This window comes from Virgisporangium ochraceum (genome assembly GCF_016863655.1).
Lineage (GTDB): Bacteria > Actinomycetota > Actinomycetes > Mycobacteriales > Micromonosporaceae > Virgisporangium > Virgisporangium ochraceum.
This window is the reverse complement of the sequence record NZ_BOPH01000148.1, coordinates 1-57,671: the sequence shown is the minus strand read 5'-3', so window position 1 is coordinate 57,671 and position 57,671 is coordinate 1. Positions and strand designations below refer to the sequence as shown.

General features: G+C 73.8%; 43 protein-coding genes and 2 pseudogenes (1 of these 45 running past the window's edge). 22 read left to right on the top strand and 23 right to left on the bottom strand.

Annotated features, from left to right (window positions below):
• A protein-coding gene (locus tag Voc01_RS49875) for a right-handed parallel beta-helix repeat-containing protein (RefSeq protein WP_203934843.1) crosses the window boundary here: on the top strand, positions 1-995 show its 3' portion. Its footprint begins 625 nt before the window's first position; 995 of the gene's 1,620 nt are visible here — the last part of the coding sequence; the start codon falls outside the window, past its left edge; its stop codon occupies positions 993-995.
• A 149-nt stretch (positions 996-1,144) separates the two neighbouring features.
• Here the strand turns inward: Voc01_RS49875 and Voc01_RS49870 are convergent, their stop codons facing one another.
• Positions 1,145-1,723, bottom strand: a complete 579-nt coding sequence (locus Voc01_RS49870; RefSeq protein WP_203934842.1) for a DUF8175 domain-containg protein — start codon at positions 1,721-1,723, stop codon at positions 1,145-1,147.
• A 202-nt stretch (positions 1,724-1,925) separates the two neighbouring features.
• Here Voc01_RS49870 and Voc01_RS49865 point away from each other — a divergent pair, with 202 nt between their 5' ends.
• From Voc01_RS49865 to Voc01_RS49845, 5 genes are all read left to right on the top strand, one after another.
• The gene (locus Voc01_RS49865) at positions 1,926-2,471 is read left to right on the top strand and encodes a SigE family RNA polymerase sigma factor (protein ID WP_203934841.1); all 546 of its coding nucleotides are present in this window, start codon (positions 1,926-1,928) and stop codon (positions 2,469-2,471) included.
• Complete coding sequence (locus tag Voc01_RS49860; protein ID WP_203934840.1) at positions 2,468-3,688, top strand: hypothetical protein; 1,221 nt, start codon at positions 2,468-2,470, stop codon at positions 3,686-3,688. The genes Voc01_RS49865 and Voc01_RS49860 overlap by 4 nt, the downstream gene beginning before the upstream one ends.
• Positions 3,689-3,800: 112 nt before the next feature.
• A complete protein-coding gene (locus Voc01_RS49855) occupies positions 3,801-4,427 on the top strand; it encodes a histidine kinase (protein ID WP_203934839.1) in 627 nt (208 codons plus the stop codon).
• Positions 4,428-4,439: 12 nt separating this feature from the next.
• Positions 4,440-4,841: a response regulator gene (locus Voc01_RS49850; protein ID WP_203934838.1), complete on the top strand. Its 402-nt coding sequence runs from the start codon at positions 4,440-4,442 to the stop codon at positions 4,839-4,841.
• Positions 4,842-4,954: 113 nt separating this feature from the next.
• Positions 4,955-5,251: a hypothetical protein gene (locus tag Voc01_RS49845; RefSeq protein WP_203934837.1), complete on the top strand. Its 297-nt coding sequence runs from the start codon at positions 4,955-4,957 to the stop codon at positions 5,249-5,251.
• Positions 5,252-5,334: 83 nt separating this feature from the next.
• Here Voc01_RS49845 and Voc01_RS49840 read toward each other — a convergent pair whose 3' ends face one another.
• Positions 5,335-6,288 carry a phosphotransferase family protein gene (locus tag Voc01_RS49840; protein WP_203934836.1) on the bottom strand — a complete coding sequence of 318 codons (954 nt, stop codon included), beginning with the start codon at positions 6,286-6,288 and terminating at the stop codon, positions 5,335-5,337.
• Positions 6,275-7,267 (bottom strand): LLM class flavin-dependent oxidoreductase, encoded by a 993-nt coding sequence (locus tag Voc01_RS49835; RefSeq protein ID WP_203934835.1) that lies wholly within the window; start codon positions 7,265-7,267, stop codon positions 6,275-6,277. The genes Voc01_RS49840 and Voc01_RS49835 overlap by 14 nt, the downstream gene beginning before the upstream one ends.
• A 97-nt stretch (positions 7,268-7,364) precedes the next feature.
• On the opposite strand from Voc01_RS49835, the gene Voc01_RS49830 reads away from it, so the two are divergent.
• From Voc01_RS49830 to Voc01_RS49820, 3 genes are all read left to right on the top strand, one after another.
• Positions 7,365-9,449: a heavy metal translocating P-type ATPase gene (locus tag Voc01_RS49830; protein ID WP_203934834.1), complete on the top strand. Its 2,085-nt coding sequence runs from the start codon at positions 7,365-7,367 to the stop codon at positions 9,447-9,449.
• Positions 9,450-9,588: 139 nt separating this feature from the next.
• Positions 9,589-10,176, top strand: a complete 588-nt coding sequence (locus tag Voc01_RS49825) for a TetR/AcrR family transcriptional regulator (protein ID WP_203934833.1) — start codon at positions 9,589-9,591, stop codon at positions 10,174-10,176.
• Positions 10,167-11,336 carry an aminotransferase gene (locus tag Voc01_RS49820; protein ID WP_203934832.1) on the top strand — a complete coding sequence of 390 codons (1,170 nt, stop codon included), beginning with the start codon at positions 10,167-10,169 and terminating at the stop codon, positions 11,334-11,336. Before Voc01_RS49825 ends, Voc01_RS49820 begins: the two co-directional genes overlap by 10 nt.
• Before the next feature lie 20 nt (positions 11,337-11,356).
• Here Voc01_RS49820 and Voc01_RS49815 read toward each other — a convergent pair whose 3' ends face one another.
• Positions 11,357-12,211, bottom strand: coding sequence for a dioxygenase family protein (locus Voc01_RS49815; protein ID WP_203934831.1), 855 nt, complete (start codon positions 12,209-12,211; stop codon positions 11,357-11,359).
• 183 nt (positions 12,212-12,394) lie between these two features.
• Here Voc01_RS49815 and Voc01_RS49810 point away from each other — a divergent pair, with 183 nt between their 5' ends.
• Together Voc01_RS49810 and Voc01_RS49805 are read left to right on the top strand one after the other, a co-directional pair.
• Entirely contained in the window at positions 12,395-12,982 is a 588-nt protein-coding gene (locus tag Voc01_RS49810) for a TetR/AcrR family transcriptional regulator (protein ID WP_203934830.1), read from the top strand.
• Positions 12,975-13,922 (top strand): LysR family transcriptional regulator, encoded by a 948-nt coding sequence (locus tag Voc01_RS49805; RefSeq protein WP_203934829.1) that lies wholly within the window; start codon positions 12,975-12,977, stop codon positions 13,920-13,922. Before Voc01_RS49810 ends, Voc01_RS49805 begins: the two co-directional genes overlap by 8 nt.
• 6 nt (positions 13,923-13,928) lie before the next feature.
• Here Voc01_RS49805 and Voc01_RS49800 read toward each other — a convergent pair whose 3' ends face one another.
• Positions 13,929-14,957, bottom strand: coding sequence for a saccharopine dehydrogenase family protein (locus Voc01_RS49800; RefSeq protein ID WP_203934828.1), 1,029 nt, complete (start codon positions 14,955-14,957; stop codon positions 13,929-13,931).
• Entirely contained in the window at positions 14,954-15,805 is an 852-nt protein-coding gene (locus tag Voc01_RS49795) for a class I SAM-dependent methyltransferase (protein WP_203934827.1), read from the bottom strand. The genes Voc01_RS49800 and Voc01_RS49795 overlap by 4 nt, the downstream gene beginning before the upstream one ends.
• A gap of 90 nt (positions 15,806-15,895) precedes the next feature.
• Here Voc01_RS49795 and Voc01_RS49790 point away from each other — a divergent pair, with 90 nt between their 5' ends.
• The gene (locus Voc01_RS49790) at positions 15,896-16,780 is read left to right on the top strand and encodes a U32 family peptidase (protein WP_203934826.1); all 885 of its coding nucleotides are present in this window, start codon (positions 15,896-15,898) and stop codon (positions 16,778-16,780) included.
• Here the strand turns inward: Voc01_RS49790 and Voc01_RS49785 are convergent.
• Together Voc01_RS49785 and Voc01_RS49780 are read right to left on the bottom strand one after the other, a co-directional pair.
• Positions 16,756-17,511 (bottom strand): DinB family protein, encoded by a 756-nt coding sequence (locus tag Voc01_RS49785; RefSeq protein ID WP_203934825.1) that lies wholly within the window; start codon positions 17,509-17,511, stop codon positions 16,756-16,758. The two genes, Voc01_RS49790 and Voc01_RS49785, sit on opposite strands and share 25 nt — an antisense overlap.
• Before the next feature lie 77 nt (positions 17,512-17,588).
• Positions 17,589-19,103 (bottom strand): family 43 glycosylhydrolase, encoded by a 1,515-nt coding sequence (locus Voc01_RS49780; RefSeq protein ID WP_239161061.1) that lies wholly within the window; start codon positions 19,101-19,103, stop codon positions 17,589-17,591.
• 449 nt (positions 19,104-19,552) lie between these two features.
• Between Voc01_RS49780 and Voc01_RS49775 the strand changes: the two genes are divergently transcribed.
• The 4 genes from Voc01_RS49775 (at position 19,553) to Voc01_RS49760 (ending at position 22,405) form a co-directional block, all read left to right on the top strand.
• Positions 19,553-20,227, top strand: a complete 675-nt coding sequence (locus tag Voc01_RS49775; RefSeq protein WP_203934824.1) for a family 43 glycosylhydrolase — start codon at positions 19,553-19,555, stop codon at positions 20,225-20,227.
• A gap of 19 nt (positions 20,228-20,246) precedes the next feature.
• Entirely contained in the window at positions 20,247-21,596 is a 1,350-nt protein-coding gene (locus Voc01_RS49770) for an AbfB domain-containing protein (RefSeq protein WP_203934823.1), read from the top strand.
• A gap of 76 nt (positions 21,597-21,672) precedes the next feature.
• Positions 21,673-21,846, top strand: a complete 174-nt coding sequence (locus Voc01_RS49765) for a CsbD family protein (RefSeq protein WP_203934822.1) — start codon at positions 21,673-21,675, stop codon at positions 21,844-21,846.
• 82 nt (positions 21,847-21,928) lie between these two features.
• Positions 21,929-22,405 (top strand): GNAT family N-acetyltransferase, encoded by a 477-nt coding sequence (locus tag Voc01_RS49760; RefSeq protein ID WP_203934821.1) that lies wholly within the window; start codon positions 21,929-21,931, stop codon positions 22,403-22,405.
• Here Voc01_RS49760 and Voc01_RS49755 read toward each other — a convergent pair.
• From Voc01_RS49755 to Voc01_RS49735, 5 genes are all read right to left on the bottom strand, one after another.
• Complete coding sequence (locus Voc01_RS49755; protein WP_203934820.1) at positions 22,400-23,266, bottom strand: TIGR03620 family F420-dependent LLM class oxidoreductase; 867 nt, start codon at positions 23,264-23,266, stop codon at positions 22,400-22,402. The two genes, Voc01_RS49760 and Voc01_RS49755, sit on opposite strands and share 6 nt — an antisense overlap.
• A 58-nt stretch (positions 23,267-23,324) precedes the next feature.
• The gene (locus tag Voc01_RS49750) at positions 23,325-23,801 is read right to left on the bottom strand and encodes a hypothetical protein (protein ID WP_203934819.1); all 477 of its coding nucleotides are present in this window, start codon (positions 23,799-23,801) and stop codon (positions 23,325-23,327) included.
• Positions 23,791-25,971 carry a zinc metalloprotease gene (locus tag Voc01_RS49745; RefSeq protein WP_203934818.1) on the bottom strand — a complete coding sequence of 727 codons (2,181 nt, stop codon included), beginning with the start codon at positions 25,969-25,971 and terminating at the stop codon, positions 23,791-23,793. The genes Voc01_RS49750 and Voc01_RS49745 overlap by 11 nt, the downstream gene beginning before the upstream one ends.
• A gap of 61 nt (positions 25,972-26,032) precedes the next feature.
• Positions 26,033-26,716, bottom strand: coding sequence for an AfsR/SARP family transcriptional regulator (locus Voc01_RS49740; RefSeq protein ID WP_203934817.1), 684 nt, complete (start codon positions 26,714-26,716; stop codon positions 26,033-26,035).
• A gap of 361 nt (positions 26,717-27,077) precedes the next feature.
• Positions 27,078-27,416 (bottom strand): hypothetical protein, encoded by a 339-nt coding sequence (locus Voc01_RS49735; protein ID WP_203934816.1) that lies wholly within the window; start codon positions 27,414-27,416, stop codon positions 27,078-27,080.
• A 218-nt stretch (positions 27,417-27,634) separates the two neighbouring features.
• On the opposite strand from Voc01_RS49735, the gene Voc01_RS49730 reads away from it, so the two are divergent.
• Both Voc01_RS49730 and Voc01_RS49725 read left to right on the top strand, forming a co-directional pair.
• Positions 27,635-28,630, top strand: coding sequence for an ATP-binding cassette domain-containing protein (locus Voc01_RS49730; protein WP_203934815.1), 996 nt, complete (start codon positions 27,635-27,637; stop codon positions 28,628-28,630).
• Positions 28,627-29,457 (top strand): ABC transporter permease, encoded by an 831-nt coding sequence (locus tag Voc01_RS49725; protein ID WP_203934814.1) that lies wholly within the window; start codon positions 28,627-28,629, stop codon positions 29,455-29,457. The genes Voc01_RS49730 and Voc01_RS49725 overlap by 4 nt, the downstream gene beginning before the upstream one ends.
• Positions 29,458-29,461: 4 nt before the next feature.
• On the opposite strand, the gene pdxR is transcribed toward Voc01_RS49725, so the two are convergent.
• Entirely contained in the window at positions 29,462-30,874 is a 1,413-nt protein-coding gene (gene pdxR / locus Voc01_RS49720; RefSeq protein ID WP_203934813.1) for a MocR-like pyridoxine biosynthesis transcription factor PdxR, read from the bottom strand.
• 46 nt (positions 30,875-30,920) lie between these two features.
• Here pdxR and Voc01_RS49715 point away from each other — a divergent pair, with 46 nt between their 5' ends.
• From Voc01_RS49715 to Voc01_RS49705, 3 genes are all read left to right on the top strand, one after another.
• Positions 30,921-31,733 (top strand): LLM class flavin-dependent oxidoreductase, encoded by an 813-nt coding sequence (locus Voc01_RS49715; RefSeq protein ID WP_203934812.1) that lies wholly within the window; start codon positions 30,921-30,923, stop codon positions 31,731-31,733.
• Positions 31,730-33,268: an MFS transporter gene (locus Voc01_RS49710; RefSeq protein ID WP_203934811.1), complete on the top strand. Its 1,539-nt coding sequence runs from the start codon at positions 31,730-31,732 to the stop codon at positions 33,266-33,268. The genes Voc01_RS49715 and Voc01_RS49710 overlap by 4 nt, the downstream gene beginning before the upstream one ends.
• 229 nt (positions 33,269-33,497) lie before the next feature.
• Positions 33,498-34,172, top strand: a complete 675-nt coding sequence (locus tag Voc01_RS49705; protein WP_203934810.1) for a 4'-phosphopantetheinyl transferase family protein — start codon at positions 33,498-33,500, stop codon at positions 34,170-34,172.
• Positions 34,173-34,178: 6 nt separating this feature from the next.
• On the opposite strand, the gene Voc01_RS49700 is transcribed toward Voc01_RS49705, so the two are convergent.
• The 4 genes from Voc01_RS49700 to Voc01_RS49685 all read right to left on the bottom strand — a co-directional run bounded on the left by Voc01_RS49700 (position 34,179) and on the right by Voc01_RS49685 (position 40,047).
• Entirely contained in the window at positions 34,179-35,042 is an 864-nt protein-coding gene (locus Voc01_RS49700; protein ID WP_203934809.1) for a HEAT repeat domain-containing protein, read from the bottom strand.
• A gap of 74 nt (positions 35,043-35,116) precedes the next feature.
• A complete protein-coding gene (locus tag Voc01_RS49695) occupies positions 35,117-37,879 on the bottom strand; it encodes a helix-turn-helix transcriptional regulator (RefSeq protein ID WP_203934808.1) in 2,763 nt (920 codons plus the stop codon).
• Positions 37,880-37,982: 103 nt separating this feature from the next.
• A complete protein-coding gene (locus Voc01_RS49690; RefSeq protein WP_445009838.1) occupies positions 37,983-39,722 on the bottom strand; it encodes a 2-isopropylmalate synthase in 1,740 nt (579 codons plus the stop codon).
• Positions 39,709-40,047, bottom strand: coding sequence for a hydroxyisourate hydrolase (locus tag Voc01_RS49685; protein WP_203934806.1), 339 nt, complete (start codon positions 40,045-40,047; stop codon positions 39,709-39,711). Before Voc01_RS49685 ends, Voc01_RS49690 begins: the two co-directional genes overlap by 14 nt.
• 234 nt (positions 40,048-40,281) lie before the next feature.
• Between Voc01_RS49685 and Voc01_RS49680 the strand changes: the two genes are divergently transcribed.
• Positions 40,282-40,446, top strand: coding sequence for a hypothetical protein (locus tag Voc01_RS49680; RefSeq protein ID WP_203934805.1), 165 nt, complete (start codon positions 40,282-40,284; stop codon positions 40,444-40,446).
• 182 nt (positions 40,447-40,628) lie between these two features.
• On the opposite strand, the gene Voc01_RS49675 is transcribed toward Voc01_RS49680, so the two are convergent.
• The 5 genes and pseudogenes from Voc01_RS49675 to Voc01_RS49655 all read right to left on the bottom strand — a co-directional run.
• Complete coding sequence (locus Voc01_RS49675) at positions 40,629-43,730, bottom strand: AfsR/SARP family transcriptional regulator (RefSeq protein ID WP_203934804.1); 3,102 nt, start codon at positions 43,728-43,730, stop codon at positions 40,629-40,631.
• 393 nt (positions 43,731-44,123) lie between these two features.
• Entirely contained in the window at positions 44,124-44,873 is a 750-nt protein-coding gene (locus Voc01_RS49670; protein ID WP_203934803.1) for a thioesterase II family protein, read from the bottom strand.
• A 112-nt stretch (positions 44,874-44,985) separates the two neighbouring features.
• A pseudogene (locus Voc01_RS54925) lies at positions 44,986-45,849 on the bottom strand (carboxyl transferase domain-containing protein); the annotation flags it as partial.
• 69 nt (positions 45,850-45,918) lie between these two features.
• Positions 45,919-51,522, bottom strand: a pseudogene (locus tag Voc01_RS54365) (type I polyketide synthase); the annotation flags it as partial.
• 35 nt (positions 51,523-51,557) lie between these two features.
• Positions 51,558-57,671 (bottom strand): SDR family NAD(P)-dependent oxidoreductase (locus Voc01_RS49655; protein WP_203934800.1); only part of this gene is annotated, 6,114 nt, incomplete at its 5' end.

The window sequence follows — 57,671 nt, the reverse complement described above, 5'->3', positions numbered from 1 at the left end:
CGACGGTCAGCGGCAACACCGGACGCGGCGTCGGCCTGGTCGACGGCGCGTTGACCGTGTCCGGTTCGACGGTCTCGGACAACGGTGCCGGCGGGGTCAGCACCACCGGGCAGGGCAACGGCGTGTTCACGCTCACCGACACCGTGGTGCAGGACAACGGCGGCACCGGGGTGTTCTGCTCCAACTGCGGTGACCTGGTGGTCTCCGGTGCCACGATCACCGGCAACCACCCGACCGGCGCCGACGACGGCGGCGGGATCGCCGTGAGCCTCGACCTGGACCAGCCGACCGACGCGCTGTCGGTCAGCGTCACCGACTCGACGGTCTCCGGCAACGCGAGGACCGGCGCGGGCGGCGGGATGGCCGTCACGGTCACCGAGGACAGCGGCGAGGCCGCGGTCACCCAGATCACGGTCACCCGGTCGACCTTCAGCGCCAACACGACCTCCGGCCCCGACGGACGCGGCGGTGGGATCTCGGCGATGTCCGGCGAACTGCGCGTCGACAACTCCACGGTCGCCGGCAACGTCGCCTCGGCCAAGGGCGGCGGGGTGTACACCAGCACCGGCAACATCTACCTGCGCCACGCGACGATCGCCGGCAACACCGCCCCGTCCGGCACCAACGTGGCGACCGGCATGGACCTGCACGCGTTCGCCTCGATCGTGGCGGGCGGCCTCGGCGGCGGGATCGGTTGCTGGATCGCCGGTACGACGACCTCGGCCGGGTACAACTTCTCCGGGGACGCGTCGTGCGCGTTCGTCGAGGGCCCGGGCGACGTCAACAACGGCGGTGACCCGCAGCTCGGCGCGCTGGCGGACAACGGCGGCCCGACGCAGACCCGGCTGCCGGCGGCGGCCGGCCCCGTCGCCGGCCTGCTACCGGCGGCCGCGTGCACCGTGTTCGGCACCGACCAGCGCGGCGTCGTCCGTCCACAGGGGACGGACTGCGAACCGGGAGCCGTCGAGATCACCGAAGGGCGCCGCAGGCGCTGAGTATGTCGCCCGTGGCGTGCCCGGTGGTTGGCAGGTCTGGGACAACACCAGGCGACGGCGGCTACGCGCGGGTCACGGCGCTCCTGAGGTACCACCGGAGCGCGAAGCGACAGGACCTGCGCGGCGCTGTCCCGTCTCGATGACGGCGGCTACCGGGGGCCCCACTCGACCATGCCGGAGCCGTCGGTGACGCTCATGACCGTGCTCCAGTTGCCGCCGGCCGGCGGGACCATCCGCCAGTCGTCGTCTATCCAGCGCATCGTCACCGTCATGGCGGCCAGGGATCCGCTCACCTGGTAGACCACCGAGACCACCGCGGTGTCGGGGTCGTACACGACGTACCGGAACCCGGTGATCTGCATCGGAGTCCGTGCCTTGCCGGGCTTCGGCGTCGCCCGGCCCTCCTCGCGGGCCATGGCGAGCGCCTTGTCGCGGTCCGGACCGGCGACCCACTGCTGCGCGATCGTCGTCTCCGCCACCTTCGGGTCAGTGGCGGTGTGACCGATGATCTGCGCCGCGGCGACGAGCGCGCCCGTCGGCGTCCGGGCGAAGCCGGTGGCGCTCGTGGGCGTGATATTGCGCGGTCCCGCCGAGGCGGACACCGGCACCGGGTTGACGCCCGACAGCTGCCAGGTCACGTCCGCGGGTGCGCTGGTCGGGACCGTGGTGTCCGCGGACGCGCTCGCGCTTCCGGTCGGAGCGGCGGACCCGGCGGCGGACGGGTGCATGGCCTCTCCGAATCCCCCGTGGTCCCGAACCCGCCGCACGATAGCAACACCGATCGATGACGGCCAGGCGCGCCCGGTCGTCTGCACAAGAATGCAACGGGACACCGTTCGTGGGTTCCTGACGCCCGGTATGCAACCTCGGAGGGCACGTTGAGCGATAACGGGTAGCGATCGCCGCCCGTCATCCCACCCGAGGAGCCGCATGGACCGGACCAAGAGGGACGAGTACGTGGAGTACGTACGTGCCCGCATGCCCCGGCTGCACCGCACGGCGTGGCTCATCTGCGGCGACCCGCACCTTGCCGACGACGCCGTGCAGGCCACCCTCGCGGTGCTCTACAGCAGGTGGCGGCACGTCAGCACGGTCGAGAACCTGGACGGCTTCGTCCACCGGATCCTCACCCGGCGGATCGTCGACGAGCGCCGGTCGCGATGGTCCCGGGTACTGCTGCGAGCCTCGCCACCGGAGCCACCCGACCGGGTCACCGCGCCGGGCCAACCCGGCGAGTACGACCACGTCGTCGACGCGCTGCGGGCACTGCCCAACGGCCAGCGCGCCGCCCTGGTGCTGCGCTACTTCGCCGATCTGAGCGTCCAGGACACGGCCAGGGCCCTCGGCTGTTCCGAGGGCAACGTCAAGAGCCAGTGCTCGCGCGGCCTGTCCACCCTCCGCGACGCGCTCACGGCGTCCGGCACCGAACCGGGATCCGACCGTCCGAGAACGACCACGATGAGGCTGACCACATGACCAGTACCCCGGACCTGCCGACCGAGGACGACATCCGCGCGCTGCTGAACGGCACGCCGGCGCCGCAGGTCGGCGTCGACCTGGAGGCGGCGATGCGCACCGGCCGGCGGATGTCGATCCGGCGCGGTGCCGCGCGCGCGGCCGGCGGCGTCGTCGCGGTGGCGCTCGTCGCGTCGCTGGTCGTCGTCGCGAGGGCCGACACCCCGGAGAAGAGGACGACCGGACCGGCGGCGGTGCCGTCGCAGAGCCCCGTGTCCCCGTCGACGTCGCTGTCCAGCGTGAACGACATCAGGCTGCGGTGCCCGATGACGCCCCTGGCGAAGCCGGCCGGCGCGGCCGGCCTGCAGATCGACGCGGTCGACCCGTCCGGTCGCTTTGTCAGCGCCCACGCGATGGACGACAGCGAGAACTTCACCACCGTCCTGTGGGTCGACGGCGTGCCGCGGTACCTGCGGTTCGCGGCCAGCGTCCGGATCACGTCGATCAACTCGCGCGGCGTGGCGGTGGGCTCGGCGGGTGACGACTCACCGACCTCGGCCGGGTGGAGCTTCCGCTACGCCGACGGCGACGTGACCCGGCTCCAGGTTCCGGCCGGGTGGCGTGCGTACGGCAACGTCACGATCAACGAGCGCGGCGACATCGCGGACACCATCAAGCCCGAGGACGACCAGCCGGAAGGTCTGTCCAAGGGCATCGTCTGGAAGGCGGGGAGCGCGACTCCGACGATCGTCCCCCTGCCGCCGCACGGCCAGGTCCGCACGATCACCGCCGACGGCCGTCTCCTGGGCGACATCGGCGACGGCAAGCGCAGCGGGGCGAACATCTGGGACCTCGCCGGCAACGTCACCAGGCTCCCGCACCCTGACGGTTTCCCGGTCGCTCCGCAGTCGACGGCCGGAACCTACGCCACGGGCGGCCTCTGGATGCGCGGGGTCATCCCCCGGTGGGACCTCACGACCAACCAGCTGACCAGAATCCCGGCCGTGCCGGACGGCGTCGGCATACCGCAGGGCATGTACATCAGCGCCACCGGCTGGATCACCGACGGGCTCCAGGTCGCCTACCGCCCGGACGGCACCCCCGTGCGACTGACCGCACCGGGCACCACGAAGGTGGTGAATGCCGGCGTGACCGACAACGGCGACGTGTTCGGCACGTACGGCGAGCCGGACGAGTCGTCGACGCCGGTGGTCTGGCGCTGCGGGTCCGCCTCCTGACGACCCTCGCGACGATCGGAGCCGACCGCGCGTGGACCCGGTCAGGGACCTGACCGGGTCCACGCCCGTGCGAGACTGGCGCGATGTCGCGTGTGCCCGTCGGGCGTCCCGGGTGGGACAGTCACGCGGTCGTCGTCGACGGCAGGTACATCGAGCGGGTCCCGCGCCGGGGTCGCCCTGGATCTGCTCCGACGGCGACACGTGCGAGATCGCCAGTGCCGGCACCGGTCGCGCCGGCGCCACCGACTTCCCGTTGGTGCACCAGGCCGAACTGCTGGGGACGTTGCGGGTAGCGCCACGCACCGCCGGTGACCCGTACAGCCGCGCCGACACCGCGCTGCTCACCGAGATCAGTCACCAGATCGCCGCGGCGGCCCACACGGTCCGCCTGCGCGAGGACCTCCGCGTCGCGTACGGACGCGTGGTGCGCGCGGCGGCGCTGGAACGCGAGCGACTGCGCCGCGACCTGCACGACCGGCTCGGCCCGTTGCTCGTCGGCACCGGGCTGGCCGTCGACGGGTTGCGGCGCGGGCAGTGGACCGACGAGCCGGTGCCGGCCAGCCTCACCACCGATCTCGCGCAGATCGCGGGGCAGTTGCGTTCGGCGTCCGCCGAGGTCCGGCGCATCGTGGACGCGCTGGAGCCGGCCACGTTGCTCGGCCTCGGCCTGGTCGAGACGCTGCGGGAGCACCTCGACCGGCTGGGACAGCTGCCCGGCGTCACCGCGTTCGCCCTGTAGGAGGAGGAGCCCGTGCCGGCAGTCCGCGTCGTCGTCGCCGACGACCACCACGTCTTCCGGCTCGGCATGCGCAAGCTCCTCGTCGCCATCGGGCTGATCCTCCGCCGCGATCCGTCGGTGCGGATCCTCGTGCTCACCATGCACGCCGACGACGCACTGGTGGCGCGGGCGCTGCGGGCCGGCGCACGGGGCTACGTCGTCAAGGACGCGCCGCCCGAGGACATCCTGCGCGCCATCCGCGCCGTGCACGCGAACCAGGCGATCCTCGACCCCGCCGTCGCGCACGCGCTCCTCTCCGACGGCCGCACGCACCGATGGCCGGCCCTGCCCGGCCTGACCGAGCGGGATCTCGGCGTGGCCAGCCGCGCCGCCGCTGTCGCACGGGCCCGCGACGCCGGCATCGGCGGGCGATGACCTACCGCGGCCACGTCCGTGTCCCCCGTGCGGGTCCGTCGACGGTTTGCCTCGGCATGCGACGGGTACCCGCTGCGGGGAGAGGAAGTCGTCGTCGCAGGAGGGATGCATTGATGGAGACCACGAGCCGGACGCCCGAGACCGTCGCCCTACGCGAGGATGCCCCGGCCCCGGCCACCGGAACGGTCCGGCGGGCGGCGTCATCGGTGCGCGACAGCGGGCGGCAGCAGGTCACCCGGATGCAGGAGTCGGTACGGCGGCAGCCCCGCCGGTGGGCGGGCGCCTCGACCGGCGTCGTCGCGCTCGTCGCGGCGGTCGCCGGCGCAGTGGTGTGGCAGCGCAACCGGCGCCAGCCGGTCGGCCGCGGCGCACGCGCCTGGCAGGCGGTCACCAGCCGGTTCGGCCGCTGACGGCACGCCGGGGGCCGCCGCGACGACGGCGGCCCCGGCGGTCACACCGTCGCGGGCGGATGCCCGCACCGTCGCCCGGCCTGTCAGCCGAGCAGCTCCACCAGGTGCGCGATCCGCTCGAACAGGTCGGGAAGGCCACGCACACCGTTGCGCACGGACTCGTGCGACAGCGCGAGCTCGGGACCGGAGGTCGCCTCGACGCCGGCGAGGCAGCGGAGGATGTTCCACCTCGTGTGCCCGAGCCAGCCCTCGACCATGTACACGAACCAGCTGGGACCCCACGGCGGCAGCACCCCGCCGCCCGCGACGTAGCCGTCGAGGACCGCGTGGAAGATATCGGGCCGCACGTCGTCGAAGCCCGGTCCCTTCGCCACGCTGAGCGCGGTGGAGCCGAGCTCGCCGGACAGGTCGAGCATCCCCGACAGTTCCCAGTCGAGGACCACCGGCCGACCCTCCCGGGAGAGCAGGTTCCACGGCTGGATGTCCCGGTGGGTCAGCACGACCGGGCCCGGCCGCTCGCACGTCCCGACGAACCGGGCGATCTCGAGGAACGTCCCGACCCGGGAGGCGAGCTCGCCGGCCCACGGCTGCCCGGTCGCCGTCGCCCGCTCCGCGAGCTCGGGCCAGTCCCGCGACACCGGCTCCCCGACCGTGCCACCGGTCCACGCCACGTCGAGCGCGTGGACGCGCGCGAGGATCTCCCCGAGCTCGAACGCGTACGCCGCCGGTACCGGTTCCTCGGGCACCGTCTCGCCCTCCACCCACCGGTGCACGAGCAGGCGGTCGCTCGCCGAGACGGGCTCCGGCATCGCGATGCCGGCGGCGAACGCCGCCCGCTCCAGCCCGAACACGTCCTCGACCCGGTAGCTCCAGCGGCGGTCGAGGACGTTCAGCTCCTTGACCGCGAACGACCCCCGATCGGTGTCGAGCCGGTACAGCCGGTTCGCGAACCCGCCGTGCACCCGGACCATCGGACCGACCGGCACACCCAGGTGGGACAGGTCCGCGGCGAGCGGTCCCGGGTCACCGCTGGTCATCCGGCTCCCCGGTCCGGGCCGGCGTCCGCGGGGTGGTGAGGGCCGCGGCCAGGCGGGTCAGGGCGTCCAGGCGGTCGGCCTCGACGGGGACCAGCACGACGCTTGTCGCGCCCGCCGCGTGCCGGGCCGCGATGCCCGCCCGCACCTCCTCCGGGGTCCCGGCCAGTGCGACCTCCCGCACCCACCCGTCGGGCATCGTGGCGGCGAAGTCCTCCGGGCCGGCCGACGCCGCGCGGTGGCGGGCGAGGTCGGCGGCGAAGGGCAGGACGGCCAGGTGGGGTGCCCAGTCCGGCTCGCCGATCCACATCAGGCCCGGGCGGGCCAGGTCGCGCGCGGTCCGGCCGTCGTCGGCCACGGCGGCGACGTCGTAGGTGATCACCGTGGGTCCGGTGGACGCCGCGAGGCGCCGCACCGAGTCGGCGACGTAGGGCGGGGCGGCGGGCTCGGCCAGCAGCAGGCCGTCAGCGGCCCGGCCGGCCATGGCGATCGACTTCGGACCCCGCACGCCCAGCACCACCGGCGGCGCCGTCTCCGGGATCTCGCCGATCACCACGCCCTCGACGTCGACGTACCGGCCGGCCGGGGGTCCGGGCTCACCGCGCAGCAGCGCGCGTACGGCGGTGGCGTACTCGCGCAGCAGGGTGAGCGGGCTTGCCGGCCAGGCACCGACCTGGCGCATCCAGCCGGGCATGCCGTGTCCGATGCCGGCGATCAGCCGCCCGGGGAACAGCTGCGCGAGCGTCGCGAGCTCCATCGCGGCGAACGCGGCGTTGCGCGCGCCGGCCGGCAGGATGCCGATACCGACGACGATCCGCGACGTGGCCGCCAGCACGGCGCCGGCCTGGGCCACGCCGCCGCGGAAGCCGAGGTCCTCGACGACCCACAGCTCGTCGAAGCCGAGCTGCTCGGCCCGCTGGGCGTAACTGAGGACCTGGTTCGCGGGAAGGTCGCGCGGGAGCATCACCCCGACGTGCGTCATGTGGACAGCCTCCTGGTCGTTCGACGCACCCATCGTGACCACCGCCACTCGCCTTCGATACCCCCGGGGGGTATAGTCCGCGGTGGAGGTGATCCCCATGGCGTCGCATCAAGGACACGGTGGACACGGTGGACACGGTGAACCCAGTGGGCACGGTGCGCCGGGCGGGCACGGTGGACATGGCGGGCACGACAAGCACGCCGGGCACGACCCCGAGCAGTTCCGGCGCAAGTTCTGGCTGAGCCTCGCCCTGACGGTGCCCATCGTCGTCACCAGCGAGATGGTGATGGACTGGTTCGGCTACAGCCTCGACTTCCCGGGGATGTCGTGGGTCGGCCCGGTCCTCGGATCGTTCGTGTTCTTCTACGGCGGCTGGCCGTTCCTCGTCGGCGGCGTCCGGGAGGTCCGCGACCGGGCGCCCGGGATGATGCTCCTCATCTCGATGGCGATCACGGTCGCCTACGTCGCGTCGCTGGCGACCAGCCTCGGGCTGTTCGACCTGGACTTCTGGTGGGAGCTGGCCGCGCTGGTCACCATCATGCTGCTCGGACACTGGCAGGAGATGAAGGCGATCGGCCAGGCGCAGGGCGCGCTCGCCGCCCTGGCCGCGCTGCTGCCCGACGACGCCGAACGGGTCACCGACGACGGCGTCGAGCGCGTGGCCGTCGGGGAGCTGGGCGTCGGCGACGTGGTGCTGGTGCGCTCCGGTGGCCGCGTGCCCGCCGACGGCCGCATCGTCGACGGCGCGGCCGAGCTCGACGAGTCCATGATCACCGGTGAGTCGCGGCCGGTGCCGCGTGGTGTCGGCGACCGGGTGGTGGCCGGCACGGTCGCCACCGACTCCGCCCTGCGGGTGCGGGTCGACGCGGTCGGCGAGGACACCGCGCTGGCCGGCATCGGGCGGCTCGTCGCGCAGGCGCAGGCGTCCAGCGGACGGGCGCAGGTGCTCGCCGACCGGTTCGCCGCCATGCTCTTCTACATCGCGACGGGCGCCGCGCTGGCCACGTTCGTCACCTGGTGGGCCCTCGGCGACCTGGACCAGTCGGTGGTGCGCACGGTGACGGTCCTCGTGATCGCCTGCCCGCACGCCCTCGGGCTGGCCATCCCGCTGGTGATCGCGCTGTCGACGGCGGTGTCGGCGAAGGCCGGCATCCTGGTCAAGGACCGGTTGGCGCTCGAGCGCATGCGCACCGTCGACGCGGTGCTCTTCGACAAGACCGGCACCCTGACCAGGGGCGAGCACACGGTCCACGGCATCGCGGCCGCCGCCGGCCACACCGAGGACGAGGTGCTGCGCGTCGCCGCCGCCGTCGAGGCCGACAGCGAGCACCCGCTCGCGAAGGCGATCGTCGCGCTCGCCCGCGACCGCGGGCTCCACGGCACGGCCCGCGACTTCCGGTCCCTGACCGGGCGCGGGGTCCAGGCCACGGTGGACGGCGTGACCTACGCCGTGGGCGGGCCGGCTCTGCTGCGCGAGCGCGCTGTCGCGGTCCCGGAAGACCTTTCCGCTCGGGAGAAGGAGTGGTCGCGGCGGGGCGCGGCGGTGCTGCACCTGCTGCGGATTTCCGACGACGGCGCCGAGGTCCTCGGTGCGTTCGCCCTGGAGGACGAGGTGCGGCCGGAGGCGCGGGAGGCCATCGCCCAGCTCCGGGGGCAGGGTGTCGCCAAGATCGTCATGATCACGGGGGACGCGCGTCCGGTGGCCGAGGCCGTCGCCGCCGACCTGGGCTTCCGCCCCGACGTCGACGAGGTCTTCGCCGAGGTGCTGCCGGCCGACAAGGACACCGCGGTGGCCGACCTGCAGTCCCGCGGCCTGACCGTGGCCATGGTCGGCGACGGCGTGAACGACGCGCCGGCGCTGGCCCGGGCCGACGTCGGGATCGCGATCGGCGCGGGTACCGACGTGGCGATCGAGTCGGCCGGGGTGGTGCTGGCCTCGTCCGACCCGCGCGGCGTGACCGGCGTGATCCGGCTGTCGCGGGCCTCGTACCGCAAGATGGTCCAGAACCTGGCCTGGGCGGCCGGCTACAACGTGGTCGCCATCCCGCTCGCCGCCGGTGTCCTGGCGTGGGCGGGCCTCACGCTCAGCCCGGCGATCGGCGCGGTCCTCATGTCTGCGTCGACGATCGTGGTCGCGCTGAACGCGCAGCTGCTGCGGCGGGTGGAGCTCACGCCGCGGTGACGGACCCCCGTCCGGTCTCGCCGCGTGGTGTTGTACACGGACAGGACGAGCGCCCACCTTCACCCATCGAGGCACCCCGCAGTTTGCAATACATATTGTCTCGGCTCAAGACAGAGTGTCTGGTCGTATTCTGAACGGCGTGCCGAAGCTGTGGAACCAGACGATCGAAGAGCACCGCCGCGCCGTGCACGACGCGATCGTCGACACCGCGGCGGCCCTGGTCGCCGAGCACGGGCCGGCGCGGGTCACGATGTCGCGGATCGCGCAGGAGACCGGCATCGGCCGCGCGACGCTCTACAAGTACTTCCCCGACGTCGACGCGATCCTCGTCGCCTGGCACGAACGGCAGGTCGCCGAGCACCTGCGCCAGCTCGCCGGGGTCGCCGACCGCCCCGGCGACCCGGTCGGACGGCTGGCCGCCGTCCTGCGCACCTACGCGGCCGCCTCGACCGGCCACCCGGCACACGACCCCGGTGCCGCCCTGCACCGCGGCGAGCACCTCGCGCACGCCAGGCGGCGGGTGCTCGACGTCGTCGCGGCCGCGGTCACCGACGCGGTCACCGCCGGCCTCGTCCGCGACGACGTGCCGGTCGACGAGCTCGCCGCGTTCTGCGTCAACGCGATGGCCGCCGGCAACGACCTCCCCCCGACCGCCGACCGGGTCGAGGCGATCGACCGGCTGGTCACCGTCACGATGACCGGGATCGGAGCCGCGCCGTGCGCCTGAACCACCGGACCGTCGGACAGATCGACTCGCCGATCGGAACGACGTACGCGCTCGTCGACGGCCGGCGCGACGGCGTGCTCGACCTGGCGCAGGCGGCGCCGCGGTACCCGCCGCCACCGGAGGTGGTCGACCACATCGCGGCGGTCGCGCGGCGGTCCGACGGCTCGGGCTACGTCGACATCGCCGGACTTCCGCGCCTGCGCGAGGCCTTCGCCGCCGAGGTGCGCTCCGCCTACGACGGCCGGGTCGACGCCGACCACGTGGTCGTGACGGCGGGGTGCAACCAGGCGTTCTGTCTGGTCACCTCGGCGCTCGCGGGACCCGGCGACGAGGTCGTCCTGGTGCTGCCGTACTACTTCAACCACGACATGTGGCTGCGGATGAACGGCGTCGTGCCCGTGTACCTGGAGGCCGGTCCGGGGCAGGTACCCACCGCGGAACAGGCCGGGCGCGTGATCACCCCGCGGACGCGCGCGATCGTCCTGGTGTCACCCGGCAACCCGAGCGGAGTGACGGCCGACCCGGCCGCCATCGTGGAGCTGTACCGGCTGGCCGCGCGCCACGACGTCGCGCTGGTCCTTGACGAGACCTACCGGGTGTTCCGCGACACCGACGGGCCCGCCCACCCGCTGTTCGCCGACCCGGACTGGCCGCGCACGCTGGTGAGCCTGCACAGCTTCTCGAAGGAGTTCGCCATCCCGGGATACCGGGTGGGTGCCGTGGTCGGCTCGACCGACCTCAACCGCGAGGTGACGAAGCTCCTCGACTGCGTGGCGATCTGCGCGCCCCGGATCGGTCAGGAGGCGGCCTGGGCCGGTCTGACGATGGCCCGGGAGTGGCGGCGCGCCCGCGCGCTCGAGGTCGCCGGGAAGCGACGGTGGTTCACCGAGGCGATGGAGCGCCGGCCCGGCGGCTTCGAGCTGGTCTCGGTCGGCGGCTTCTTCGGCTGGGTGCGCCACCCGTTCGTCGGACGCCCCACCGCAGACGTGGTGCGCGACCTCGTCGACCGGTGTGACGCCCTGGTGATTCCCGGCACCGCGTTCATGCCCGGGGACCACCGGATGCTGCGCGTCAGCGTCGGCAACGCCGACCGCGACACGCTGTTCGACTTCGCCGACCGCCTGAGCCTGCTCTCCCGGGATGGCACGGCGCCGTCGTAGGCGTCCGGCGTGGGGCCGCGTCAGGCCGTGCGCTCCAGGACGATGTCGAACCGCACGTCGCGGAACGGGTTCGCCACGCCCAGGTCGGCCGCGCGGTCCGGGTCGTCGACGACGGTGAACTCGCGCACCAGGCTGCGCCGCACGGCGAACACCGCGTCGGACTCCAGGTACGGGTCACCGGCGACGAACACGTGCGTGGTGACCGGCCGGTGCCCCGCGGCGGCCGCGATGACGTGGATGTGCGCCGGCCGGTACGGATGCCGCCGGGTCGCGCGCAACAGGTCGCCCACGGGACCGTCGGTCGGGATCGGGTACGGCGCGGGCACCACCGTGCGGAACCGGTAGCCGCCCGCGTCGTCGGTGGTGAACAGCCCGCGGCCGTTGCCGGGTGGTTGGCGGTCGGGCACCTGCACGTCGTAGAAGCCCTCGTGGTCGCACTGCCATACGTCGAGGGTCGCCCCCGGCAGCGGCGTCCCGTCGACCGCGCGGACGGTGCCGGCGACCACGCACGGCTCTCCCCCGCCGACGAGGTCGATCGAGTCACCGTTGGCCCGCACCGGCGACGCACCGACGTGGAACGGTCCGAGCACCGTGGCGTCGGTGACCTCCGGATCGTCACCGGCACCGACCGTCTCCACGAGGCTGGAGACGCCGAGCACGTCGGACAGCAGGATGAACTCCTGCCGGTCGGCGGTGCAGGCCCGCCCGACCGCGGTCAGGAAGTCCACTGTGGACGCCCACTCGGCGGGCGTCAGCCGGACGTCGCGCACGAACGCGTGCAGGTGCGTCACCAACCGTTCCAGCACGGTACGCAGGCGCTCGTCAGGAGTGTCGCGGAAGCTGCCGATCGCCGCCGCCGTCGGGTCGTCGGTCATCTCGTACCCACCTCAGCGCTGGTCCCGGTGCCCGCCAGCATAGTGGTGCGGGCCGGCCGCCCAGGACGCCTGCGAACGTGGCGTCAGGTCGAACGCGACACCACCGCGCACCGGACGCCATGCCGGTGACGCCGACCGCTGTACGATAAACCGTACATCCACTGTCCGACTTCGGGGAGCTACGTGACCCACTCCGCCCTGGGAACGGCGCGCCGGGCCGACGCCCGCCACAACGTCGCCCGCATCCTGCGCGCGGCGGTCACCTGCCTCGGCCGTGACCCGGCGGCGAGCATGAACGACATCGCGCGCGAGGCCGGCGTCGGCCGGGTCACCGTGTACGCGCACTACCCGTCCCGCGAGGCGCTCGTCGAGGCCGCCATGGTGCACGTGCTCGCCGAGGGCGACGAGGTGCTGGCGACGGTCGACCTCACCGGTGATCCGCGCGACGGGCTGCGCGCGCTGATCGAGGCGGGCTGGATGCTGCTCGCGCAGTCGACGTCGGTGCTCGAAGCCGCGCTCGCCGCCCTGCCTCCCGGCCGCGTCCAGGACCTGCACGCCGGGCCCGAACAGCGCATCCACGACCTCGTCCGCCGCGGCCAGGCCCTCGGGGTGTTCCGCACCGACCTGCCGGCCCGGTGGCTGGCGAGCGTGCTGCACCATCTCCTGCACGGCGCCGTCGCCGACGTCGCCGCCGGACGGCTCGACCCGGCCGACGCACCGCGCTATCTGTCGGCGGTGACGCTGGCCGCCTACGGAGCGACCGGTGCTTGACCACTGGGCGCTGCGGGTCCTCGTCGAGGTGGCCGACCGGGGATCGTTCTCCGCCGCCGGCGACGCCCTGTCGATGACCCAGCCGGCCGTCTCGCGCCAGATCGCCGGGCTCGAAAGGCGACTCGGCGTCGCGCTGTTCCGCCGGGTGCCGCGCGGCGTCCAGCTCACCGGCGCCGGTGCGACCGCGGTGGAACTGGCCCGCGACATCCTGGTCCGCGCGCGGACCCTCGAAGCGCACATGTCGGCCCTCGGCACACTGGAGACCGGGCAGTTGCGGCTGTCGGCCTTCGCGAGCGCGAACACCTCGCTCGTGCCCGACGCGATCCGCCACTTCGCCCGCGCCTATCCGGGAGTGTCGGTCAGCCTGCTGCGGCCCGATCCGGGTCACCAGGTGTCCGCCGTGCGCGAGGGCCGTCTGGACCTCGCGCTCGTCACCGCGTGGGAGCTGTGTCCGGACCCGCGTGCGGCCAAGGACGACCTGACCGTGCCGCCGATGGACGCCGGGGCGTTGGCCGGGGTCACGCTCCTCCCGCTCGCCGAGGAGGAGCTTCTCGTCGCGCTCCCGGCCGACCACCGGCTCGCCGGCCGCGACCGCGTCCCGTTGCGGGACCTGGCCGGGGAACGGTGGATCGAGGGCGCCTATCCCGACTGCCTCGGCCCGCTGCCGCCGCTGACCGACGCCCTCGGGGCACGGCCCGTCATCGGGTTCGTGTGCGACGACTGGCACGGCAAGCAGGCGCTGGTCGCCGCCGGCGCGGGCATCACGCTCGTGCCGACGCTGACGCAGCACACGGTGCGCCCCGACGTCGTCGTGCGCCCGACGACGCCGGCCCTGCCCGCCCGGGAGCTGTTCATCGCGGTCGCCGAGCCGCCGTTCCGCCCGCCGGCGGCCGCCGCGATGGTCGCAATTCTCATGGACCTGTGCGCGCCCGCGCGCTGACGCGCGTCATGCGGATGCGTGGACCGTGAGGCCGTGGGCGGGCAGCAGGTCCAGGAGCGCACCCGCCCCGATCACTTGGTCGAGGTGACGGACGCCGCTGCCGACATTGCGCCGCAGCAGCTCCTCGACGACGTGCGCGGCCACCACTCCCGTCGCGTGGCACTCGCCCCGCCCGGAAACCGCGTACGCGACCCGGGAACCGGCGTCGTCGGTGGCCGCCACGTGGACGACGAACCGGTCACCGCCCCCCAGGGGCAGCCTCGACGCCGTTCGGGCCAGCCGGTCGGTCCCGACCAGCCTGCGCCCGAGCCGGAACACGCCGGCGCGGCGCAACCCGAACAACGCCGCCGTCGCGGCCGCGGAGTCGAAGCAGACCCGTGTGGTCACCGGTACGCCCAGCGTGCGGGTCAGCGAGTGCTGGTCGGAGAACGCGAAGGGATGCGCCGTCCGCGCCCCGAACCCCGGCAGGGTCACCCGTGCCCTCCGCCCTTCCCCGCTCCGACGCGGGGCGGCGAGCTGCTCGACCGTCCACCGGGCCGAGTCGGGGCCGTGGTCACCGGACAGCCCGAGCAGCACCGTCACCTCGACCCCGGTCGCCGAGCGAAGGTCGTCGACACAGCGGCGGGCGAGGACGTTCGTCAGACCCGGCGCCAGCCCGACGCTCAGTACGGCGGTCGCGTCGTGGCGCCGGGCCACCGGGTCGAGCCGTTCCAGGTCGTCCAGCACCGTCGCGGTCGCGCTGATGTCGACGTAGTGGACGCCGCGCGTCAGGCACAGGTTGGCGACGCGCGCGTTGGCACGCTCCACACACATGACGACCACGTCGGAGCCGTCCAGCAGCGTCCCGTCGGCCGTCTCGACGTCCACCGCCCGGAGAGTGACCAGGCCGGGGTGTTCGCGCGCGAGGTTCCGCGCGCGTGCCGGGTCGCGGCCGGCGACGACGACCGGGACGCCGCGCCCGGCGAGCGCCCGCGTGACGACGCGACCGACCGCGCCGTAGCCGCCGACGACGAGGACCGTCGGACCGCGGGTCATCGTCCGTTCGCCCGTGCCGCGCGGATGGCTGTGACGAGCCACAGCCCGCCGACGATGTCGACGCCGCCGTCGCGATCGTAGGGACGCAGCGCCTCCTCCAGCACCGCGCGCACGTCGTCGTCCGACAGGTGCGGGTGCTCCTCGCGGACGGCCCGCACCGGTCCGCTGCCCAGGTAGAACTCCGCCGCCGTGGCCGCGTCGGGTCCGAACGACAGCGCGACGTCGAGCGGTTCCGGCGCGACGTGGTCGAAACCGGCCGCCGACAGGACGTCGACGATCCGCTCGCGCGGGGCGAGCGAGAACATCCCCGACTCCGGCGCCCGCACGTCGGTACCCGGTCGCGCGTGCCGCAGGAGCGCCGTCAACGGCACCGTGTACCACGGACACGTCTCCATCGCCCGCGGACACACGAACACCAGCCGGCCACCGGGCCGCAGCGCCCGGCGGACGTTGGCGAACGCCGCGACCGGGTCGGCGAAGAACATCACGCCGAACCGGCTGACCGCCACGTCGAACCCGCCGTCCGGGAACGGGTGGACCTGCGCGTCGCCCTCCTCGAACCGGACGTTGGCGAGCCCCTCGCCGTCGGCCTCGGCCCGCGCCTGCCGCAGCATCGGCGCCGACAGGTCGACCCCGACCGCCGTACCCGCGCCGGCGTGCCGGGCCGCGGCCCGCGTCGTCTCACCGGTGCCGCACCCGACGTCGAGCACAGCGTCGGTGACGCCGATCGCGGCGGCGCCGAACAGGTACCGGTCCACCGCCTCGTTCACGCCCCGCGCGCGGCGGTCGGTCTCCGCCCAGTGCTCGCCCTCCGGACCGTTCCACGCCTTTGCCTGATCGATGTTCATCAGACGAGAATTCAACGGTCCCGCCGCCGGCACCACTGCACGTTCGACAGGGCTCGCATGAGCGGGCCGCATACCCGGAAGGGGCCACCCATGGACGCCACCCGGAACGTCCTGACGACGCTCGGCCTGCCGCCGGCCACCGGCGAGCCGTCACCGCACCGGTTCGACGACGGCGCGCAGTACCGCGTCGAGATCCCGTCGGTGGAAGGGCCCGAGGCGTTCGAGGCGGTGCTGGAGGAGGCCGACCGGCGCGGGATCCGGATCCGGCGGATCAGCCAGGGCAGCGGCATCATGATGCTCACCGACGCCGAGCTCACGCGGATGGTCGACCTCGGCCGGGACAACGACGTCGAGGTGTGCCTGTTCACCGGTCCACGGGCGGCCTGGGACACCGGTGTCCAGGTCACGGCGCCGTCCGGGCGGGTGATGGGCGCCAGCCTGCGCGGCACCGACCAGCTCGTGTACGGCGTGGAGGACGTGCGCCGCGGCTGCGACCTCGGGCTGCGCAGCGTTCTGGTGGCCGACCTCGGTCAGCTGTGGGTGCTCGCGCGGATGAAGGCGGCCGGCGCGCTCCCGGCCGACCTCGTGCTCAAGGTGTCGGTGTCGCTGCCGGTCGCGAACCCCGCCACCGCGCGGGTCCTGACCGACCTGGGCGCGAGCACGCTGAACCTTCCGGTGGACCTCGCCGTCGCCGACATCGCCGCGATCCGGGCGGCGGTGACCGCGCCGCTGGACGTCTACATCGAGGGCGCCGACGACTTCGGCGCGCCGGTGCGCTACTACGACCTGCCGGCGATCGTGCGGCTCGCGGCACCCGTGTACGCCAAGTTCACCGTGCGCAACGCGCCGGGCATCTACCCGTCCGGCGGGCACCTGCGGCGCGTCGCGGTCGACACCGCCCGCGAACGCGTGCGCCGCGCGGCGATCGGCGTGGCGATGGTGCGGCGGTACTACCCGGAGGTGATCGGTCCCTGAGCGTCGAGGTCGCGCACCGCGTAACGGAGGTGCTCCCACTCCTCGTCGAGGATCGTGTGGAGACACGCGATCGTCGGCATCGGGGCGTGGGACCCCCACGGGCTGGTGCGTTCGGCGGTGAGGACCTCGGGCGTGGCGGTGGCGAGGAAGCCGCGCACCATCGCGACGCGCTCCGCCCGTACCCGCAGAACCTCGGCGTAGGGCGGGGTTCCGGTCGCGAAGAACGTCAGGTCGACATCCTCGCGCGCGGAGCCGCCGTCGGGCTGGCCGAGCGGATGGTAAGGGTCCGCGACGCGCAGCACCGCACGGCGCAGCCACACGTCGGTGGCGAACACCAGGTGCCGCACCGTCTGCGCGAACGACCACTCGCCGCCGACCGACACGTCGGCGGTGCCCGGCGGCATCGCCGCGACCCGGTCGAGGGTGGCCGCCCAGGCGCGCTCCAGCGCGGCCCACGCTGCGCGCAGCCCGTCGGGGTCGGTGGCGCGACGGTCACCGCGGCCGGGGAAGCGGCGGTTGAGCTCGGCCTCGACGAGCGGCACGACGTCGACCCCGTTGACGAGCACCGCGCCGCCCTCGAACAGCCACGGCGAGTCGATGTCGGCGCCGAGCACGTCGACCCCGCGCATGACGACGTTCGCGAGGTCGGCGGCCACGAAGCGGGCGCCGCTGAGGTCGGTACCGACGAACTCCGCGCCACGCAGGTCGTCGGATCGTGAGAAGGTCGCCATCGGTCTCCCGTCGTCGGTGCGCACGGGCCTCGACCCCGGCACACGGCCGGGGTCGAGGGTACCGCGGGCGACCGTCCTCAGTAGACGAACGGCCACCCCGCGCTGTCGTACCCGATGCGGTTGATGCCGAGCAACGAGGCGCCGTTGTTCGCGTAGTAGTGGTAGACCAGCACGTCGCCGTCGGTGTCGGCGAGCACGGCCTGGTGACCCGGGCCGTGGATGCTCCCGTGCCCGGCGAGCACCTGCGTGCCGCCGCCCGACGTCATCGCGGTGCCGTTGCGGTCGACGTACGGACCGGTGACCGACGTGGACCGGCCCACCATCACCCGGTAGGTGCTCGACGCGCCCTGGCAGCACCGGTCGAACGACACCCACAGGTAGTACCACGAGCCGCGCTGCACGATGACCGGCGCCTCGATCGCGCCGCCGTTGCGCCCGGCGACACTTAGGATCGCGCTGTCGGCACGCAGCCCGGTCGACGGGTTGATCGCGACCATCTTGATGCCCGACCAGAACGACCCGAAGCTCAACCACCACCGGCCGGCGGAGTCCACGACGAGGTTGGGGTCGATCGCGTTCCAGTTGTCGCTCGTGCGCGACTCGATGACCGGGCCGACGTTGGTCCAGGTGCCGGAGTCGCCGCTGGTGCTGGTCGCGAGGAAGATCGCCGAGCGGTTGGAGCCGAACGTCGAGGCGGAGTAGTACATCCAGTAGCGGCCGTTGCGGTAGGACAGGTCCGGCGCCCACAGGTTACGGCTGCCACCGGTGTACGTCGTCGTCCACGACGCGCCGCCGGGGAACACCGAACCGGCGTTGCTCCACGCCGTGCGGTTCGACGACGTCTTGAGGCTGATGTCGTTGCCGGTGTGCGCCAGCAGGTAGCCGCCGTTGGGCCGCTTGACGACCGTCGGGTCGTGCACGCCGGTGCTGCCCGACACCGGGCCCGGGTTCGGGTAGGACGCCGGCGGCGTGGTCGGGCCGGATGGCGGGTTCGTCGGGGTGCCGCCGACCGTGGTCAGCTGCCAGCGCTGGTTGGTGCCGTCGAGGTCGGTGAACTGGCTGACCCGCGCGCCGTCGGCGGTCGAGCGCTCCCACACGTCCAGGGCCCGGCCGCTGGCGCGGTTGATGAGACGCACCGCGCCGCCGGCCGAGTCGGCGAGGCGGAACTGCTGGTTGGTCGCGTTGCGGTCGGGCTGCTGCAGGATCTCGGCGCCGTCGGTGGTGGCCGACACGTCGAGGACCTTGCCGCTGTGCCTGGCCTTCAGCCGGTACCAGCCGCCGCCGGAGTCGACGAACTGCCACTGCTGCCAGGCGCCGTCGTTGCGGGCCCACTGCACGATCCGGGCGCCGTCGGCGGTGGAGCGGTCGTAGACCTCGAGCACCTTGCCGCTGTGCTGGGCGGTGATCACGTACCACGCGGAGGTGTCGACGGTGGCGGCCGCCGCTGAGAGGCTGAACACCGCGGTCGTTCCGGTGACGGCGACGACGACGGCCAGGAGCAGGAGCGCGAGGCGGCGCGGCAGGAGCGCGAGGCGATGCGGGAGCGCCACGCGGCGCGGCAGGAGCGCGGCCATCCGGTGGAGGGCGGTCATGGTGGTCCTTCCGGTGGGATTGGCGGCATCCGGCCGGAGCACGACGGTGGTGGATCGTCGCTGCCGGCCGCCGACCCGCGCACGGACGCGGCCCGGGAAGGGCGACGGCGGTGGCGGGGCGTCCGGCCGAATGTTCCCTTGTGTCCCCGATGTTGGCGCTAACAATCGATGGACGTCAAGGTCTTACGAATGCCTTTCCCGCCCAGTGGGCGAACGTTCGCCGCGAACGCCACCAGCGGGTGGCGCGCCGATCACCCGCCCGCCGACGGACATACCGCATCGCGCACCGGCCATCGAGCCATTGACATACGTCGTGTTATCGCTAACATTCTGGGTTGACTGCCGCCCGACTCACCGCGCCTGACCCGCCCGCCAGGGGAGAGCGATGATGACGTCCACCCGGCCCGACCGTCCACGATGGACGGTGCGGGCCCTCGCCGCACTGCACGGTGTTCAGCGCGCACGCCGCCGGCCGCGACCGCAACATCTGGGCTCCGGAACTGCACCGGCTCGACGGCAGCGTCGTGACCATCGACGGCCAGCTCTACTTCACCTGGTCGGGCGTGCCGACGACGCTGTGGCGCGACAGCGACCCGCACATCTACATCGTGGCGCTGAGCAACCCGTGGACCGTCACCGGCCCGCGCGCGATCATCTCCGCGCCCACCCGCGACCGGGAGCGGCAGGGCACGCCGATGAACGAGGGACCGGTGGCGCTGCAACGCGACGGCCGCACGTTCATCACGTACTCGGCCAGCACGTGCCAGGGTCCCGACTACAAGATCGGGCAGCTGACCTACACCGGCGGCGCCGTGGTCTCGGGCTCCTCGTGGGTCAAGAGGTCGACCCCGATCTTCCAGCGCAACGACGCCGCGGGCGTGTACGGGCCCGCCCACCACTCGTTCCTCACCTCCCCCGACGGCACCGAGACCTGGATCGCCTACCACGCCAACGACGCGGCGTCTCAGGGAGAGCCGGCCGGACCGGCGGTCACCGTGCAGCGGCCGCGGTCGTTCAACTTCCCCGACCGGTTCATGCGGCACTCCAACTACGACGTCGCCCTGGTGCGGAACGACGGTTCGGCCACGTTCGCCGCCGACCCGACGTTCCGCCCCGTCAGTTGACCCCGAAGGGAACTGCGACATGAAACGCCTGCTCGTCATCTGCCTGGCGGCCGCCGCCGCGGTGGTCGCCGGCCCCGTCGCGCCGGCCGCGGCCTCGAACCCCATCGTGGGACGCTTCGCCGCGGACCCGTCGATGCTCGTCGCCGACAACCGCGTCTACGTCTACACCACCGACGACGCGTCGAACAGCGGCACCTACTGGGACTCCTCCGCCTGGCGCGTCTACTCCTCCGCCGACCTCACCACGTGGACCGACCACGGCGCGCCGTTCGCCATCAGCGGGTTCCGCTGGGCACAGGCCAACGCGTGGGCGCCGTCGGCGGTGTACCGCAACGGCTCCTACTACCTGTACCTGCCGGTCGACCGCACGAAGATCGGCGTCGCCCGCAGCACGTCACCCACGAGCGGTTTCACCGACCCCCGTGGCAGCGCGCTGATCGAACGCGGACGCGACGCCAACACCGGCGAGGAACCGATCGACCCGGCCGCGTTCGTCGACGACAACGGCCAGGGCTACCTGTACTTCGGCGGCGCCCGCGCGCCGAAGGTGGTGCGTCTGGGCGCCGACCTCGTATCCACGAGCGGCGCCATCCAGAACCTCACCATCACCGGCGGCAGCGGGTTCGCCGAAGCGGGTCACATGCACAAGCGCAACGGGACCTACTACTACTCCTACTCCACCGGCTGGCCCGGCCAGATCGCCTACGCCACCGCCACCAACCCGCTCGGGCCGTTCACCTACCGCGGCGTGATCCTCGACCCGACGAACACCAACACCAACCACGCCACGATCGCGCAGTACAACGGCGCCTGGTACGTCGTGTACCACCGCAACGGGCTGCCCGGCGGCGGCAACTACCGCCGTTCGCTGGCGATGGAACGCCTCGTCCACAACAGCGACGGCACGATCCAGAAGGTCACACAGACCAGCGTCGGCGTCGGCACCCCCACCTACCCGGTGAACCGGTTGCAGTCGTACAATTTCGCCGACCGGTACGTGCGTCACATCGACAACGACGCGCGGATCGACCCCGCGCCGAACCCCGCCGCCGACGGACAGTGGCGCATCGTCCCCGGTCTCGCCAACGCCGCCAGCGGCTACGTGTCGTTCGAGTCGGTGAACTTCCCCGGGTACTACCTGCGGCACTACAACTACGACCTCTCGCTGGCCCGCAACGAGGGCACCGCGGCGTTCGCCGCCGACGCGACGTTCCGGCGCGTGGCCGGCCTCGCCGACGGTTCGGCGGTGTCGTTCCAGTCGTACAACTTCCCCGACCGCTATCTCCGGCACTTCAACTACCTGCTGCGCATCGACCCGGTCGCCACCGCCACCGATCGCGCCGACGCCACGTTCCGGATCACCACATGAAAACCGGCATAAATGATTGCCCGGTGGCAGACGCGGGTACCTCCAGGGTGTTGACACGAAGAAGCGGAGGACTCTCATGGCTTTCGACGACAAGGTCGACAACAAGGCCGAGGAAGTCGGCGGCAAGGTGAAGGAAGGCGTCGGTCGCGCGACCGACAACGAGCAGCTCGAGGCCGAAGGCAGGGCCGACCAGAGCAGCTCGAAGCTCAAGCAGGCCGTCGAGAACGTGAAGGACGCGTTCAAGTCCTGACCGGTCGTTCCGCGGGCCACGGTGGAAACACCGTGGCCCGCAACCATTTATCACTGAAATCGGAGCCGATAGCCTCGGTCGCATGACGCTTGACACGGTGACGATCGACACAGTGCGGCCCGCCGACCTCGACGACCTTCTGACCTCCGTCGCCGGGCTGTTCATGGAGGACGGCGGCCGGTTCGACGCCACCATGGACACCTCGTGGCCCGCGCGTGGCGGCGCCGCCTACTACACCGACCTCATCGACGACGACACGTGCCTGCTCGTACTGGCCCGCGACGGCGACGCGACCCTCGGCCACCTCGTCGGCAAGCTGGCGGCACCCGACGACCTGCGCACGGTGGCGGTCGCGGTGCTGGAGAGCATCCGCGTCGACCCCGCGGCCCGCAACGCGGGCGTCGGCACCGCGCTGGTGGGTCACTTCTTCGACTGGGCCCGCGCGAACGGCGCGCACCACGCGAGCGTCAGCGCGTTCGCCGCGAACGAGGGCGCGCAACGCTTCTACGTCCGCCACGGCTTCACGCCGATGTCGGTGACCCTCCGGACGAGCCTATGACCTGAGCACGTCCGCCAGCCGGCGCCAACCCTCGCGCGGCAGCGTGCGCGGTGCGCCGCCCCCGTCGAGAACCTGCACCGCCACGTGGTTCGCGCCGGCCTCGAGGTGGGCGTCGACACCGGCGCGCACCCGTTCGTCGTCGCCCCAGACGACGGCCGAGTCGACGAAGCGGTCACTGCCGCCGCCGGCCAGGTCGGCCCCGTCCATGCCGAAGCGGGCCAGCTGGCGGGTGTAGTTCGGCAACGCCAGGTACAGCTTCAGGGTGCGGCGACCGGCGTGGCGCGCCGCGTCGGGGTCGGTGCCGAGGAACACCTTCTGCTCCGGGGCGAGCAGCGGCCCGGCACCGAGGATCCGACGGGCCCCGGCGGTGTGGGCCGGCGGCATCAGGTACGGCAGAGCACCCGCGGTGAGCTCGGCCGCCGTCTCCAGCGTCCGCGGACCGAGCGCCGCGATCATCCGCTCGCCCACCGGCACGCTCGCGAGCGGACCGGTGAGCAGCTCCCGCAGCCGGCTCAGCGGCCTCGTGTACGACTGCCCCCGCGACTCCGCCGTGGGCGCGTGACCCGATCCGATCCCCAGGTAGAACCGCCCCGGGAACCTGTCCCGGATCCGGGCCTGCGAGGCGGCGAGCCGCTCGCCGTCGCTGGTCCAGATGTCGACGATGCTGGTACCGACGACGAGCGTGGTCGTGGCCGCCAGGACCGCCTCGGCCAGCGCCAGGTCGTCGGGCGGGCTGCCGCCGATCCACAGGGCGCCGTAGCCGAGGCTCTCGATCTCGCGTGCGGCGCCGGCGACCTCCGCCGCGTCGTCGGGCCAGATCCGCGCGGGCGCCCAGAGCCCGTACCGTCCCAGATCGTTCATCATCCGACCGTACCCGGCTCGCGGCCTCCGTCTTCCATGATCGTCACCGTGCTGACGATCATGACGCGATCTCGACCGTGGCCTCGGCGTGCAGGGTCAGACGGGGGACGCGGGCGACCAGGTCGAGGACCGACCGGTCCTGGTTGAACGTTCCCAGCCAGGCCTCCGGACGCCCAGACCCGGTCGACAGGTCCAGCGAGTACACGTAGGTTCCCGGCACCTCCGGCGCGAAGGTGTCGAACGTCGGCAGCGGACCCGGGTCCATCGCCCCGCCGGGCGCGAGGCACCGGAAGTCCGTGGTGCGCAACGGTCCCACGAGGGGGTCCTCCGGCCGCGCCGGCACCGCGACCACGACGCCGTCGAGGCGGACCAGCGGCAGCCAGTGCGGGTAGCGGGTACCGGTGTCCGAGCCGTCGACGACGCCGACGATCCACAGGTCACCGGGACCGCTGTTGCGCAACCGGGCGCGCACCGGCACCGGCCGGCCGGCGGGATGCGGGCCGGCCGGTGCGTGCAGGGTCAGCTCAGCCGTCACCGAGCAGCTCGACCCTCGCGTCCGCCGCCTGCCGGCGCACGGTCTCGACGACCGCCGGGTTCACGCCGCGGGCCTCGAACGCCGCGGGCATGCCGTCGAGGATCTCCGCCGCCCGGTCGGTGTCGCCGGCGCGGGCCTCGGCCTTCGCCTGGGTGCGCATGACCAGGTTCAGCGTGATGTTGTCCACGCCCTCGCCGCGGTCGGCCGCCTCCCGCACCCGCGACAGCTCCGCGATCGCGGTCGCCGGGTCCGGCGGACGCACGGTCGTCCGCTTGTCGGCGGTGATCTCCTTGAAGGCCCTCGCGGCGTTGACCCCCCGCGCCAGCCGGGCGAACGACGCCAGCGGGTGGTCGCCGTGCTCGGCCAGCAACGCGTCGAAGGCCGCGTTGCCGTCGCGCAGGTGACGCGAGTCGGAGCCGAGCAGCGCCAGGAGCTGGCCCTGCTGGTCACCGAGCAGCAGCTCACCCACCGCGACGTCCTGCGCGGTGACCGGCGGGCGCACGCGCACCTCGGTGACCGGCGAGACGATCCGCGAGCCGTCGGCGGCGAGGTAGGACGCGCGGACCGCGTAGCGGCCCGGCTGGTCGAAGTACGCGCCGCCGCCGCCGTAGCCGATGAACGCGCTCTCGTAGCGGGCCTCGCCGGGCATCAGCATGACCGTCCGGCCCTCGTCGGCGCAGTGGCGGATCAGCGGGCGGAACAGGACCGTGCGGCCCGACGGCTGCCGGATCGCGATCGTCACGAAGTCCTCGTTCGGGTGCAGGTATCCGTGGGTCGCGGTGCCCCGCGTGTCGGTCGAGGACAGCTTCAGCTCGACGACCACCGGCTCGCCGTAGGCGAACGCGTCCTTCGCGCGGACCTCGATCGCCAGCCCCGACCGGTCCCGGACCGGCTCGGCGAACAGGTGCGGGTCGACCTCGGCCGCGCCCTGACCGAACGCGTCGCCGCCCATCACGATGTTGCGGTAGAACGCGTGCCGCAGGTGGATCACCTCGCGGTCGGTGAACTGGAACGGGAACGCCGCCCAGTACGCGGCGGTGCCGCCGGGACCGTTCGACGGCTGGAACCGGTCGACGTAGTTCATCCACGACAGGTCGCCCAGCCCGTTGTTGTCGCCGAGCGGCTGCGGCGGGTCGGCGAGGTGCTTCTGCCACGAGTGCAGCAGGTTGAAGGCGTGCCCGAGCTCGTGGACGTAGGTGCGCAGCTGCGCACGCTGGTCGAACGGCGCCTGGCCGCCGATCGTGGTGTCGAACACCGCACAGCCCTGCCGCTCGTGGGTGTCACCGGCGTCGAACATGATGCCGCGCCAGCCGTCGACGTGCTGGGTCGCGACGATCAGCCAGACCTTCCACTGCGGGATGTTCGCCCACCGGGAGAAGTGCGTGACCATCGCGTCGTGCAGCTCGGCGTCGGTCCACTTCGCGTCGACGCCGGCCGCGGCGACCGGGATCGCGTTCGTGTTGCCCGAGGCCAGCATCTCCACGCCCGCGAGCCGGTAGGCGCGCTGGACGTCGACGAGCCCGGCCGGTGAACCCACGGGCGCCGGCAGCGCGGCCGTGTCGTAGGCGACGAACGGCGTGGTGCCGACCACGAAGTCCTGCTCCCACTCCACCGACCGGAAGTACGAGGAGACGAACGCGCACGCGTAGGTCGCGCCGGGCGTGTTCGGCGGCGTGACGAACTGGACGGTCGCCGGCGCCTGCGGCTGCCAGATGAACCGCCGCGGGACGGTGACCCGCACGTACGGCGCCCCCGCGCTGAACGTGAACTGTCCCGGACCCTCCAGCCGCACCTCGGTGGCCGTGGTCGTGACCGTCGGCGCGTCGACGCGGAACGAGCCGAAGTAGGACTCGGTGCCACCGCTGACGTAGAAGAAGTCACCGCTGATCCGGTTCATCGGACGTGTGCCGCCGACGTCGACGCGCACCTCCAGCTGGTACCCGGTCCCCCCGCTGCGGTAGCGGCCGCGGACGAGCCGCTTCACCAGGATCGGCGGGGGCACGGGTAACGGGGGCGCCTGCGGGGTCGTGGGCGCGGTGTCCGGCGTCGTCTCGGCCTCCTGGACGTCGCCGCCGGTGTACAGGTCGTCCTGGGTCAGCTCGTCGTCGACGAGGTAGGTCGTGGCCCCGTTGTCGGAGAGGGGCGGTGCGGTGGGGTCGGAGATGGTCACGGGTCGCCTCCCGGATGTGTGGTGGACATCCGAACGCTTGTCCCGCACCGTCACCGCGGCGTCACCGATGCGTCACAGCGACCCGGCCGCGGAACACGAGCGCGGCCAGCTCCTCCGACGGTTCGACGCCGAGCTGGTCGACCAGGAGGTCGCGGAAGTGGTGGTACTCGCGGAGCGCCTCGGCCAGGTTGTGCTGGGCGAGGTGCACGGCGATCACCGCGCGGCGCGCGCTCTCCCGGTACGGGTCGGCCCGCACCGCCGCCAACGCGTAGTCCAGCGACGCCGCGAACCGCCCCTGTGCGGCCAGGTCGACGGCGGCCTGCTCCCAGGCGAGCAGCGTCCGCTGGCGCAGCCGGTCGCGCTCGAAGACGACCCAGTCGTCGTACCACCCGGGAAGCAGCTCGCCACACGCCGGCGCCGACGGACCGCCCGGCGGCGCCGACGGGCCGCCGAGCAGCCCGGCGACGTCGACCTCGACGCCGGGCGCGAGCGCGATCCCGTGCCACTCCGCCGTCACCAGCCCGTCGACCTTCCGGTTGCACCGCCACATCGTGGTGCGCAGGCTCGCCAGCGCCCGGGTCTCCGGCACCGCCGGCCACAGCGTGCCGGCCGTCACGACCCGGGCGGCGGGTCCGCCGAGCGCCAGGTACGCGACCAGCCGCTGTCCGGTTCCCGTCAGGACGACGGGGTGCCCGCCGGCGAGCAGCCGGAACCCGCCGATCAGGTCCAGGTGAACGTTCCGCATGTTCCCACCCCTCACAGCCACTGCCCGAGGAGAGCCGCCGGCGGCCCCGCGTGATACACCGTGGGCGCGCCGACCACCGACGACCACCCGTTTGTGTGAGTCGCGTACATGGTCGGCGGTCCGCGGGCGCGGCTACCGTCCGTGCGTGTCGTCACCGGCACCGGCACCGGCCGGGCTGACCGTCAACGGCACCGCCGACACGTCGGTCTCCCTGTCCTGGACCGCGGTGACCGGTGCGACGGGCTACCGCGTGTACCGCGACGGATCCCTGGCCGGGTCGCCCTCGGGCACCACGTTCGTCGACAGTGGACTGTCACCGGCCACCGGGTCCTCGCCGACAGCGGCTGCTGAACCGAGCGGGTCAGGCCGCCGAGCGGGCTGGGGTTCCGGAGCCGCGGGGGACAGCTCCGGAACCCCAGGTCGATGCGCCGTCGTCGTCGACCACGCCGGTCGCCGGGAAGCGACGGACGCCGAACGCGGCGGCCAGCGGCCCACCCTCCGGCTCCACCACCACCCGCGCCACCGGCCGCGGCGCCAGGACGAACGGCCGGGCCGTCGCCGCGCGTCCGACCACGACCGCCAGCACCCGCGAGCGGCCGCCCTCGGCCCGCTCCGCGTCGGCGCCGGTGGCGAACACCCGGTTGGGCAGGGCTCCGACGATCGCGACGGCGCCCCTTCCGTTGCCGGGAACCGGATCCATCGACCTCGATCGTAGGGACGCGCGCGGCGCCGGCCCTCCCCCAGCCGACCCCTGACCACCGGGCCCGCGAACCGTGACAAGGCAACGCCCGCGCCCACCCGGGACACGGGTCGCTAGGGGTGGGAACACCCCGCGCGCCGCCCGTACGGTGACCTCATCCGAGGCTGTGTCCGGCTGTACCGAAGCAGCCGTCGGCGTGCCGATCCCCGGGGGGCGACGTGAATACAGACAGACCGGCCGTACTGGCCGAGGGACTCGTCAAATGCTACGGCGACACGCGCGCCCTGGACGGGTTCGACCTGACCGTGCGGGCCGGCACCGTGTGCGGCCTGCTGGGCCACAACGGCGCCGGAAAGACCACCGCCGTCAGGATCCTCACCACGTTGATGCGCGCCGACGGCGGCCGCGCCGAGGTGCTCGGCATGGACGTGGCCCGGCAGGCGCGCCAGATCCGGTCGCACATCGGGGTCATCGGACAGGCGGCCGCCGTCGACGACATCCTCACCGGACGCGACAACCTCGTCATGTTCGGGCGCCTGTACCACCTCGGCAAGCGGGTGGCCCGGCAGCGGGCCGACGAGCTGCTGGGCATCTTCGGGCTGTCCGACGTCGCCGGCAGGCCGGTCAAGACCTACTCCGGCGGCATGCGGCGGCGGCTCGACCTGGCGGCCAGCCTCATCGTGGCGCCCCGGCTGCTGTTCCTCGACGAGCCGACCACCGGCCTCGACCCGGTCAACCGCAACCTGCTATGGGACCACCTGCGCGGCCTCGTCCGCGGCGGCACCACGGTGCTGCTCACCACGCAGTACCTCGACGAGGCCGACCAGCTCGCCGACAAGCTCGTGCTGATCAGCAAGGGCCGCGGCATCGCCGAGGGCACGCCCGACGAGCTCAAGTCGCAGATCGGCGGCAACCGCATCGACGTCGTCCTGCGCGACGTGAGCCGGCTTCCGGCCGCCGCCGCCATCCTCGCCCGGGTCAGCGGCGCCGAGCCGACGGCCGCACCGGAGCACCGGCGCCTCAGCGTCCCCGTGATCGACGACCGGGTCGTCACGCTCAGCGCGGCCCTGCGCGAACTGCAGATCGCGGGCATCGACGCCGAGGACATCGGACTGCGCCGGCCCACCCTCGACGAGGTCTTCCTGCAGCTGACCGGCACCGGCCCGGTGCGGGAAACGGTCCCGTCGTCGGAACCGGTTGGAGCCGCACGATGACCATCGCACCGGCCCTGCCGCACACGTTCGCGGCACGCACCCGCTGGGCCCTCGCCGACACCTGGACCGTGACCCTGCGGTACCTGACGCACCTGCGCCGGGCACCGGAACGCATCGCCATCGGGCTCGCGTTCCCCATCATCTCGATCCTGCTGTTCGGGTACGTCTTCGGCAGCGCGATCCCCATGCCGGGCAACGGAAACTACAACGAGTACCTGATTCCCGGCATGTTCGTGCAGGCGATGGTCTTCGGCATCGCCGGCCAGTCCGTCGCGGTCGCGGCCGACGTCGCGCGGGGCATCGGCGACCGGTTCCGGTCGATGCCGATGTCGCCGGTCGCCGTGGTCTCCGGCCAGACCGGTGCCGAGGTCATCTACGCCACGCTGGACCTCGTCGTCATGGCGGTCTGCGGTCTCGTGGTGGGCTGGCGCTTCCACGGTTCGGTCGGCGAGATGCTCGCCGCGTTCGGGCTGCTGCTCATGCTGCGGTTCGCGGCGACCTGGATCGGGCTCTACCTCGGTCTGATCGTGCGCGGACCGGAGGGCGCGGGCACGCTGACCCCGCTGCTGTTCCCGGTCATCATGATCTCCAACGCCTTCGTGCCGACCGACAGCATGCCCACGTGGCTGCGCGTGGTCGCGGAGTGGAACCCGGTCTCGGCCACCGTCGGCGCCATCCGCCAGCTGTTCCACAACCCGACGCTGACCTCCGCCGACGCCTCCTGGCCGATGCGGCACCCGGTGCTGATGGCCGTGGTGTGGCCGATCGTGCTGACGGCCATCTTCCTGCCGCTGGCGGTGCGCCGGTACCAGCGCATGTCCCGATGAGCGGTCACCTGGCCGACGCCCGCACGGCGTCGGCCAGGGCCCGTACCGCGTCGGGGATCGTGGGGACCGGCAGTTGCGCGTACCCGACGAGCAGCGTCGGAGGCCCGGCGGTGGGCGGGATCCAGAACCCGTGCATGGTGGTGAGGTCGATGCCGCGACGCCGGGCCTCGCGCAGGATCGCGTGCTCGTCGTAGCCGTCGGGCAGTTCGACGGTGGCGTGCAACCCGGCGGCGATGCCCCGCACGGTCGCCTCGGGCAACGCGTGCGCCAGTTCAGCCAGCAGCCGGTCGCGTCCGCGCCGGTACCGCGCCCGCATCCGCCGCAGGTGCCGGTCGAGCTCGCCCCGCGACAGGAAGCCCGCGAACGCGTGCTGTTCGATCTGCGCGGTGCCGCAGTCGGCGAGGTCCTTCTCGTCGGCGACCGCGGCGACCATCGACGGCGGGACGACCAGCCAGCCCAGCCGCAGCGCCGGCGCCAGCGTCTTGCTCGCCGACCCGGCGTAGACGACGCGGTCGGGGTCGAGCCCCTGCAGCGCGCCGACGGCCGCGCGGTCGTAGCGGTACTCGGCGTCGTAGTCGTCCTCGATGACGACGACGTCGCGCCGGCGGAGCCAGTCGAGCAGGCCGCGCCGCCGATCACCGGCGAGCACAGCGCCCGTCGGATGCTGGTGCGCCGGGGTCAGCACGAGCGCGTCGACGTCGGCCCGCTCCAGGGCGTCGAGCCGCACCCCCGCGTCGTCCACCGCCACCGGCACCACGGTGAGGCCGGCGCGTTCGGCGATGCGCCGCTGCTCGGGGTGGCTCGGGTTCTCGAACCCGATGCGCCGCGCGCCGCGCGCGAGGAGCGTGCGGCAGACGAGCCCCTGCGCCTGCGAGTACCCGTTGGTGACCACGACCCGCCCGGGGTCGGCGGCCACGCCACGCACCCGGCCGAGGTAGCCGGACAGGGCCCACCGCAACGGTTCCGCGCCGCGCGGGTCGCCGTACCCGAGGTCGGCGTTCGTCATCGTCCGCAGGGCCTCGCGCAGGCAGCGCAGCCACTCGGTGCGGGGGAAGCCCGACACGTCGGGAGCGCGCGGGCGCAGGTCGAACCGCGGGGTTGCGGCAGCGCGGTCCGGTTGCGCCGGCGAGGGGACCGGCGTGCGCGCCGACTCCGCGACGCACGGGCGCGCGCCCTGTCGCAGGGTCAGGTACCCCTCGGCCGCGAGCTGCCCGTAGGCGCCGACCACGACGCGGCGCGCGACCCCGAGCTGGGCCGCCAGGTCGCGGGTCGAGGGCACCCGGTCGCCGGCGCGCAGCCGGCCGGCGCGGACCGCGTCGCGCAGCTGCGTCTCGATCTGCGATCCCAGCGTCCGGCCGCCGTCCCGCGCGACCGACACCAGCACCTCCACCGGTTTACTGGTCTCGTCTGCAGCCACGAAACTGGACCCCTTTCATGCACCAGTTCGACCCTAGCATCGGGTCATGACCAACTCAGCCCTGTGGATCCCGGCCTTCGACGAGCTCTCCGACCCGGCCGTCGTCGTCCGCCTGGCGGTCGAGGCCGAGGAGGCCGGCTGGCACGGGTTCTTCCTCTGGGACCGGCTCGGCTGGCCGGCGCCGGTGCGCCGGGCCGCCGACCCGTGGGTCACCCTCACGGCTGTCGCCGCCGCCACCGAACGGCTGCGGCTCGGCCCGATGGTGACGCCGCTGGCCCGCCGGCGGCCGGCGAAGGTCGCCCGCGAGACGGTGACCCTCGACCACCTCAGCGGCGGCCGGCTGACCCTCGGCGTCGGCCTCGGCAGCGACACCTACGGCCGCGAGCTGGCCCGGACCGGCGAGCAGACCGACGCCCGGGTCCGTGCCGCGATGCTCGACGAGGCGCTGGACGTCCTCGCCACCGCCTGGTCGGGCGAGCCGGTGCACCACGCCGGCACGCACTACACCGTCGACGGGCTCCGCTTCCTGCCCACGCCGGTGCAGCCCCGCATCCCGGTGTGGGGCGCCGGGTACCCGGGCAGCACCGGGCCGCTGCGCCGCGCGTCCCGGCTCGACGGCTACTTCCCGATCGACCTCGACCACCCCGACCAGCTCGCCGAGCTGGTGGCGACCCTGTCCGACCTCCGCGGCACCGCGACCGGCCCGTACGACGTCGCCGTGGCGCTCCCGCCGGGCACCGACCCGTCCGGGTATCTCGCCGCCGGCGCCACCTGGTGGATGCCCGACCTCGACCCGGGAACGCTCTCGGTCGACCTGGTCCGCGGCATCCTGCGCGACGGTCCGGTGGTGTCCCGATGAGCGCCGCCACGCGCGGCCGCGGGCTGGCCGTCCTCGTCGTCGGCGCGGGCATGACCCAGGCCGCCGTCGTGGTCGGGACCACCGCCGCCACGCTGATGTTCGCGTCCGCTTTCGGTGACCGGTGGGGCAGCGTGCCGTACACCGCGACGGTGTTCGGCGCCGCGGCGGGTTCGGTCGGGCTGACCCGCCTGGCCCGCCGGCCCGGGCTGATCGCGGCCTACTCGGTCGCGGCGGTGGGTGCCGGCCTGGCGCTGACCGGCGTGCCCGCGCTCGTCGTCGCCGGGCTGTTCCTCGTCGGATGCGGCAGCGCCGGTTCGCAGGCGGCCCGCTACGCCGGGGCGGACCTGTACCCCGAAGGCCGGCAGGGCGTCGCGCTCGGCGCGGTGGTGTGGGCCGGCACGATCGGCGGCGTCGGCGGGCCGGTGCTGATGGGCCCGGTCGCCGACCTGTCCGGGCGGGCCGGTGTCGCCGGGCTCACCGGGTCACTCCTGCTGGCGTGCGCCGCGACCGTGACCGCCGCGGTCGTCACCGTCGCCCTGCCCCGCACGCCGACGCCGCCGCCGGCGCCCCGGCCGCGCTCCGCGCGGGGCGGGCTGACCGCACCCGTGCGGACCGCGATGGTCGCGATGATGGCGGCGCAGGGCGCGATGGTGGCGGTCATGGTCGCCGCTCCCCTGCACCTGCACCACCGGGGCTCCGACCTCGGCGCGGTCGGGACCGTGATCGGCGTCCACGTGTCGGGGATGTTCGCGCTCGCGCCGCTCAACGGGCACCTCGCCGACCGGTACGGCGGCCGGCGCATGCTGCTCGCCGGTCTCGCCGTGGTGTGCGCGTCGGGTCTGCTGGTCCTCGGCCCGGTGGGGCCGGGGCTGGCGGTGCCGCTGTTCCTGCTCGGATACGGCTGGAGCCTGGCGATGGTCGCCGGCAGCGCGCTGCTGGTGGCCCGGGTTCCCGAAGGCGACCGCATCCGGGTGCAGGGCCGCGTCGACGCCCGCGTCTGGTGCGTCACCGCGGTCGCCACCCTGTCCTCCGGCCAGCTGTTCGCGGTCGGTGGGTACGCGACGCTCGCGGCGGGGTCGGTGGCGCTGGTGCTCGTCGCGATGGCCTACGTCGCGCGCGGTCGTGCTGGCAGGGGGGTCGGGCCGCGTCGGCCCTCGCCGGGGCGCGTGTCCGGCTTCACACCCCTATCCGGTACGGGTACGACAGGAGGCGTAGGGGGTTCCACGGGCCGCGGCCGGTTACGCATTCTGGAGTCCACAACAGAACCCGACTCCCAGGGGAGAAAGGACGGATGGATGGCTCACGAGTTTTCCACCTGTGAATTGACCACCCGCGGTCCGGACACGATCGAGGTGAACCTCGAAGGAGGACCGAACGGCATCCCCCGCCGTTTTCCAGCGACGGCGGCCCAACTGGCTTACGGGAAAATCAAGGTGCCCTACCTGGCCGGATACGAGCACTTCGAACGCGTCCTCTCCGACAATGCCCGACCGGACCTGTTCTCCTGGACGACCCGCACGAAGATCGCCGAATAGGCGAGCCGAACAGCGCGGACGTCGCCCCCTAACGCGACCCTGGCAGTCCCGTAACCGCCTCGGCGCAGCCCGAGAAACCACCGCCGCGCGTTCCCCCCGCGCGGCGGTGGTCATATATTCGGAACATGTCCACCGTCGATGCGACCGCCTGCCCGGGCAGCACGTGCTGCGTTGCCGGGCGGCCACCGCCGGTGGGTTCCGGATACTCTTTCCCGTTTCGGGAGACGCCATGATAGAGGCAATTCTTCCGGCCGGCGCGGTCGCGGTCGACACGTTCACCACGCCTCCCGACGCGACTCTCTTCCCCGAAGAGGAATTGATTGTCCGTAATTCCGTCGACAAGCGGCGGCAGGAGTTCACGACGGCCCGCTGGTGCGCCCGCCAGGCGATGGCGAAGCTGGGCCGGCCGCCGATGCCGGTGCTGCCCGGTCCGCGCGGCGAGCCGCAGTGGCCGAACGGTCTGGTCGGCAGCATCACCCACTGCGCCGGCTACCGCGGCGCGGTGCTCGCCGAGGCCACCGTGGTCACCACCGTGGGCATCGACGCCGAGCCCAACCAGGCGCTGTCCAACGGCGTCCTCCCCGCGGTGTCCCTGCCCGACGAGCGCGGCCGCATCCAGACGCTGCTGCGCGAGCACCCCGAGGTCCACTGGGACCGGCTGCTGTTCAGCGCCAAGGAGTCCGTCTACAAGGCGTGGTTCCCGCTGACATCGCGCTGGCTCGACTTCGAGGACGCCGACGTCACCATCGACCCGCTGGCCGGCACGTTCCAGGCCCAGCTGATGGTCACCGGTCCCCGGCTGCACGGCCGCAAGCTCACCGGCTTCAGCGGCCGCTGGCTGGTCGACAACGGCCTGATCCTGACGGCGATCGCGGTCGTCGCCCCGGTACCCGCGACGGTCTGAGCCCCTTCACCGCTGCCGGCGGGTGGCATCGTCCGCCGGGGCGACCGGGGCGACCAGGCGGGGATCCCCGGTGTGGGCGGCGAGCAGGGCGACGGCCTCGTCGCGCAGGCCGGCCGCCTGGCCCGCCTCGTCGTCGCCGTCGGTGTCGTCCAGGGCCGCCAGGAGCGGCTCGACCGCCCGCGGGTCGCCGAAGGCGGCCAGGGCCCGCAGCGCCTCCGCCCGCGTGACGGCGTCGTCGTCGCCGACGCGGGCGAGGAGGGCGTGCCGCACCTCCGCCGTGTCGCGGCCGGCCTGGTACAGCCCGGAGCAGGACCAGTCGCGGACCAGCGGGTCCGGGTCGGCGGTCAGCTCGACCAGGTACCGCAGCGCCCCGTCGTCGTCGGCGGCGAGCCGGGTCAGCGCGAGCGCGACCGACCACCGCACCATCACGTCCGGATGCGAGCGCCACCGGCCGAGCGGCCCGACCGCACGCGGGTCGGCCAGGTGGCCGAGCGCGGTGGCGACGGCCTGCCGCACCGCGTCGACGGTCTCCGTGGCGGCCAGGTCCAGCAGCAGCGTCACGGCCGGCGGGCGGAAGGGACGCTCGTCGAGCGGCACGGACACGGTTGCGCCCGTGTCGGCGAGCGCTACCGCGCCCAGCTGGCCGAGCACGTAGGCACCCAGCTCCCGCCGGACCGGGTCGGCGTCACCGCACAGCGATCGGGCCGCCTCGAACGTCTCCCGGTCGCCGCGCAGGTGCAGGAACGAGGTGAACTCCGGCCGGGTGTCCTCGTCGACGGCCAGCGCGGCGGCCACCAGGTCGGCGACCGGCAGCGTCCGCAGGGGCACCTCACCGTCGTCGGTCAGCAGGGTGGCGGCGGTCCAGCTCATGGTGACAGTCAACCCGGTCCACGCACGTGAAAGCGGCCGCGCCCCTCTGAGCGCGACCGCTGTCCGTGGGATACCTAGGCGCTCGCGGCGTCCAGGTTCAAACTGGCCGGCAGGTCCGTCCGGCGGGTGACGTTGAGCTTGCGGAACGTCCGCGTCAGGTGCTGCTCTACGGTGCTGATCGTGATGTAGAGCTTCTCGGCGATCTCGCGGTTGGTGTAGCCGGCCGCCGCCAGCGCGGCCACGCGGTGCTCGGCCTCGCTGAGGATGGCCGGACCGGCCGCTGCCTTCACCGGCTGGCCCGGGGTGTCGCCCTCGTCCCAGCCCGCGTCGCGGTTGAGCACCTTCAGCAGGGGCAGCGCCCCCGCCTTCTCCGCGGTGGCCCGCGCCCGCCGGGCGATCATGCCGGCCCGCCTCGACTCGCCGAGCAGCAGGAACGCCTCGGTCAGGTCGACCAGGGTCCGCGCCAGCTCGTACTCGTCGCCGCCGGTGTGCAGGTCGGCGGCCTGGCGCAGGAACAGCGGGCGGTGCCTGGGCTGGCTGCAGGCCGCGTACAGGCGCAGGCCCATCGCCCGCACCCGCGGCTCGCCCTTGCCGCACCTCGCCAGCTGCTCCTCGACGAGCTGCTGGGCCCGCTCGGGCGAGTTCATCCGCAGCAGCGTCTCGGCCGCCTCGATGCGCCACGGGACCAGGCCCGCCGCGTCCAGTCCCCACTGGGCGGTCAACCGGCCGCACAGCTGGAAGTCCCGCAGCGCCAGCGGCAGCTCGCCGATCGCCAGCGAGTACCGGCCGCGCGCGTACAGGTAGTGCAGGCCGTAGCGGGTCTGCAGCATCTCCTCCGGCACCGGCTGGTCCAGGTGGTCGCGGACCTCACCCAGGTCGCCGGCCGCGGTCGCCGCCGTGATGAGGACCGCCAGCGGACCGCCGACCGCCACGCCCCAGCTGCTCGGCGGCATCACGGTCAGGGCATCCCTGGCGTGGCGACGCGCGGTCTGCAGGTCACCGAGGCGCAGCGCGATCTCCGCGCGGATCGCGGCGAGCCGCGCCTGCCGGCTCGGCGCCTTGCGCAGCCCGGCCTCCTCGATGAACATGTCGCACCACGGCGCGGCCGCGTCGGGCCGGCCGCCGTAGGTGAGCGCGAGCAGGGCGCTCTCCACGGTGTCCAGGCTCATCTCGTCGAGACGGGAGTTGTGCAGGATCCGCTCGGCCGTGCTGATCGCCCGTTCGGACGGGCCGCGCGTGGTCACCGCGGCCAGCGCGTTCGCCGCCTCCAGCCGGTGGCTGGCCGCGACGGTGGGCATCGTCGCCGGTGGCTGCGGGCCCTGGTGCAGCAGCGACCGGAAGGACGGGTAGGTCGCCACGAGCAACGGCCGGGTGATCGCCAGCTCGGCGAGCGTGTCGGTGTCGGTCTCGTCGGTGTTCGCGCTGAGGTGCTCGAAGACCTCGCCGGCGTCGGCGAACTGGCCGTGCCAGAGCAGCGCCTTCGTGAGGACCAGCGCGTCGGTGCCGCGCAGGTGCCCGCCGCGCAGGGCGGCGGCCAGCTCCGGCAGATAGCCGGTCGGCGCGCTCGGGTTGATCCGCCACTCCGCCCGTACCAGGGTGGTGATGATCCGGGTGCGGCGCTGGCCGTCCGGGCACGCCTGCAGCGCCAGCTCCAGGTAGCGCACGGCCACGGCGACCCGGCCCTCGCGCAGGGCCTGCCGGGCGGCGTCCTCCAGCACCGGCACCGCCCACGGGTCGTTGATCTCGCCGGCGCGCACCAGGTGCTCGGCGACGACGGCGCTCGCCGCGCCGCTGCGGTGCGCGAGCACCGCGGCCCGCTCGAACAGCTCCACGCGTTCGCGGTCGTCGATGTCGTTGAGGACCGCCTCGCGGGCGACCGGGTGCCGGAACTCGCCACCGGCCAGGAGTCCGGCCGCGGTCAGCGCCCGCACCGCGTGCGTGACCTGCGTGGCGTCGGCCGGCAGGATCTGTTCGAGCAGGTCGGGGTCGGGGCACACGGCGATCCCGTGCGCCACGCGCAGCAGCCGCGCGCCGGACCGGCGCAGGCAGGAGACCACCGCGCGGGCGTAGTGTTCGCCGGCGACCGGCTCGTTGCCGGCCGCGCCCCCGGCGGTGACCGCGTCGCGGTGGTCGTCGAGCAGGCCACCGAGCAGCAGCGGGTTGCCGCCGCTGAGGTGGTGCCAGGCCGTTCCCAGCCGCTCGGCGTCGGCGGTACCGACGCTCTCGGCGGCCATCGTCCGGACCCCGTCGGCCGTCAGCGGCGACAGCACGATCCGGGTGCCGTACGGCGGCCGCCACAGCGTCTCGAGGTCGAACGCGGCGTCGTCGGGGCGGTGGTGCTCGGTCTGGCTGAACAGCGCCAGCATCGGCGCGAACCGCACCCGACGGGCCAGGTAGGACAGGCAGACGATCGACGCGCGGTCGGCGCGGTCGATGTCGTCGACGGCGATGATCAGCGGGTACCGCTGCGACAGCTCCAGCAGGATCGTGCACAGCGCGTGCACGATCTGCGGGTCGATCGGCTTGTCGCCGGAGTCCGCGCGAACGCCCTCGTAGAGCAGGTTCATCGCGCGCTGCCAGTCGTCGGGGACCAGCGGCGCGTCGAGCAGCAGCTGGCTTATCACGCCGAGGGGCAGGTTGCGCTCGGCGTCGGAGCCGGCGGCGGTGATCGCGAGAGCGTCGCGATCGACCGCCCGGTCGGCGTAGGTGTTCAGCAGCTCGGTCTTTCCGGACGCCACCGCGCCGGTGATGACGGCGACGCGTCCTTTGCCTGCCACCGCGGAGGCGAGCAGGCCGTCCAGCGTGGCGATAGCCTCGTCCCGCTCGAGTAGTGTCATGATCGTTTCCCCTCTGACGATCGTCCTTCCACCGGTGACGCTACGGAGCACCGCTGTCGAACCCTTATCGCCGGGCAATCGCCGGGTTGTTGCCGGGTGGTCGTCACCCGGTCCGGGCATATCGGGGTGGCAGCACCCGCGTGGCGGGCGGCGCGGCCGCCGGGGCGCGACCGGTGCGCGCGACCGCCGAGCGGACCGCCGCCGAGACCGCCGCCGCCAGATCCGCCTCGACGCCGACGCCCCACAGGGTGTCCCCGCCGACGCGCAGCTCCGCGTACACCGCGAGACCGGCGGAGTCGGCGAGCGCCGTGCCGGTGCGGTGCACCGCGCGCACGTCGATGCTCCAGCGCGCCAACGCCCGCCTGATCCGGTCGAGCTCCTCGGTGCGTTCGCCACCGACGGTGAACGCCGCGCCGTCGACGTGCAGGTACGCGGGCACCAGGTCGGAGAACGACAGCGGCACCGCCATCAGCGACCCGGACATGTACCCGTCGCGGAACAGCGCGCAGATCCGGTCGGGGTCGATCTCGCCGCCCTCGCCGTCGGCGTGGGACTGCACCACGCGGGCGAACTCCATCTGCAGCTCGCGCGGCGGGTGCAGGCCGAGCCGCGTGCTGAGCACGTACGCGATCCCACCCTTGCCGGACTGGCTGTTGATGCGCACCACGCTCTCGTAGGTGCGGCCCACGTCCTGCGGGTCGACCGGCAGGTACGGGATGTCCCAGACCGGCTCCGCGCCGGTCTCGGCCAGGCGGCCCTGCTCGGTGAACCCCTTGTTGATGGCGTCCTGATGGGACCCGGAGAACGCCGTGTAGACGAGGTCGCCGCCGTACGGGTGCCGGGGGTGCACCGGCAGGCCGGTGCAGTGCTCGGCGACGCGCCGGATCCGGTTCAGGTCGGAGAAGTCGATCTCCGGGTCGATGCCCTGGCTGAACAGGTTGAGCCCGAGCGTCACCAGGTCGACGTTGCCGGCCCGCTCGCCGTTGCCGAACAGACACCCCTCGATGCGCTGCGCGCCGGCGAGCACCGCCAGCTCGGCGGTCGCCACGCCGGTCCCCCGGTCGTTGTGCGGGTGCACCGACAGGCACACGTGCTCGCGCCGGGTCAGGTTGCGGTCCAACCACTCGATCCGGTCGGCGAACACGTTGGGCATCGTCCGCTCGACGGTGGTCGGGAAGTTCAGGATGATCGGCCGGTCGGTACCGGGCTGCCACACGTCCATGACCGCCTCGCAGACCTCGAGCGCGAAGTCCGGCTCGGTGTCGTTGAACATCTCCGGCGAGTACTCGTAGCCCAGGTCGCAGTCGGCGAGGCTCTCCTCGGCGTACTTCATGAGCAGCCGGGTGCCGTGCACGGCCAGGTGCCGGCAGCCCGCGCGGTCGACGCCGAGCACGACCCGGCGGAACAGCGGCGAGGTCGCGTTGTAGATGTGCACGGTGGCCCGAGGTGCGCCGACGAGGCTCTGCACGGTCTCGCGGATCAGGTCGTCGCGCGCCTGCGTCAGCACCGAGATCCGCACGGTGTCGGGGATCAGGTCCTTCTCGATCAGCATGCGCAGAAAGTCGTGGTCGTCGCGGCTCGCGACCGGGAACCCGACCTCGATCTCGCGGTAGCCCATGTCGACGAGCAGCCGGAACATCTGGAGCTTGCGGGCCGGGCTCATCGGGTTGACCAGCGACTGGTTGCCGTCACGCAGGTCGGTCGACAGCCACCGCGGCGCGGTGGTCACCTGACGGTCGGGCCAAGACCGGTCGGGCAGGTCGACGTGGCCGGCGGGTCGGTAGCGCCTCACCGCGCTGCGTAAGGATTCCACGGACGTTCCTCCATCGTCAGGTGCGTGCACCGAAGAACATCGAGTACGAGTAGGGCGCGAGCATCACCTGGATCTGACAGGCGTCGGCCTCGTCGAACATCACGGAGGCGACGCTGATCTCCGGGTAGGCGGCACTCACCCCGAGGTTGGCGAAGTAGGAACCGCTGTCGAGGACGATCCGGTAGGTCCCCGGCTCCAGGCCGTTCCTGGACCAGTCCACGATGTGCCCGTTCTCGTCGGTCTGCGCCAGCGCTATGGTCCGCCAACCCTCCGGCATCCGCCGCTCCAGTCGGGCCGGGACGCCGGCGGCCGGTCGGCCGTACACGACGTCCAGCACTTGCGCCGTGACGTTCATCCGAAACCCGCTCACTATCCGGCGCCCGCGACGCGGGCGCTCATGCGGCGATTCTCGGGACGCCCGCTATCGCCGCGCATTCGAGTGGTTATCGCCGCCGCCGGGGCCGGCTATTTTCCGGAGGAAAGAGCTTTGATAACGCATTGATGGGTGCCGGCAATAGCGTCATCGCCATACCCGCTGCCGGACAGTTACCGACAGCAGAGATACCACCCAGAAAGCGGGGGAACCCCAATGCGCTCGATCACCGCCCGGATCGCCAAGGTCGCCGTTGCCGCTCTGCTCGGCCTGGCACTCGCATCGACGTCCGCCACCGCCCTGGCCTCGAACAACGCCCCTACCGGTGACGGTGTCACCCTGGCGTGCTGCTATCCCTGGGACACGGTCGGACCGGCCTGACCTCCCAGGGCAGGTCGGAGCGCTACCCGCTACAGATCGTCAGAATGGACGGCAGGCCACGGGCCTGCCGTCCATTCTGTTATCCACCAGATGGCCGATGGCAACTCATCCGTTCAGTCAAATCGAATTCCGCTGAATAGCCGGCGCACTTTCGCACGAATGGTCACCGGAAATCGCGGTCGTCAACGCGGCGCGGGATGGAACGACGCCGGCGGTTGCGCGCCGTCGCCATCGGCGGTGAGGGTGTCGGCGCGCGACGGGTCGACGAACGGCTGGTCGGCTCCGCCGGCCTCGGCGTAGACCTCGTTGAGCATCGCCAGCACCTGCGCCTCGAAGACCGGCGCCTCGATCGCGCGGAACAGACCCAGCGCCCGGTGCAGATGCACCACCGCCTGCGGCATCTTGCCCGCGGCCACCGCCCACTCGCCGAGGCTGCGCTCCACCCGCGCCTCGATCATCCGTTCGCCGTTGGCGGCCGCCAGCACGCGGGCGTCGTTGAGGGCCACCGCCGCCTGCGCGTGGTCGCCCGTCCGCAGCCGCGCCAGCCCCAGGCCGTGCAGCGCGTAGGCCTCGCCCATCGGGTCGCCCAGCTCGCGCACGGCCGTGAGCACCTCGTCGAACGTCGTGATGGCCGCCGTCAGCTCTCCCGCGTCGCGGTACGCGGTGGCCAGCCGGTACAGCACCTGCGCCTCGATCCGCCGGCTTCCGGCGCGCCGGCTGAGCTCCAACGCCTGCGGCAGCAGCCGCATGGCGCCCGCGGTGTCGCCGCCCTCCAGCGCCATCTGGGCCATGCCGTTGAGCACGTACGCCGCCGTGGTGAGGTCGCCGGCGGCGCGCAGCACCTCCAACGCCCGCTGGTAGCGCAGCGCCGCCTGGTCGTTGTTCCCGGCCATCCGGTCGAGATAGGCCAGGAGCCGGTTCACGAGCGCGACACCGTGTTCGGCGCCGAGCTGCCGGAACAGCTGCTCGGACTGTTCGAGGTTGCGCCGGGCGTCGTCGAACCGCTTCTCGACGATGCACAGCGACCCGGTCGAGTACAGCATCACCGCCTGGCCGCGCTCGTTGCCGGTGGCCCGGCACACCGCGAGGGCCACCCGGTGGGTGTCGCGCCAGTCGTTGAGGTAGATCCGCGACTCGAACAGCGTCACCGCGGTGAACGCGAGGTCCCAGCACAGGTCGACCAGCCCGACCTTGGCGGCCTGCCGCACCGCGGCGACCAGCGTCTGCCGCTCCCGCTCCAACCAGTGCATCGGGTTGTCGATCAGCTGCGCCGCCACCTTCGGGGCGAACGCCCACCGTTCGGCGTCGCTGTGGATCTGCGGGCTGCGGTCGCCGAGGAGGCGTCCGTGCGCCTGTTCGGCCAGGAAGAGCAGGGCACCGAGGACGCGCGAGAGCGCCGCGTTGCGCTCGGCCGCGGTCTCCTCCACGGCGAGCCGTTCGCGGGCGAAGACCCGGATGAGGTCGTGGAACCGGTACTGGCTGCGGGGCCCCGCGTCCGTGCCGGTGATCTCCACGAGCTGCGCGTCGACGAGGTCGTCGAGCAGGTCCTGCGCGTCGACCAGCGGCCGGTCGAGCAGCGCGGCGCCGACCCAGCCGCCGAAGATCGGGAAGTCGAGCAGGGCCAGCCGGCGGAACAGCCGCCGGGCGTCGTCCTCCAGGTTGTCGTACGTGTGGGAGATGCTGACCCGGATACCGAGCGCGCCGTGCTTGAGCTCGTCGAGCCGGCGTGACTCGTTCTCCAGCCGGCTCGCCAGCTGCTCCACCGTCCAGTGTGGACGGGCCGACAGCCGCGCGCCGGCGATGCGCAGCGCCAGCGGGAGCTGGCCGCACAGCTCGGCCAGCTCGGCCGCCGCGTCGGTCTCCGCCCGCACCCGCTCGTCGCCGGCGATGCGCGACAGCAGCTCGATCGACTGCTTGGAGTCGAAGACGTCGACCGCGATGTGCGTCGCTCCGGGCAGCCCGGCCAGCCGCCGCCGGCTGGTGATGAGCACCGCGGCGCTCGGGTTGCCCGGCAGCAGCGGCAGCACCTGCGTCTCGCTGCCGGCGTTGTCGAGAACGATCAGCGTGCGCCGGTCGGCGAGCAGCCCGCGGTACATCTCCGCGCGCTCCTCCTGGCCGTCGGGGATCGCGGCGCCGGGCACGCCGAGCGTGCGCAGGAACCGCTCCAGGACCTGGGTCGGGCTGGCCTGCCGGATCGCGCCGCCGTGCAGGTCGGCGAAGAGCTGGCCGTCGGGGTAGCGCCACGCGAGCCGGTGCGACACGTGCACGCACAGGGTGGTCTTGCCGATGCCCGGCTTGCCCGCGACCACGACGATCGGCACGGCCAGCTGGTTCGGGTTGTCGGCCGCGACGGCCAGCTGCACCTGGATCGCCTGGATCTGCGCCGACCGCCCGGTGAAGTCGGCGATGTCGGTGGGCAGCATGCTCGGACCGGTGCCGCCGCCCACCGGCTCCAGGATCTCGGGCAGGGCCGGCACGGCCGCCGGCTCGGCGGCGACGACGGGGTCGACCACGACCTCCGCCTTCTCCCGCACCGACGGCGCGCTGAGCGTCACGTCGGAGGCGAGGATCGAGCGCTCCAGCGCCTGCAGCCGCTCGCTGGGCTCCAGCCCCAGCTCCTCGATGAGGACCCGGCGGGCCGACCGGTAGCACTCCAACGCCTCGGCCTGCCGGCCCGACCGGTACAACGCGAGCATCAGCTGGCCGCGCAGGCGTTCGCGCAGCGGATGGGCGGCCACCAGCTCGCCGAGCTCGGCGATCAGCTCGCCGTGCAGGCCCAGCTCGAGCTCAAGGTCGACGCACTCCTCGGTGGCGCCGAGCCGGCGTTCGACGAGCCGGTCGGCGGCCGCGCGCAACGGTTCGCTGTCGAGACCCTCCAGCGGGGCACCGCGCCACATGCGCAGCGCCTCGCGGTAGCGCTGGACGGCCTCCTCCTTCGCCGGCGCCGTGGCCGCCGACGCGAGGACCGCTTCGTAGTGCTGCAGGTCGACCCGGGTGTCGGAGACCTCGAGGGCGTAGCCCTGGTGGCGGGTGGTGATCGCCTCCGGGTGCCGGCTTGCGGCGAACAGGCGGCGCAGCGCCGACACGCAGATCTGCACCTGGGCGCGGGCGCTGCTCGGCGGTCGTTCCCCGTAGACGGCGGTGACCAGCCGGCCGACCGAGACGACGCGGCCGGGCTCCAGCGCGAGACAGGCGAGCACGATCTGCTGACGATGGCCGGCCAGGTCGAGACGATGCCCCTCGTCTGCGATCAGCTCGAGAGGTCCGAGAACGCGGATTTCCACCGGATCCGCCGCCCTACACCGCTCCGACGACGCGCGTGAGGCCTAACCGTGTAGCCGCTTTCACGGCCTTTCGGTAGCCACCTTTCGAACAACCACGACAGCATCTACACCGGTGGTCCAAGGCATTCTCCCCCGTGTGTCCCGCCTCAGACTACGAACGCATCCATGGCCGCCGCTACGCTACTCGCCAGACACCACCGTTCGGCCATCGTGCACTGGGCCGTTCAACCGATGGCGGAATGGACGCCCCCCGGTTCCGAATCATGTTCAGAGATCGGGAGAGCGCGTTCAGACTCAGAATGACGCTCAGAATACGGTTACATTACGAGCGAGGGCAACGGGAAAGGGGCGGACATTGCGTCCGCCCCTTTCCGCGTTCGTGCGCCGGTGATCTCAGCCGAGCTGTTCGGTGATCGCCGCGAGCACCTTCGGGGCCTGCGAGCTGACGAAGAAGTGCCCGCCCGGGAAGACCTGCAGCTCGAACGCGCCGCTCGTGTGCCCCGACCAGGCCAGCGCCTCCTCGAGGCTGGTCTTCGGGTCGTCGTCGCCGGTGAACGCGGTGATAGGAGCCGAGAGGCCGCGGGTCGGGTCGTGCTGGTAGGTCTCGATGGCCCGGTAGTCGCTGCGGATCGCGGGGAGGATCATCCGCAGGATCTCGGGGTCGCCGAGGACGGCCGCGTCGGTTCCGCTCAACGCCTGCAGTTCGGCGATGACGCCGGAGTCCGAACGCTTGTGCACGCCCTCGTTGCGGTAGCGCGACGGTGCGCGCCGTCCGGACGCGAACAGCCGCACCAGGGTCGCGTCGCCGCTGGCCTCCAGCCGCAGGGCCACCTCGTACGCGAGCACCGCGCCGAGGCTGTGCCCGAAGAACGCGAGCGGCTTGTCGGTCCAGCCGCGGACCGCCTCGGCGACGAGGTCGGCCAGGTCGTGGATGTCGCCGACGTTGGGGTCGGCGCGCCGGTCCTGCCGGCCGGGGTACTGCACCGCGAGCACGTCGATGCCGGGCGACAGCGCCCGGGCCACGGGGAAGTAGAAGCTCGCCGAGCCGCCCGCGTGCGGGAAGCAGACCAGGCGCACCGGCGCGGCCGGGGCCGGGTGGAACCGGCGGATCCAGGTGTCGGAGTCCACAATGGACGATGTCATGGGTCGGCTCCTCCTAGAGCGGGATCGTGCGGTGCTGAGTGCTTCTGTGCGACCACCAGGCGCGACCCGCGGGTGCCGCCGCGAACGCCTCGGCCAGTCGACGGCGGAGGTCGCCGCCGTAGGTCCTGCGGGTGACGACCGTGACGCGCGGCACCGACGCCCCGTCGAACCCGGCCAGCCGCGTCGCGTCGGGGTCGTCGGTGAGCACGAGCAGCGGGACGCCGAGCGCGTCGCACGTCCGCACGAACCGCTCCGCCCGCGCCGCCGTGAGCGGGTCGATGCGACCGCCCGCGCGCGCCGGGTCGTTGGCGACCACGCCGACCGTGCGGCCGGCCAGCCGGCCCAGCCCGGTGACGATGGTGGCGGCCCACGTGGTCCGCAGCTCGACGAAGCCCGGGTCGAACAGGGCGTGCCCGTCGGCGACCCCGGAGCCCGGACCGGCGAGGAACGGCCGGGCGAGCAGCCCGACCAGCTGCCGGGCCCGCGCGTAGGCGTCGGGCTCGGAGTCCACGGCGAGGTCGGGACCGCCGGCGAACGGCCGGGCAGCGGGCGCGCTGATGACCAGGTCGGCCCGTGACGCCACCGCGCCGGTCACCGGACCGAGCACCACCGAGATCCGCGGAACCCGGCCGGACGCCCGCTCCATCGCGGCGAGCACCGGGTCGTCGTCGGTCGGCTGTGGGCCGCCGGAGTACCACAGGCCGACGACCGGTGAACGCTGGCTGATGGCCGCGTCGACGGCCCGCACGATCCGGCCGCCACCGGCCGTGCCCGTCAGTGCGGTGTCGGCGCAGAAGGCGACCACGGTGCGTCCGTCGATCCGGCCGCGGACCGCGGTGACCCCGCTGGCGTCGGCGGGATGCAGAGCCGAGACCGAGTGCGGGTCCAGGAGCGTTCCGAGGCACAGCCGCGGATCCCGCGGAGTGGGCGGCAGCCCGTCGAACACGGTCGACGGCCGAATGGCGACAGTTGTCATCGAATCCCCATCAGCTGGAAGCAGGGGTACTTAACCAATTGAACGGGTTGCCACCGGAGGAAAGAACCCCTATTCGGACCCCGCCAGCGTGCCCAGCCAGGCGTCGATCTCGCTCGCGGTCGAGGGGGCGTGCTCGTCCATCATCGAGAAGTGGTTGCCGGGCACGTCGACGACCGTGTCGGCGAACTTCCCGGACGCCTGCCACTCCTCCCTGGGCGGTGCCTCGTCGGCGTCCCCGCCCGGCATGAACTCCGTGGCCCGCAGCAGCAGGGTCGGCGCCTCCACGTCCACCGGTGACCAGAAGCCGCCGAACAGCCGCAGGTACCAGCCCATCGCCGACAACCCGACGCTGTCCATGTAGCCCCAGGTCTCCTCGCGCTCGTACCCGCCCTGCACCATGCCCGGCAGCGCGCCCTTGAGCGTTCCGATGCCGTCGTCGGGGAAGTACGTGTCGATCAGCACCACCGCGTGCGGCGCGACGCCGCGCGCCTCGAGCTGCGCGGCGACCGCGTACGCCAGCCACCCGCCGCCGGAGGCTCCGGCAAGGACGAACGGCGCGCCGTCCGGGTGCTGCCGCAGCACCGCGTCGGCCTGCAGGTCGAGCAGCGCGTCGAGGTCGGCGGGCAGCTTCTCGCCGCGGGTGAACCCGGGCGCGCTGAGCACCGACAGGTCGCGGACCCCGTCGCAGGCGACGGCGAGGCGGCTGTACTGGTGCGGACCGGCGAGCGCGCTGATCGAGGTGAAGCAGGCCAGCGCCGGACGGCGCGGTCCCCGCGCGAACGTGATGAACTCCGGCGGGCTGCTCACCTCGGCCGGCCCGGCGAACGTCGGCCGCAGCGCCGCCGCGGTCATGAGCAGCGTGCTCGCCCGGCTGAACTCGCCGACGTCGCAGCCGCGCCGGTACAGGTCCGACAGCGAGTCCAGCGAGCTGTCCGGCGCGGGCGGGATGTCGGCGGCCGCGCGCAGCAGGTCGGCGGCCTCGGCGAGCTTCCCGTCGGCGCAGCCCTGCCGGTACATCGCCGCCATCGACACGAGCGGATCCTGTTCGGCGACGGCCGCGGGAGCTACGTCGAGGTCGAGCTCGTCGAGCAGCCACCCGGCCAGGTCCTGCGAGGTCGGCCGCTCGAAGAGCACCTTGACCGGCAGCTTCAGCCCGGTCGCCGCGTTCAGCGCGTTGCGCAGCCCGACGGCGGCCAGCGAGTCGAACCCGAGGTCGGTGAACCGGCGCCCGGGCGGGATCTGGTCGGCCCCAGCGAACCCGAGCACCGCAGCCACCCGCTCGCGCACCAGCCGCAGCACGATCTCCGCACGGTCGCCGGCCGGCGCCCCGGCGAGGCGGGCCGCGAGGTCCGTGCCACCGCCGCCCGCTGAGGCGTCGTCGGCAACCGCGAGCCGGGCCACCTCCGGGATCTCCGCGATCAGCGGCCGGGCGCGGGCGGCGGTGAAGCCGGGCGCGAACCGGTCCCAGTCGATGTCGGCCAGCACCACCGCGGTGTCGCCGGCGGTGAGGGCCCGGCGCAGGCCGGCGAGTGCCGCCTCCGGCGCCATCGGCGGCAGGCCGAGCCGCAGCAGCCGCCGCCCGATCTCGCCCTCGGCGAGGCCGCCGCCGCCCCAGGTGCCCCAGGCGACCGAGGTGGCGGCCCGGCCCCGCGCGCGGCGCCGCTCGGCCAGCGCGTCGAGGTAGGCGTTGGCAGCGGCGTACGCGCCCTGCCCGCCGCTGCCCCACACGCCGGCGCCGGACGAGTACAGCACGAACGCGTCCAGCGGCCGGTCGCCGAGGAGGTCGTCGAGGTGGGCGGCGCCGCCGACCTTCGCCGCGCAGATCCGGGCCAGCTCGTCCGGACCGGTGTCGACCAGCGGCGTGCCGATCTGGCCCAGGCCGGCGGTGTGGACCACCGCGGTGAGGTCGTGCAGCGGGTCGAGGAGCGCGGCCAGGCTGTCGCGGTCGGCGACGTCGCAGGCGGCGACGGTCACCCGGACGCCGGCGGCGGTCAGCTCCGCGACGAGGTCGGCCACGCCGGGCGCGTCGGCGCCCTGCCGGCTGGTGAGCACGAGGTGGTCAGCGCCGTGCGCGGCGAGCCACCGGGCCACCTGGCGGCCGAGTCCGCCGGTGCCGCCGGTCACCAGCACGGTGCCGCGCGGACGCCAGTCCTCCGCGGCGGAGAGGTCGGTGGTGTCGCGCACCAGCCGCCGGGCGTAGGTGCCGGACGCGCGCACCGCCACCTGGTCCTCGCCCTCGGAAGGCGCTGCCAGCACCGCCGCGAGCCGGTCGGCGACGCGGCCGTCGACGGTCTCCGGCAGGTCGACCAGGCCGCCCCAGCGCCGTGGGTGCTCCAGGCCCGCCACCCGGCCCAGTCCCCAGGTCTGCGCCTGTTCCGGGTCCGCCGGCGGGTCACCGTCCACACAGGACACCGCGCCCCTGGTCGCGAGCCACAGCGGCGCGGTCGCGTCGAGGTCGTCCAGCGCGCCGACGAGCGCGGTGGTCAGGGCCAGCCCGGCCGGCACCCACGGCCGCTCCGACGGGCGCGTGTCGAGGCCGCACAGAGAGAGGATCCCGGCGACCGGTCCCCCCACGGCGCCCACGAGGTGGGCGAGGTCGGCGCGTCCGGCCGACGGCGGAACGGTCACCGTGCGGACGTCGGCACCGCGCTCGGTGAGCGCACCGGCGACCCCGCCGTCGGTGACGCCGTCGGGCTTCACCAGCAGCCAGGTGCCGCTCAGCGTCGCTCCCGGGGCGGCGGGCACGTCGCGCCACACGATCCGGTACCGCCAGCGGCGTGCGGCGGCGTCGCCGCGCCGGCGGCGCCGCCACGCCGACAGCGCCGGCAGCAGGCCGTCCAGGTTCGTCGGGGCGAGGTCGAGCTCGGCCGCCACCCGGTCGGTGTCGCCGCCGTCGACGGCGGCCCAGAAGTCGGCGTCGGCGTCGAGGTCGGCGGGCAGGTCCGCGACCACGGGTGCGGCGGTGACGTCCGGCCAGTACCGCTGCCGCTGGAACGGGTACGTCGGCAGCGGCACCACCCGCGACCCGCGGCCGGCGAAGACGGCGGTCCAGTCCGGGGTGACGCCGTGCGCGACCGCCTCGGCCAGCGACGCGGTGAACCGGGTGAGGCCGCCGTCGTCGCGACGCAGCGTGCCGCTGACCTCGGCGGCCGCGCCCGCGTCGTCGAACGTCTCGCGCATGCCCATCACCAGTACCGGGTGCGCGCTGACCTCGACGAAGTGCGCGTACCCGCGCTCCAGCGCCGACCGCACGGCCGCTTCGAAGCGCACCTGCTGGCGCAGCCCGCGGTACCAGTACGCGGTGTCCAGCTCGGCGCCGTCGACAGGTTCGCCGGTCACCGTCGAGAAGATCTCCACGCGCGACCGCCCCGGCGCGACGGCGCCGATCTCGGCGAGCACGTCCTCCTCGATGCGCGACACGTGCGCGCAGTGCGAGGCGTAGTCGACCGGCACGCGCCGCGCCCGCACCTCGCCCTCGGCACACGCGGCGAGCAGCTCCTCCAGCGCGTCGGGGTCGCCGGAGACCACCACCGAGGACGGCCCGTTGACCGCGGCGACCGCGATCCGCCCGTCCCACCGCGCGATCATCGGCTCCGCGTCGGCCTCGGGCAGCGCGACCGACACCATGCCGCCCTGACCGGCGAGCGCGGTGAGGGCGCGGCTGCGCCGGGCGACCACGCGCGCGCCGTCCTCCAGCGACAGCGCCCCCGCGACCACCGCCGCCGCGATCTCACCCTGCGAGTGGCCGAGCACCGCGCCCGGCTCGACGCCGTGCGCACGCCACAGGTCGGCCAGCGACACCATCACCGCCCACAGGACGGGCTGGATCACGTCGACGCGCTCGGGCAGCGACGGGTCGCGCAGCACCTCCTCCAGCCGCCAGTCGACGTGCGGGGCGAGCGCCCGCGCGCAGGCGGCGATCCGGGCGGCGAAGACCGGCGAGGTGTCGAGCAGGTCGACGGCCATGCCGGCCCACTGCGAGCCCTGGCCGGGGAAGACGAACACGACCTTGCCGGCCGCACCCGCCTCGCCGACGCTGACCCCGTCGTGCGGCAGGCCGGCGGCGACAGCGGTGAACCCGGCCCGCAGCGAGTCGGTGTCGGTGGCCACGAACGCGGCGCGGTGCTCGAACGCCGCGCGGGTCGCGGTGAGGGTGAAGGCGACGTCCACGGGGCGGTGCGGCTGGTCGACGAGTGAAGCGGCCAGTGCGCGCACGGCTTCGGGGGTGCGACCGGACAGCACGACCGGCACCGGAACAGCCGGGTCCGCCGGAGCGTCCTCGTCGGGGGGCGCCTGCTCCAGGATCACGTGCGCGTTGGTCCCGCTGATGCCGAACGACGACACCGCGGCGCGGCGCGGCCGGCCGGTCTCCGGCCACGGCTGCGACCCGGTCGCCAGCGTCACCGCGCCGGCGGACCAGTCGACGTGCGGCGACGGCGTGGTGGCGTGCAGCGTCGGTGGCACGATCGCGTGCCGCAGCGCCTGCACCGACTTGATGACGCCGGCCACGCCCGCGGCCGCCTGCGTGTGCCCGATGTTCGACTTCACCGAGCCCAGCCGCAGCGGACGGTCGGCCGGCCGCTCCCGGCCGTAGGTCGCCAGCAGCGCCTGCGCCTCGATGGGGTCGCCGAGCTTCGTGCCGGTGCCGTGCGCCTCGACGAGGTCGACCTGGTCGGCGGTGAGCCGGCCCGCGGCCAGCGCCTGCCGGATGACCCGCTGCTGCGAGGGTCCGTTCGGCGCGGTGAGCCCGCTGCTGGCGCCGTCCTGGTTGACCGCGCTGCCCCGCACGACGGCGAGCACCGGGTGGCCGTTGCGGCGGGCGTCGCTGAGCCGTTCCAGCAGCAGGATGCCGGCGCCCTCGGAGAAGCTGGTGCCGTCGGCGTCGGCCGAGAACGGCTTGCAGCGCCCGTCGGGTGCCAGGCCGCGCTGGCGGCTGAACTCGACGAAGCTGCCCGGGGTGCACATCACGGTGACGCCGCCGGCGAACGCGAGGTCGCACTCGCGCCTGCGCAGCGCGTGCGCGGCGAGGTGCAGGGTCACCAGCGACGACGAGCAGGCGGTGTCGACGGTGACGGCCGGACCCTCCAGCCCGAGCGTGTAGGCGATGCGGCCGGACGCGACGCTGTTCGACGTGCCGGTCGCGAGGTAGCCCTCGGCGCCCTCGAACCCACCGGGCGACGACAGCAGCAGGTTCGCGTAGTCCTGTCCCATCACGCCGACGAACACCCCGGACCGGCTGCCGCGCAACGACCGCGGCGGCACCCCGGCGCGTTCCAGGGCCTCCCAGGAGATCTCCAGCAGCAGCCGGTGCTGCGGGTCCATCGCCAGGGCCTCGCGCGGGCTGATGCGGAAGAACTCCGGGTCGAAGTCGGCCACGTCGGTGAGGAAGCCGCCCTCGCGGACGTAGGTGGTGCCGGGCTGGTTCGGGTCGGGGTCGTAGAGCGCGTCGAGGTCCCAGCCGCGGTCGCGCGGGAACGGCGCGATGGCGTCGCCGCTGTCGGCGACCAGCCGCCACAGGTCCTCGGGCGAGCGGATCCCGCCCGGGTACCGGCAGCCCATCGCGACGATCGCGACCGGTTCCTGGTCGGCGTCCTCCACCTCGCGCAGGCGCTGACGGGTCTCGTGCAGGTCCGCGGCGACCCGCTTGAGGTAGTCGCGGAGCTTGTCCTCACTCACGGCCGGTTCCTCTTTCAGTAACGCAGGGGGCCTCAGGCCCGGCCCAGCTCGTTGTCGATGAAGTCGAACAGGTCGTCGTCGGATGCCGACCGCAGCTTGTCGGTGACGGTCTCGCCGCCGTCCGGCGCCGGCTCGTCGTCGAGCGCGGCGAGCAGGGTGGCGAGGCGGTGCCGGATGCCGTCGCGCGCCTCGCTGCCGGCGGTCAGCCCGGCGAGGGCGGTCTCCAACCGTTCCAGGTCGGCGAGGGCCGGCGCGACCGCGTCGACCTCGTCGGCCTCCAGCGCGCCGGCCAGGTAGCCGGCGAGCTTGTTCGCCGACGGGTAGTCGAAGATCAACGTGGCCGGCAGGCGGAGCCCGGTGACGGCGGCCAGGCGGTTGCGCAGCTCGACCGCGGTCAGCGAGTCGATGCCGAGCTCCAGCAGGCCCCGGTCGGGCTCGACCGCGTTCGGACCGGCGTGGCCGAGCACCGCGGCGGCGTGCGTGCGCACGACCTCCAGCAGCACCCGCTCCCGTTCGGCCTCGTCGAGGCCCCGCAGCCGCTGCGCCAGCGCCGACGCCTCGGCGGCGCCGGGTGCCGGTCCGCGCCGGGTGGCGACGCGGATGAGCCCGCGCAGCAGCGGCGGCACCGGGCCGTCGCCGACCTGTGCCCGCAGCCCGGCGAGGTCCAGCTTGATCGGCACCAGCGTCGGCGCGTCGAGTCCGAGCGCGGTGTCGAACAGCGCGAGGCCCTCCTCCGACGACAGCGCCACCGCGCCGGCGCGGCTCATCCGCTCGCGGTCGCCGTCGGCGAGGGCGCCGGTCATGCCGCTGTCCTCGGCCCACAGGCCCCAGCCGAGCGACACCGCGGGGAGCCCGGCGGCGCGGCGGTGCTGTGCCAGCGCGTCGAGGAACGCGTTGGCGGCGGCGTAGTTCGCCTGTCCGGGCCGTCCGAACGTGCCCGCCGCGGAGGAGAACAGCACGAACGCGGCCAGCGGGAGGTCGGCGGTCAGCTCGTGCAGGTTCAGCGCCGCGTCGACCTTCGGGCGCAGCACCCGGTCGAGGCGTTCGGGCGTCAGCGAGGTGAGGACGCCGTCGTCGAGCACGCCGGCCGCGTGGACCACGCCGGTCAGCGGCCGGTCGGCCGGCACCGTGGCCAGCGCCGCGGCGAGCGCGTCGCGGTCGGCCACGTCGCAGGCCGCGACCGTCGCCTCGGCACCGAGAGCGCGGAGGTCCGCGACCAGGTCGGCCATGCCGGCGGCCGCCGGGCCGCGCCGGCTCAAGAGCAGGAGCGACGGGACCGCGTGAGCGCGCACGAGGTGCCGGGCCAGCAGCCCGCCCAGGGCGCCGCCGGCGCCGGTCACCACGACCGTGCCGCCGCCGAGGCGTCCCACCTCGCTTGCGGCGGACGGTGCGGTGACCGCGACGCGCGCCAACCGCGCCGCCCGCGCGCGGCCCTCGCGCACCACCGCCTGGTGTTCACCGGCGGCGAGCAGGCCGGGCAGGGCCCGCACGGAGGCGTCGGACCCGTCGACGTCGGCGAGCGCGAACCGGCCGGGGTTCTCCGACTGCGCGGTGCGCAGCAGGCCCCACACCGCGGCGCGGGCCAGGTCGGTCGGGTGCTCCTCGCCGTCGGCGGCGACCGCGCCGCGGGTGAGCACGGTGAGGGTCGCGCCGGCGAGGCCGTCGGCGGCGACCCAGGCCTGTGCCAGGTCGAGCACCGAGTGGGTCGCGGTGCGCGCGTCGGTGTCGCCGGCCATCGTCACCAGCACGACGTCGGGGACGCGTGCGCCCGCGGCGACGGCCGTGACCAGCGCGCCGAGGTCGGCGTAGGTATCGGGCCGGATCCCGGCGCCCTGCAGGCCGGTGGCGGCGTCGAGCGGGTCGGCGCCGACGAGCGCCCAGGTGCCTGTCGCCGGCGCACCGCCGGTGGCGACCGGCGTCCAGTCGAGCCGGAACAGCGACTCGTGGTAGCTGGTGCTCCCGGCCCGCAGCTGGTCGAGTCCGATCTCGCGGACGAGCAGCGACTCCACCGACGCGACCGGCGCACCGGCCCCGTCGAAGAGGTCGAGGCTGATCTGGTTGGGGCCGGCGGGCCGCAGCCGCACCCGCAGCGTTCCGCCGGTGCCGGGCGCGAAGACGGTGACGCCGCTGAACGAGAACGGCAGCCGGCCGCCTCCCCCGCTCGCGCCGTCGCCGGCCTCCGCCGGTCCGGGAAGCGCCATGGTGTGCAGCGCGGCGTCGAGCAGGGCCGGGTGCAGCGCGAAGCGGTCCGGGTCGGGAACACCGGCGTCGGTCTCCCCCAGCGACACCTCGGCGTACAGGTCGCCGTCGCGGCGCCAGGCCGCGGTGAGGCCCTGGAACACCGGGCCGTACTCGAACCCGAGGCCGGCGAGCGCCGCGTAGTGCCCGTCGACCGGAACCGGGTCGGCGTCGGCCGGCGGCCACTGCTGGGGCCCGGTCGTGGACGCCGCGGTGCGCGGGGTGAGCGCGCCTGAGGCGTTGCGGACCCACGGTTGGGCCTCGTCGGTGCCCTCGACCCGCGAGTGCAGGGCGACGGGACGCCGACCCGCCGCGTCGACGGCGCCGACGACGAGTTGCAGCTGCACGCCGCCGGACTCCGGCAGCACCAGCGGCGCCTCGAGGGTCAGCTCGTCGACGCGTCCGAACCCGACCTGGTCGCCGGCGTGCAGCGCGAGCTCGGCGAACGCCGTGCCGGGCAGCAGTACCGTGCCGGCGACCGCGTGGTCGGCCAGCCAGCCGTGGGTCGCCAGCGCCAGCCGTCCGGTGAACAGGTAGCCGTCGGAGCCGGCCAGCGGCACGGCCGCGCCGAGCAGCGGGTGGTCGGCCCGGCCGAGCCCGAGCCCGGTCGCGTCGCCGGCGACGGCCGACCGCGCGGCCGGCGTCGGCCAGTAGCGCTCGTGCTCGAAGGCGTAGGTGGGCAGGTCGGTGAGCCGGGCGTGCGGGTAGAGCGCGGTCCAGTCGGGGGTGAGGCCGTGCGTCCAGGCCTCGCCGAGCGAGGTGAGGAAGCGGCGCCGGCCGCCGTCGTCGCGGCGCAGCGTGCCGACGGTGACCGCGCCGGGCGTGTCGTCGAGGGTCTGCTGCACGGGCACGGTGAGCACCGGGTGCGGGCTGATCTCGATGAAGTAGCGGTGCCCGTCGGCGACCATCGACCGGGTCACCGACTCCAGCTCCACGGTGTGGCGCAGGTTGCGGTACCAGTAGGCGGCGTCGAGCTCGACCGCGTCGATCACCTGACCGGTGACCGTCGAGTAGAACGGCACCTGCGCCGGCCGGGGGCTGATCGGGGCCAGGGCGACCAGCAGCTCGTCGCGGATGGCCTCGACGTGTGCCGAGTGGGAGGCGTAGTCCACGGCGATGCGCCGCGCGCGGGTCCCGTCGGCGGCGCACGCCTCGAGCAGCTCGGTGACCGCGTCCGGGTCGCCGGCGACCACGACGGACGCCGGCCCGTTGTTCGCGGCGACCGACAGCCGGCCGTCCCAGCGCGCGATCAGCCCGGCGGCGCCGGCGGCCGACAGCGCGACGGAGGCCATCGCGCCCCGGCCGGCGATCGCGAGCAGGGCCCGGCTGCGCAGCGCCACCACCCGGGCGGCGTCGTCGAGGCTCAACGCGCCGGCGACGCACGCGGCCGCGATCTCGCCCTGCGAGTGACCGGCGACCGACGACGGGTGCACGCCGTGGGCGCGCCACACCTCGGCCAGCGACACCATGACCGCGAACAGCACCGGCTGCACCACGTCGACGCGCTCCAGCGCCTCCGGTCCGCCGCGCAGCACCTCGAACAGCGACCAGTCGGTGTACGGGGCGAGGGCGGCGGCGCACTCGGTCATCCGCTCGCGGAACACCACGTCGGTGTCGAGCAGCTCGACGGCCATGCCGGGCCACTGCGAGCCCTGGCCGGGGAACAGGAACGCGACCCGGCCGTCGGCGCGGGCGACCCCGGTCGCCGCCTCGCCCCGCACGACCGCGGCCAGCCCGCGCCGGAACTCCTCGGCGTCGGCGGCGACGACCGCGGTCCGGTACGGGAACTGCGCGCGCCCGGTGGCCAGCGTGAACCCGACGTCCACCGGCCGGGCGTCGACCTCCCGCAGCCGGTCGGCCTGGCCGGCGAGGGCGGCCTCGCTCGCGGCGGAGACCGGCCACAGTACCGGGCCCGCGACCGTCCGTTCGGGTGCCGGTTCCGGCGCCGGCGGCTGCTCGATGATGGTGTGCGCGTTGGTCCCGCTGATGCCGAACGACGAGATCGCCGCGCGGCGCGGCCTCGTGACGGCCGGCCACGGCTGTTGTTCGGTGAGCAGCTCGACGGAGCCGGCCGACCAGTCCACGTGCGGCGACGGCTCGTCGACGTGCAGGGTGCGCGGCAGGACGCCGTGCTCCATCGCCTTGATCATCTTGATGATGCCGGCGACGCCGGCGGCGGCCTGGGTGTGGCCGAGGTTGGACTTGACCGAGCCCAGCCAGAGCGGGATGTCCCGCTCCTGCCCGTAGGTGGCCAGGAGCGCCTGTGCCTCGATCGGGTCGCCGAGCTTCGTGCCGGTGCCGTGCGCCTCGACGGCGTCGACGTCCACAGTGGACAGACCACCGGACGCCAGCGCCTGCCGGATCACCCGCTGCTGCGACGGACCGTTCGGCGCGGTCAGGCCGTTGCTCGCGCCGTCCTGGTTGATCGCGGACCCGCGCACCACGGCGAGGATCGGATGGCCGTTGCGCCGCGCGTCCGACAGCCGCTCCACGAGCAGCATCCCGACGCCCTCGCCCCAGCCGGTGCCGTCGGCGGCACCGGCGAACGCCTTGCACCGGCCGTCCGGCGACAGCCCCCGCTGGCGGGAGAACGCCACGAACGTCCCCGGCGTCGCCATCACGGTCACCCCGCCGGCGAGTGCCAGGTCGCACTCCCCGCGCCGCAGCGCCTGCACCGCGAGGTGCAGCGCGACCAGCGACGACGAGCACGCCGTGTCGATGGTGACCGCGGGCCCCTCCAGGCCGAACGTGTAGGAGACGCGGCCGGAGGCGATGCTGCCCGCGGTGCCGGAGCCGACCGAGCCGCCGATCGCGTCGACCGCGTTCTGCAGCACCTCCGCGTAGTCGTGGTACATGACGCCGGCGTAGACGCCGGTGCGGCTGCCGCGCAGGCTGCGCGGGTCGATGCCGGCCCGCTCGATCGCCTCCCAGCTCGTCTCCAGCAGCAGCCGCTGCTGCGGGTCGGTGCTGACCGCCTCGCGCGGCGAGATGCCGAAGAACGCGGGGTCGAACCGGTCGGCGCCGTACAGGAAGCCGCCCTCGCGGACGTAGCTGGTCCCGGGGTTGTCGGGGTCGGGGTGGTAGAGCGCGTCGACGTCCCAGCCGCGCTCGACCGGGAAGCCGGAGATCGCGTCGCGGCCGTCGGCGACCAGCCGCCACAGGTCCTCGGGGGTCTCGACGCCGCCGGGGAACCGGCAGGCCATCCCGACGATGACGATCGGCTCGTCGTCCTGACGCGCGGCGACCACCGGCGTGTCGAGGTCGCGGGCCGTACCGAGCAGCTCGTCGCGCAGGTACGTGGCCAGCGCGAGCGAGGACGGGTAGTCGAAGACCAGCGTCGCCGGCAGCCGCAGCCCGGTCGCCTCGGCCAGCCGGTTGCGCAGCTCCACCGCGCCGAGCGAGTCGAAGCCCAGCTCGGTGAACGCGCGTCCGGGTTCGATCGCGTCGGCGCCGGCGTGCCCGAGCACCGCGGCCACCTGGCCGCGGACGAGGTCCAGCAGCGCCTTCTCGGCGTCGGCGCCGGTGAGCTCCGCGAGCCCGCGCACGACGTCGTCGCGGGCCGCGGTGCGCCGGGCGGGCGCGCGGACCAGTCCGCGCAGCAGGGGCAGCCCGGCCATCGCGGTCAGGTTCAGGCGCGCGGGGACCAGCAGCGGGGTGCCCACGGTGAGCGCGGCGCCGAACAGCGCCAGACCCTCCTCATTGGACAGACCGGGTACGTGCCGGACCCCGGTGCCCATGCCCTCGGCCTCCGACCACAGCCCCCAGGCCAGTGACACGGCCGGCAGGCCCCGCGCGACCCGGTGCTGTGCCAGCGCGTCGAGGAACGAGTTCGCCGCGGCGTAGCTGGCCTGTCCGGGGTTGCCCAGGACACCGGCGAGCGAGGAGAACAGCACGAACGCGGACAGGTT

What these genes read in the sequence shown, in the direction of transcription:
- Voc01_RS49870 (WP_203934842.1), bottom strand. Translation starts at nt 1,723, where the DNA reads ATGCACCCGTCCGCCGCCGGGTCCGCCGCTCCGACCGGAAGCGCGAGC.
- Voc01_RS49865 (WP_203934841.1), top strand. Translation starts at nt 1,926, where the DNA reads ATGGACCGGACCAAGAGGGACGAGTACGTGGAGTACGTACGTGCCCGC.
- Voc01_RS49860 (WP_203934840.1), top strand. Translation starts at nt 2,468, where the DNA reads ATGACCAGTACCCCGGACCTGCCGACCGAGGACGACATCCGCGCGCTG.
- Voc01_RS49845 (WP_203934837.1), top strand. Translation starts at nt 4,955, where the DNA reads ATGGAGACCACGAGCCGGACGCCCGAGACCGTCGCCCTACGCGAGGAT.
- Voc01_RS49840 (WP_203934836.1), bottom strand. Translation starts at nt 6,288, where the DNA reads ATGACCAGCGGTGACCCGGGACCGCTCGCCGCGGACCTGTCCCACCTG.
- Voc01_RS49835 (WP_203934835.1), bottom strand. Translation starts at nt 7,267, where the DNA reads ATGACGCACGTCGGGGTGATGCTCCCGCGCGACCTTCCCGCGAACCAG.
- Voc01_RS49830 (WP_203934834.1), top strand. Translation starts at nt 7,365, where the DNA reads ATGGCGTCGCATCAAGGACACGGTGGACACGGTGGACACGGTGAACCC.
- Voc01_RS49815 (WP_203934831.1), bottom strand. Translation starts at nt 12,211, where the DNA reads ATGACCGACGACCCGACGGCGGCGGCGATCGGCAGCTTCCGCGACACT.
- Voc01_RS49800 (WP_203934828.1), bottom strand. Translation starts at nt 14,957, where the DNA reads ATGACCCGCGGTCCGACGGTCCTCGTCGTCGGCGGCTACGGCGCGGTC.
- Voc01_RS49795 (WP_203934827.1), bottom strand. Translation starts at nt 15,805, where the DNA reads ATGAACATCGATCAGGCAAAGGCGTGGAACGGTCCGGAGGGCGAGCAC.
- Voc01_RS49790 (WP_203934826.1), top strand. Translation starts at nt 15,896, where the DNA reads ATGGACGCCACCCGGAACGTCCTGACGACGCTCGGCCTGCCGCCGGCC.
- Voc01_RS49785 (WP_203934825.1), bottom strand. Translation starts at nt 17,511, where the DNA reads ATGGCGACCTTCTCACGATCCGACGACCTGCGTGGCGCGGAGTTCGTC.
- Voc01_RS49780 (WP_239161061.1), bottom strand. Translation starts at nt 19,103, where the DNA reads ATGACCGCCCTCCACCGGATGGCCGCGCTCCTGCCGCGCCGCGTGGCG.
- Voc01_RS49770 (WP_203934823.1), top strand. Translation starts at nt 20,247, where the DNA reads ATGAAACGCCTGCTCGTCATCTGCCTGGCGGCCGCCGCCGCGGTGGTC.
- Voc01_RS49765 (WP_203934822.1), top strand. Translation starts at nt 21,673, where the DNA reads ATGGCTTTCGACGACAAGGTCGACAACAAGGCCGAGGAAGTCGGCGGC.
- Voc01_RS49760 (WP_203934821.1), top strand. Translation starts at nt 21,929, where the DNA reads ATGACGCTTGACACGGTGACGATCGACACAGTGCGGCCCGCCGACCTC.
- Voc01_RS49755 (WP_203934820.1), bottom strand. Translation starts at nt 23,266, where the DNA reads ATGAACGATCTGGGACGGTACGGGCTCTGGGCGCCCGCGCGGATCTGG.
- Voc01_RS49740 (WP_203934817.1), bottom strand. Translation starts at nt 26,716, where the DNA reads ATGCGGAACGTTCACCTGGACCTGATCGGCGGGTTCCGGCTGCTCGCC.
- Voc01_RS49735 (WP_203934816.1), bottom strand. Translation starts at nt 27,416, where the DNA reads ATGGATCCGGTTCCCGGCAACGGAAGGGGCGCCGTCGCGATCGTCGGA.
- Voc01_RS49725 (WP_203934814.1), top strand. Translation starts at nt 28,627, where the DNA reads ATGACCATCGCACCGGCCCTGCCGCACACGTTCGCGGCACGCACCCGC.
- Voc01_RS49715 (WP_203934812.1), top strand. Translation starts at nt 30,921, where the DNA reads ATGACCAACTCAGCCCTGTGGATCCCGGCCTTCGACGAGCTCTCCGAC.
- Voc01_RS49710 (WP_203934811.1), top strand. Translation starts at nt 31,730, where the DNA reads ATGAGCGCCGCCACGCGCGGCCGCGGGCTGGCCGTCCTCGTCGTCGGC.
- Voc01_RS49705 (WP_203934810.1), top strand. Translation starts at nt 33,498, where the DNA reads ATGATAGAGGCAATTCTTCCGGCCGGCGCGGTCGCGGTCGACACGTTC.
- Voc01_RS49700 (WP_203934809.1), bottom strand. Translation starts at nt 35,042, where the DNA reads ATGAGCTGGACCGCCGCCACCCTGCTGACCGACGACGGTGAGGTGCCC.
- Voc01_RS49695 (WP_203934808.1), bottom strand. Translation starts at nt 37,879, where the DNA reads ATGACACTACTCGAGCGGGACGAGGCTATCGCCACGCTGGACGGCCTG.
- Voc01_RS49685 (WP_203934806.1), bottom strand. Translation starts at nt 40,047, where the DNA reads ATGAACGTCACGGCGCAAGTGCTGGACGTCGTGTACGGCCGACCGGCC.
- Voc01_RS49680 (WP_203934805.1), top strand. Translation starts at nt 40,282, where the DNA reads ATGCGCTCGATCACCGCCCGGATCGCCAAGGTCGCCGTTGCCGCTCTG.
- Voc01_RS49670 (WP_203934803.1), bottom strand. Translation starts at nt 44,873, where the DNA reads ATGACATCGTCCATTGTGGACTCCGACACCTGGATCCGCCGGTTCCAC.